This is a genomic window from Arthrobacter sp. GMC3 (genome assembly GCF_002929305.1).
Taxonomy (GTDB): Bacteria; Actinomycetota; Actinomycetes; order Actinomycetales; family Micrococcaceae; genus Specibacter.
In genome coordinates this window covers 56,073-113,743 of sequence record NZ_PJIO01000001.1, presented here as the reverse complement: position 1 = coordinate 113,743, position 57,671 = coordinate 56,073, and the positions used below count along the sequence as shown (strand labels likewise).

51 protein-coding genes and 1 tRNA gene (2 of these 52 cut by a window edge) are annotated in these 57,671 nt (G+C 61.3%); 37 read left to right on the top strand and 15 right to left on the bottom strand.

The annotated features are described in order from the left end of the window. Positions 1–97 carry the 5' portion of a DUF4177 domain-containing protein gene (locus CXQ94_RS22110; protein ID WP_107503899.1) on the bottom strand. The gene continues 59 nt to the left of window position 1, outside the view, so the window shows 97 of its 156 coding nt (coding positions 1–97); the start codon lies at positions 95–97; the stop codon falls past the left edge of the window. Positions 98–133: 36 nt separating this feature from the next. Here CXQ94_RS22110 and CXQ94_RS00520 point away from each other — a divergent pair, with 36 nt between their 5' ends. The 7 genes from CXQ94_RS00520 to CXQ94_RS00490 all read left to right on the top strand — a co-directional run bounded on the left by CXQ94_RS00520 (position 134) and on the right by CXQ94_RS00490 (position 9,969). Beyond that, complete coding sequence (locus CXQ94_RS00520; RefSeq protein ID WP_104086276.1) at positions 134–2,341, top strand: transglycosylase domain-containing protein; 2,208 nt, start codon at positions 134–136, stop codon at positions 2,339–2,341. Between the two features lie 8 nt (positions 2,342–2,349). Next, positions 2,350–3,300, top strand: coding sequence for a metallophosphoesterase (locus CXQ94_RS00515; RefSeq protein ID WP_104086275.1), 951 nt, complete (start codon positions 2,350–2,352; stop codon positions 3,298–3,300). 188 nt (positions 3,301–3,488) lie between these two features. Beyond that, entirely contained in the window at positions 3,489–5,411 is a 1,923-nt protein-coding gene (locus CXQ94_RS00510) for an ABC transporter ATP-binding protein (RefSeq protein ID WP_104086274.1), read from the top strand. Further along, on the top strand, positions 5,408–7,261 hold the full coding sequence (locus CXQ94_RS00505) for an ABC transporter ATP-binding protein (protein ID WP_104086273.1): 1,854 nt from the start codon (positions 5,408–5,410) through the stop codon (positions 7,259–7,261). Before CXQ94_RS00510 ends, CXQ94_RS00505 begins: the two co-directional genes overlap by 4 nt. Positions 7,262–7,364: 103 nt before the next feature. After that, positions 7,365–7,441: transfer RNA gene (locus CXQ94_RS00500), tRNA-Pro, on the top strand. A 146-nt stretch (positions 7,442–7,587) separates the two neighbouring features. Beyond that, a complete protein-coding gene (locus CXQ94_RS00495; protein ID WP_104086272.1) occupies positions 7,588–7,944 on the top strand; it encodes a zinc ribbon domain-containing protein YjdM in 357 nt (118 codons plus the stop codon). A gap of 30 nt (positions 7,945–7,974) precedes the next feature. Further along, positions 7,975–9,969: a DUF6541 family protein gene (locus tag CXQ94_RS00490; protein ID WP_104086271.1), complete on the top strand. Its 1,995-nt coding sequence runs from the start codon at positions 7,975–7,977 to the stop codon at positions 9,967–9,969. A gap of 72 nt (positions 9,970–10,041) precedes the next feature. On the opposite strand, the gene CXQ94_RS00485 is transcribed toward CXQ94_RS00490, so the two are convergent. Beyond that, on the bottom strand, positions 10,042–11,208 hold the full coding sequence (locus tag CXQ94_RS00485; RefSeq protein WP_104086270.1) for an ROK family protein: 1,167 nt from the start codon (positions 11,206–11,208) through the stop codon (positions 10,042–10,044). Between the two features lie 264 nt (positions 11,209–11,472). On the opposite strand from CXQ94_RS00485, the gene CXQ94_RS00480 reads away from it, so the two are divergent. Further along, a complete protein-coding gene (locus CXQ94_RS00480) occupies positions 11,473–12,729 on the top strand; it encodes a helix-turn-helix domain-containing protein (protein WP_181034008.1) in 1,257 nt (418 codons plus the stop codon). A gap of 6 nt (positions 12,730–12,735) precedes the next feature. Here CXQ94_RS00480 and CXQ94_RS00475 read toward each other — a convergent pair whose 3' ends face one another. Together CXQ94_RS00475 and purD are read right to left on the bottom strand one after the other, a co-directional pair. Continuing rightward, on the bottom strand, positions 12,736–13,719 hold the full coding sequence (locus CXQ94_RS00475) for a phosphoribosylaminoimidazolesuccinocarboxamide synthase (protein WP_104086268.1): 984 nt from the start codon (positions 13,717–13,719) through the stop codon (positions 12,736–12,738). Positions 13,720–13,728: 9 nt separating this feature from the next. Then, positions 13,729–15,021, bottom strand: a complete 1,293-nt coding sequence (purD, locus tag CXQ94_RS00470) for a phosphoribosylamine--glycine ligase (RefSeq protein ID WP_104086267.1) — start codon at positions 15,019–15,021, stop codon at positions 13,729–13,731. Positions 15,022–15,266: 245 nt separating this feature from the next. Between purD and CXQ94_RS00465 the strand changes: the two genes are divergently transcribed. From CXQ94_RS00465 to purM, 6 genes are all read left to right on the top strand, one after another. Further along, positions 15,267–17,711, top strand: a complete 2,445-nt coding sequence (locus CXQ94_RS00465) for a S1 family peptidase (protein ID WP_104086266.1) — start codon at positions 15,267–15,269, stop codon at positions 17,709–17,711. Positions 17,712–17,862: 151 nt separating this feature from the next. Further along, entirely contained in the window at positions 17,863–18,867 is a 1,005-nt protein-coding gene (locus CXQ94_RS00460) for an asparaginase (protein ID WP_104086265.1), read from the top strand. A 134-nt stretch (positions 18,868–19,001) separates the two neighbouring features. Beyond that, complete coding sequence (locus tag CXQ94_RS00455) at positions 19,002–19,355, top strand: sterol carrier family protein (RefSeq protein WP_104086264.1); 354 nt, start codon at positions 19,002–19,004, stop codon at positions 19,353–19,355. Between the two features lie 57 nt (positions 19,356–19,412). After that, positions 19,413–19,763, top strand: coding sequence for a hypothetical protein (locus CXQ94_RS00450; protein ID WP_104086263.1), 351 nt, complete (start codon positions 19,413–19,415; stop codon positions 19,761–19,763). Positions 19,764–19,830: 67 nt separating this feature from the next. Then, complete coding sequence (purF, locus tag CXQ94_RS00445; protein ID WP_104086262.1) at positions 19,831–21,396, top strand: amidophosphoribosyltransferase; 1,566 nt, start codon at positions 19,831–19,833, stop codon at positions 21,394–21,396. 23 nt (positions 21,397–21,419) lie between these two features. After that, positions 21,420–22,562 carry a phosphoribosylformylglycinamidine cyclo-ligase gene (gene purM, locus CXQ94_RS00440; protein ID WP_104086261.1) on the top strand — a complete coding sequence of 381 codons (1,143 nt, stop codon included), beginning with the start codon at positions 21,420–21,422 and terminating at the stop codon, positions 22,560–22,562. An 82-nt stretch (positions 22,563–22,644) separates the two neighbouring features. On the opposite strand, the gene CXQ94_RS00435 is transcribed toward purM, so the two are convergent. Both CXQ94_RS00435 and CXQ94_RS00430 read right to left on the bottom strand, forming a co-directional pair. Next, the gene (locus CXQ94_RS00435) at positions 22,645–24,108 is read right to left on the bottom strand and encodes a cell wall metabolism sensor histidine kinase WalK (RefSeq protein WP_104086260.1); all 1,464 of its coding nucleotides are present in this window, start codon (positions 24,106–24,108) and stop codon (positions 22,645–22,647) included. After that, entirely contained in the window at positions 24,105–24,797 is a 693-nt protein-coding gene (locus CXQ94_RS00430; RefSeq protein WP_104086259.1) for a response regulator transcription factor, read from the bottom strand. Before CXQ94_RS00430 ends, CXQ94_RS00435 begins: the two co-directional genes overlap by 4 nt. 164 nt (positions 24,798–24,961) lie before the next feature. Between CXQ94_RS00430 and CXQ94_RS00425 the strand changes: the two genes are divergently transcribed. Continuing rightward, positions 24,962–25,882, top strand: a complete 921-nt coding sequence (locus CXQ94_RS00425) for a D-alanyl-D-alanine carboxypeptidase family protein (RefSeq protein ID WP_104086258.1) — start codon at positions 24,962–24,964, stop codon at positions 25,880–25,882. Next, positions 25,879–26,436 (top strand): LytR C-terminal domain-containing protein, encoded by a 558-nt coding sequence (locus CXQ94_RS00420; RefSeq protein WP_104086257.1) that lies wholly within the window; start codon positions 25,879–25,881, stop codon positions 26,434–26,436. Before CXQ94_RS00425 ends, CXQ94_RS00420 begins: the two co-directional genes overlap by 4 nt. 101 nt (positions 26,437–26,537) lie before the next feature. Here CXQ94_RS00420 and CXQ94_RS00415 read toward each other — a convergent pair whose 3' ends face one another. Then, positions 26,538–26,768 carry a DUF3073 domain-containing protein gene (locus CXQ94_RS00415; RefSeq protein ID WP_104086256.1) on the bottom strand — a complete coding sequence of 77 codons (231 nt, stop codon included), beginning with the start codon at positions 26,766–26,768 and terminating at the stop codon, positions 26,538–26,540. A gap of 328 nt (positions 26,769–27,096) precedes the next feature. Here CXQ94_RS00415 and CXQ94_RS00410 point away from each other — a divergent pair, with 328 nt between their 5' ends. Next, a complete protein-coding gene (locus tag CXQ94_RS00410; RefSeq protein ID WP_104086255.1) occupies positions 27,097–28,734 on the top strand; it encodes a septum formation family protein in 1,638 nt (545 codons plus the stop codon). Positions 28,735–28,812: 78 nt separating this feature from the next. Here CXQ94_RS00410 and clpB read toward each other — a convergent pair whose 3' ends face one another. Then, entirely contained in the window at positions 28,813–31,434 is a 2,622-nt protein-coding gene (gene clpB / locus CXQ94_RS00405) for an ATP-dependent chaperone ClpB (protein WP_104086254.1), read from the bottom strand. Between the two features lie 162 nt (positions 31,435–31,596). Here clpB and CXQ94_RS00400 point away from each other — a divergent pair, with 162 nt between their 5' ends. Next, the gene (locus CXQ94_RS00400) at positions 31,597–32,355 is read left to right on the top strand and encodes a MerR family transcriptional regulator (RefSeq protein ID WP_104086253.1); all 759 of its coding nucleotides are present in this window, start codon (positions 31,597–31,599) and stop codon (positions 32,353–32,355) included. A 13-nt stretch (positions 32,356–32,368) separates the two neighbouring features. On the opposite strand, the gene CXQ94_RS00395 is transcribed toward CXQ94_RS00400, so the two are convergent. After that, on the bottom strand, positions 32,369–33,058 hold the full coding sequence (locus CXQ94_RS00395) for a ubiquinone/menaquinone biosynthesis methyltransferase (RefSeq protein WP_104086252.1): 690 nt from the start codon (positions 33,056–33,058) through the stop codon (positions 32,369–32,371). 113 nt (positions 33,059–33,171) lie between these two features. On the opposite strand from CXQ94_RS00395, the gene CXQ94_RS00390 reads away from it, so the two are divergent. The 5 genes from CXQ94_RS00390 (at position 33,172) to CXQ94_RS00370 (ending at position 36,909) form a co-directional block, all read left to right on the top strand. Beyond that, positions 33,172–34,041, top strand: coding sequence for a DUF4031 domain-containing protein (locus CXQ94_RS00390; RefSeq protein ID WP_104086251.1), 870 nt, complete (start codon positions 33,172–33,174; stop codon positions 34,039–34,041). 27 nt (positions 34,042–34,068) lie between these two features. Next, the gene (locus CXQ94_RS00385) at positions 34,069–34,494 is read left to right on the top strand and encodes an ASCH domain-containing protein (protein ID WP_104086250.1); all 426 of its coding nucleotides are present in this window, start codon (positions 34,069–34,071) and stop codon (positions 34,492–34,494) included. A gap of 75 nt (positions 34,495–34,569) precedes the next feature. Beyond that, a complete protein-coding gene (locus tag CXQ94_RS00380; RefSeq protein WP_104086249.1) occupies positions 34,570–35,229 on the top strand; it encodes a pentapeptide repeat-containing protein in 660 nt (219 codons plus the stop codon). Positions 35,230–35,360: 131 nt separating this feature from the next. After that, positions 35,361–36,344 (top strand): aldo/keto reductase, encoded by a 984-nt coding sequence (locus CXQ94_RS00375; RefSeq protein WP_104086248.1) that lies wholly within the window; start codon positions 35,361–35,363, stop codon positions 36,342–36,344. Between the two features lie 25 nt (positions 36,345–36,369). Beyond that, complete coding sequence (locus tag CXQ94_RS00370) at positions 36,370–36,909, top strand: dihydrofolate reductase family protein (protein ID WP_219816963.1); 540 nt, start codon at positions 36,370–36,372, stop codon at positions 36,907–36,909. A gap of 9 nt (positions 36,910–36,918) precedes the next feature. Here the strand turns inward: CXQ94_RS00370 and CXQ94_RS00365 are convergent, their stop codons facing one another. Then, entirely contained in the window at positions 36,919–37,392 is a 474-nt protein-coding gene (locus CXQ94_RS00365; RefSeq protein WP_104086247.1) for a small multi-drug export protein, read from the bottom strand. Positions 37,393–37,537: 145 nt separating this feature from the next. Here CXQ94_RS00365 and CXQ94_RS00360 point away from each other — a divergent pair, with 145 nt between their 5' ends. The 3 genes from CXQ94_RS00360 to CXQ94_RS00350 are packed head-to-tail and all read left to right on the top strand — an operon-like array spanning position 37,538 to position 41,040. Next, positions 37,538–38,743 carry a sensor histidine kinase gene (locus CXQ94_RS00360; protein ID WP_104086246.1) on the top strand — a complete coding sequence of 402 codons (1,206 nt, stop codon included), beginning with the start codon at positions 37,538–37,540 and terminating at the stop codon, positions 38,741–38,743. Next, positions 38,740–39,366: a DNA-binding response regulator gene (locus CXQ94_RS00355; RefSeq protein ID WP_104086245.1), complete on the top strand. Its 627-nt coding sequence runs from the start codon at positions 38,740–38,742 to the stop codon at positions 39,364–39,366. The genes CXQ94_RS00360 and CXQ94_RS00355 overlap by 4 nt, the downstream gene beginning before the upstream one ends. A 57-nt stretch (positions 39,367–39,423) precedes the next feature. After that, positions 39,424–41,040, top strand: a complete 1,617-nt coding sequence (locus CXQ94_RS00350; protein WP_104086244.1) for an exo-alpha-sialidase — start codon at positions 39,424–39,426, stop codon at positions 41,038–41,040. On the opposite strand, the gene CXQ94_RS00345 is transcribed toward CXQ94_RS00350, so the two are convergent. Then, the gene (locus tag CXQ94_RS00345) at positions 41,037–41,531 is read right to left on the bottom strand and encodes a PspA/IM30 family protein (RefSeq protein ID WP_104086243.1); all 495 of its coding nucleotides are present in this window, start codon (positions 41,529–41,531) and stop codon (positions 41,037–41,039) included. The two genes, CXQ94_RS00350 and CXQ94_RS00345, sit on opposite strands and share 4 nt — an antisense overlap. Before the next feature lie 6 nt (positions 41,532–41,537). Beyond that, entirely contained in the window at positions 41,538–42,116 is a 579-nt protein-coding gene (locus CXQ94_RS00340) for a hypothetical protein (RefSeq protein ID WP_104086242.1), read from the bottom strand. A 139-nt stretch (positions 42,117–42,255) separates the two neighbouring features. Between CXQ94_RS00340 and CXQ94_RS00335 the strand changes: the two genes are divergently transcribed. From CXQ94_RS00335 to CXQ94_RS00315, 5 genes are all read left to right on the top strand, one after another. Continuing rightward, the gene (locus tag CXQ94_RS00335) at positions 42,256–42,657 is read left to right on the top strand and encodes a YccF domain-containing protein (protein WP_104086241.1); all 402 of its coding nucleotides are present in this window, start codon (positions 42,256–42,258) and stop codon (positions 42,655–42,657) included. Positions 42,658–42,776: 119 nt separating this feature from the next. Beyond that, complete coding sequence (locus tag CXQ94_RS00330; protein WP_104086240.1) at positions 42,777–44,249, top strand: amino acid permease; 1,473 nt, start codon at positions 42,777–42,779, stop codon at positions 44,247–44,249. A gap of 73 nt (positions 44,250–44,322) precedes the next feature. Then, positions 44,323–45,330: an aldo/keto reductase gene (locus CXQ94_RS00325; protein ID WP_104086239.1), complete on the top strand. Its 1,008-nt coding sequence runs from the start codon at positions 44,323–44,325 to the stop codon at positions 45,328–45,330. Positions 45,331–45,355: 25 nt separating this feature from the next. Beyond that, entirely contained in the window at positions 45,356–45,589 is a 234-nt protein-coding gene (locus tag CXQ94_RS00320) for a hypothetical protein (protein WP_104086238.1), read from the top strand. Beyond that, positions 45,589–46,197, top strand: coding sequence for a HutD family protein (locus tag CXQ94_RS00315; protein ID WP_104086237.1), 609 nt, complete (start codon positions 45,589–45,591; stop codon positions 46,195–46,197). Before CXQ94_RS00320 ends, CXQ94_RS00315 begins: the two co-directional genes overlap by 1 nt. 530 nt (positions 46,198–46,727) lie before the next feature. Here CXQ94_RS00315 and CXQ94_RS00310 read toward each other — a convergent pair. Both CXQ94_RS00310 and CXQ94_RS00305 read right to left on the bottom strand, forming a co-directional pair. Further along, positions 46,728–47,930 (bottom strand): Gfo/Idh/MocA family protein, encoded by a 1,203-nt coding sequence (locus CXQ94_RS00310; RefSeq protein WP_104086236.1) that lies wholly within the window; start codon positions 47,928–47,930, stop codon positions 46,728–46,730. Then, positions 47,923–49,143 (bottom strand): ROK family protein, encoded by a 1,221-nt coding sequence (locus tag CXQ94_RS00305; RefSeq protein ID WP_146070188.1) that lies wholly within the window; start codon positions 49,141–49,143, stop codon positions 47,923–47,925. The genes CXQ94_RS00310 and CXQ94_RS00305 overlap by 8 nt, the downstream gene beginning before the upstream one ends. Positions 49,144–49,460: 317 nt before the next feature. On the opposite strand from CXQ94_RS00305, the gene CXQ94_RS00300 reads away from it, so the two are divergent. From CXQ94_RS00300 to CXQ94_RS00280, 5 genes are all read left to right on the top strand, one after another. Next, on the top strand, positions 49,461–51,107 hold the full coding sequence (locus CXQ94_RS00300; protein ID WP_104086234.1) for an ABC transporter substrate-binding protein: 1,647 nt from the start codon (positions 49,461–49,463) through the stop codon (positions 51,105–51,107). Between the two features lie 243 nt (positions 51,108–51,350). Continuing rightward, the gene (locus CXQ94_RS00295) at positions 51,351–52,259 is read left to right on the top strand and encodes an ABC transporter permease (RefSeq protein ID WP_258066514.1); all 909 of its coding nucleotides are present in this window, start codon (positions 51,351–51,353) and stop codon (positions 52,257–52,259) included. A 5-nt stretch (positions 52,260–52,264) separates the two neighbouring features. Beyond that, positions 52,265–54,178, top strand: coding sequence for a dipeptide/oligopeptide/nickel ABC transporter permease/ATP-binding protein (locus tag CXQ94_RS23000; RefSeq protein WP_258066513.1), 1,914 nt, complete (start codon positions 52,265–52,267; stop codon positions 54,176–54,178). Further along, a complete protein-coding gene (locus CXQ94_RS00285; RefSeq protein WP_104086232.1) occupies positions 54,175–55,227 on the top strand; it encodes an ABC transporter ATP-binding protein in 1,053 nt (350 codons plus the stop codon). The genes CXQ94_RS23000 and CXQ94_RS00285 overlap by 4 nt, the downstream gene beginning before the upstream one ends. A gap of 35 nt (positions 55,228–55,262) precedes the next feature. Next, a complete protein-coding gene (locus CXQ94_RS00280; protein WP_181034007.1) occupies positions 55,263–56,516 on the top strand; it encodes an alpha-L-fucosidase in 1,254 nt (417 codons plus the stop codon). A gap of 697 nt (positions 56,517–57,213) precedes the next feature. Here the strand turns inward: CXQ94_RS00280 and CXQ94_RS00270 are convergent. Next, entirely contained in the window at positions 57,214–57,417 is a 204-nt protein-coding gene (locus CXQ94_RS00270; protein WP_104086229.1) for a hypothetical protein, read from the bottom strand. A 224-nt stretch (positions 57,418–57,641) separates the two neighbouring features. Here CXQ94_RS00270 and CXQ94_RS00265 point away from each other — a divergent pair, with 224 nt between their 5' ends. After that, positions 57,642–57,671: the 5' portion of a cation:proton antiporter gene (locus tag CXQ94_RS00265; protein ID WP_104086228.1), read on the top strand. Its footprint extends 1,131 nt past the window's final position; only the first 30 of its 1,161 coding nucleotides appear in the window; it begins with the start codon at positions 57,642–57,644; the stop codon falls past the right edge of the window.

Here is a 57,671-nt window from a genome sequence, read left to right as displayed (position 1 = left end):
CCTGAACCAGCTCCCAGCCATCCTCACCCCACTGGTCAAGGATCTGCTTTGTTGCGTGAATTATGAGCGGAATCGTAGCGTACTCCCATTTGGTCATGCTTCAAAGGGTATCCCCTACCGGTAAACTGGGAAAATGGCTGCAAAAAAACACCCCATTTTCGATACCGCCACAACTCTGGGAAAACTGGTTCTCTTCCTGGGTGTGAGCGCGGTTTGTGGTGTCCTGGTGGCGGGCCTGATGGTCCCTGCCGTGGCGCTGACGGGCAACACCGCCACGTCCTCCATCTCCTTTTTTGACGATCTTCCGGATGAAATGTCGGTGGGCACGCCGGCCCAGTCATCAAAGATTCTTGCCTCGGATGGGTCTTTGTTGGCCACGTTCTACAACCAGAACCGCACCGAGGTGGCTCTGGATGCCATCTCCCCGTTCATGCGGGACGCCATCGTTTCGATTGAGGATGCCCGCTTCTATGAGCACGGCGGCATTGACGCCAAGGGCCTGATGCGTGCCATGGCATCGATGGCCCGCGGTGGCGACCGCCAGGGCGCCTCCACCATCACCCAGCAATACGTTAACAACGTCATCATCCAGACCCTTGAAGCCAATGGTGAAGGCGAGAAGGCAAAGGTCGGCGGCGACAAGCAGGTTGGCGACAAGGTCCGCGAAATCAAGCTCGCGATCGCCATAGACAAGAAGTACTCCAAGGATGAGATCCTGCAGGGCTACTTGAACTGGGTGTTTTTCGCCAACGGAAACTACGGGATTGAATCCGCGGCGTCCTTCTACTTTGGCGTCTCCGCCAAGGACTTGACGCTTCCGCAGGCAGCCACGTTGGCCGGCGTCGTGAACCTTCCTTCTTACTATGACCCGCTGGCGAACCCGGAAAACGCACTTTCCCGCCGCAACATGGTGCTGGACCGCATGTTTGATCAAAAGAAGATCGACAAGGAACAGTACGACGCAGCCGTCGCCACGCCGATCGAATTGAATGTGCAGGCCCACAAGAACGGCTGCGCCACTGCCGTTCGTGCCGAGTACTTCTGCCAGTACGCCACCAACCTGATTCTCAACGATCCGGCGTTCGGCAAGACTCCCGCTGACCGGGGAAAGCTGCTGGACCAAGGCGGCCTGACCATCACCACCACACTGAACCCAACCCTGCAGGACGCGGCTCAGGAGCAGTTCAACAACTTCACCCCCATGGACAACAACCCTGACCAGGTGGGCCAGGCGATCGTGAGCGTGCAGCCCAAGACCGGTCAGATCCTGGCCATGGCGCAAAACACGAAGCTGTTCCCTGCCGAGGGGCAGTGGGGCAGTGACTACAACTTCAACGTGGACCGTCTGGATGCCAAGGGACAGTCCCTGGGTGGTGCCGGTGGATTTGATGTGGGTTCAACCATCAAGCCGTTCACCTTTGCCGAATGGCTGAATTCCGGGCACAAGATCAACGAGATCGTTGACGCCTCGGTTAGGAAGTATCCGGCAGGCTTCCCCTGGGTCAACAGCTGCGGCACCACGTCGGGCATCTACGACAACAATTACCCCGGCTCCAAAGACCTGCAAAACGCCGAGAATAACTTCTACCAACGCTTGACGGCACGTGAGGGCCTCTACAACTCCCTCAACACGGCCACCTTCGCCACTGCCGCCAAACTCGACATGTGCAACATCCAGAAGATGATGACGGCGGCAGGTATCCACCTGGGCGAAGACCCCAACCAGCCCTACGATCTCACCAACGTCAGTAGCCTGCTGGGTAGTGGTGAGGTTGCCCCTGTCATCATGGCCTCCGCGTTTGCCACCTTCGCCTCGGGCGGGGTGCATTGTGATCCCATTGCACTGCTCTCCATCACCAACGCCAAGGGCGACAAGTTCCCGGTGCCGAGCGCCAACTGCCAGCAAACCATCAAGCCGGAAGTTGCCGCGGGTGTCGTCTCGGTTCTCCAGGAAGTATTGGTGCGTGGCTCCGGCTTCCAGATCGGCATCGGCCTCCCCTCCGGCGCCAAGACCGGTACCACCAATGATTCCCAGCAGACGTGGACCACCGGCTTCACCAAGGGCCTGGTCACCACCTCATGGTTGGGAAGCCCGGAAAAGAAGGACCGTTCCAACAACGGCCTGTTGATCGCTAACAAGCGCATCGATTATGTCGATGGCGCCACCTACGCCGGCAAGGCGTGGCAGGGGTACATGAAGCAGGTTGCCGGTAACTTTGACACCGGAGCCTTCGACGCACCGCCCGCCAGCATGGTCAACCCCCCTGTGACGGCAGCACCCAAGACCGACGCCAAGGATGCAGCCAAGCCCAGCGAGCCCGCCGCAGAGAAGAAGGACTAGCACCACCCATGGGCACCCAACACACGGCCGCTTCACGCCTTACCACTTTGGGCTGGGCGGCGGGCTTGGCAACAACCACAGCTGTTGGGTGCTTGGCGTATGGGGCGTTGATCGAGCGGAACTGGTTCACCATCCGTGAGGAGAGCGTTCCTGTCCTGCCGCCCGGGTCCAAGCCTTTCAGGGTGTTGCACCTTTCCGACATCCACCTCGCCCCAGGCCAGCAAAAAAAGACGGCGTGGCTGCGCGGCCTGGCGGATCTCAAACCCGATCTGGTGGTCAACACCGGCGACAATTTGAGCCACCCGGATGCCGTTCCCCCTTTGTTGGAGGCGTTGGCCCCCCTCATGGAGTTTCCCGGTGTTTTTGTGCCCGGCTCCAACGACTACTTTGCTCCTCGCTTCAAAAATCCGTTTGGCTACTTCGCCGGCCCCTCCAAGTTGCCCAACGCCAATGCCAAGCAGCCCATCGCCCTGGACACGCAGGCACTGCACACCGGCTTTGGCATGGGTGGCTGGGTGAACCTGACCAACCGGGCCCAGTCGATCCCCATGAACGGCATCCGCTTTGACTTCAGCGGTGTGGACGATCCCCACCTGAATCGTGAACGCTACGCCGGGTGGCCGCGCGGATCCGCCACCCAGGACAGCGCTCCTCACGTGAAGATCGCCGTCGTCCACGCCCCGTATCAAAGGGTGCTGGACCACTTCACCACCGAACAAGCGGACCTCATCTTGGCTGGCCACACGCACGGCGGCCAAGTCTGCATACCCGGCTACGGCGCCTTGGTCAGCAATTGTGACCTTCCAACCTGGCGCGCCAAGGGCCTGCATGACTGGGATGCCAACGGGCATACGACGCCGGTAAACGTCTCAGGCGGGATCGGCACCTCCCGTACGGCGCCTGTCCGCTTCGCGTGCCGCCCAGAAGCTGTGGTGTTGACGCTGACAGCCAAGTCGTAGGCAGTCGCAGCGGCGCGTCAGTTCCGTCATTACAAAAAGTAATTGCTGAGGTTACCTAAGCTAATTTGCCAAAATTCGAGTGCCAGCGGTCACAGCTGGCGTAGGCTGGGATTCTTGGGAAGCGCTATCCGTGCCCCCTTCCGTAATCCGGCAACAACTAGGCCGTTCCGCACGGTCTGAGAAGTGACATGGCGCAAACAATCAACACCACCTTGTTCGACTCACTCCGTAAACTGGCACCCCACATACGGCCGGTGCTCCCGCGCCTCATCCTTGGGCTTGTCAGTGCACTTGCGGCCAGTGTTGTGGCCCTGCTCATCCCTCAGGTGTACCGCGTGCTGATCAACACCGCACTTCACCCCGGCGGAGCCAGCACCGGGGTATGGATCGCGGCCGCCGTGGTCCTGGTCCTTGGGCTGCTAGAAGTCTCCTTTGTGTGGCTGCGCCGGCAGTTCGTGATTGTGCCGGCCACCACCGTGGAAACCAAGATGCGCACAGGGTTCTACCGGCACCTGCAGTCGCTGGCCGTCGAGTTCCACGACCGCTGGGGTTCCGGGCAATTGCTGAGCCGGGCCATGAGCGATCTGAATTTCATGCGGCGTTGGATGGCCTTCGGAGCCATCATGCTGGTAGTCACCACCCTCACGGTCACCATCGGTGTGGGCCTGATGTTCTCCATGAGCTGGCAGCTGGGCCTGATTTTCCTGGCGGCAGCCCTCCCCATTGTCATCTTCGGCTTCCGGTTCCGCCGCAACTACGGCCGCGTGAGCCGCCAAAGTCAGGACCAGGCGGGCGACCTTGCCACAGCCGTCGAGGAGTCCGTGCACGGCATCCGCGTACTCAAGGCCTTTGGCCGTGGCAGGGAAGCCCTTGACGCGTTCTCCGTGCAGGCCGAGGAACTCCAGGCCACCGAAATTCACAAGGCCAAGTCCCTCGCCGTCTTTTCGCTCGTGGTGACCCTACTCCCCGAGCTTGCCCTGGGCTCCGGCCTGGTAGTTGGCATCCTTCTCGTTGCCAATGGCCACCTCGACGTCGGCACCCTGGTGGCGTTCTTCGCAACCGCCGCCGTGGTCGCCGGCCCCGTTGAGGCCATGGGCCCGCTCATGGCCATGACACTTGCCGCCAAGACCGCTATCGACCGCCACTTTGAGGTCATGGACGCCCAAGACACCATCAAGGACCCCGCCAACCCCAAGAAACTGGCGAATGTGCACGGCGAACTCGTCTTCCACGACGTGCATTTCCGCTACCCGGACACTCCAGCAGACAAAGCCGACATGCTCAACGGCGTGGACCTGACCCTGCGGGCCGGGGAGACCATGGCGCTGGTAGGGGTCACAGGCTGCGGCAAGAGCACACTGGTCCAGCTCGTCCCCCGGCTCTTTGACGTCACAGGCGGCTCCATCACCCTCGACGGCGTCGACCTGCGCGAGCTGGCCGTGCACGATTTGCGCACCCACGTTTCGATGGCCTTCGAAGACACCACCTTGTTCTCAAACTCGGTGCGCGAGAACGTCCTGCTGGGTGCTGCTACGCACCCCGGGAAAACCGATGACGAAGTCTTGGCGCAGGCCCTAGATGTGGCCCAGGCGGAGTTCGCCTATTCCCTGCCCGACGGCGTCGAAACCCTGATTGGCGAGGAGGGACTGAGTCTCTCCGGCGGCCAGCGCCAGCGGCTGGCCCTGGCCCGGGCTATTGCCGCCCGGCCCACCGTGCTGGTTCTCGACGACCCACTTTCGGCCTTGGACGTCAACACCGAGGAGCGGGTGGAGGCCCGGCTGCGCGCCGTGCTTGAAAGCACCACCACCTTGATCGTCGCTCATAGGCCATCAACCGTTGCCATGGCGGATCGGGTTGCCGTCCTCCAAGACGGCCGCATCACCGCCGTGGGCACCCACACGCAACTGCTCGCCACCCATGAGCACTACCGGTACGTTCTGGCCAGCCTGAGCGAGGAACCCAAGGATTTGGACTCCGACGACGAGCCAGAGCCACCAGCCACACATGTTTCCGACAGGATGGGTGCCACAGTATTGAACGCCAGCAACCAGCGCGCCGGCGACACCAACTTCGACGACTTTGACGAAGATTCCCAGGAAGTGAGCGCATGAGCCGGCCAACCCCCACCCCCGCCGGGCCGCAGGGAACTGCCAACGAGGACAGCGTGGACCTGAGCCGCGCCGACAGCAAGGCGGTGCGGCAGCGCTCGGTACGCCTGCTGGGTTCGCTGCTCAGCCCCGTGAGGGCACGGTTCATCTGGACGGTTATCCTGGTCCTGCTCTCCCAGGCAGCCCGCGTCTCGGGTCCGTTGCTCATCGCCTTCGGCATCGACAACGCACTCCCTGCCCTGACAGCCTCACCCGCCAACCCCACCCTGCTGATCTTGACCGGTGGAGGCTATGTTGTGGCCGCACTGGCAGCCTCCACCCTGACTGCCGCCTACCTGACGGCCACGGCCAGGCTGAGCCAGGCCATGTTGCTGGATCTACGTCTGCGCGTCTTCCGCCATACCCAACGCCTCAGCCTTGAATTCCACGAAAAATACACCTCGGGGCGCATCATCTCCCGGCAGACCTCCGATCTTGAGGCTCTGCGTGAACTGCTTGATTCGGGAATCTCTTCGTTGGCCTCCGGCATCATCTTCATGCTGTTTACCGCCATCACCATCTTTTCCCTGGACTGGATTACCGGGCTCATTGTGCTGGCGGCCGGCGTGCCCATGTTCTTCCTGGCCCGCTGGTACCAAAAGCGCTCCCAGGCGGCCTACCGGTCCTCCCGGGTGGTGTCGGCCTCGTTGATCGTGCACTTCATCGAGACCATGACCGGCATCCGTGCGGTCAAGGCCTTCCGCCGCGAGGCCGACAACGCCGCAAAGTACGACGAGCTGGCGGAGGACTACCGCACCGTCACAGTCCGTTCCATCAACCTCAACGGCGTCTTTCAACCCGGGCTGGTGCTCATTGGCAACGTCACAGTGGCCGTGGTGTTGCTGGCCGGCGGGTTCCGCGTGATCGACGGCGGCCTGGAAGTTGGCGCCCTGCTGGCACTGTTGCTGGCCACCAAACGCTTCTTCCAGCCGGTGGACCAGATGGCCATGTTCTATAACTCCTTCCAATCGGCCCAGGCGGCACTGGAGAAAGTGTCGGGCCTGCTTGAAGAGGTTCCCACGGTGCGCCCGCCCAAGCATCCCGTTCCGCTGCCCCATCCTGAAGGGCACATTGTGTTCAAGGACGTGGAGTTTGGTTACGGCGACGGCCCCTTGATCCTGCCCCGGCTGGACCTCGACATTCCAGCGGGACAGACTATCGCCGTCGTCGGTCAAACGGGCGCGGGCAAGTCAACGTTGGCCAAACTCATCGCCCGCTTCTATGACGTCAGCGCCGGTTCGCTAACGCTCGACGGCGTCCAGTTGCGTCAGCTGTCCACCGAGGACTTGCGCAGGGCCATCGTCATGGTCACCCAGGAAGCGTTCCTGTTCAGCGGCACCGTGGCCGAGAACATTGCCTTGGGTAACCCTCGCGCCAGCCGTGCGGAGATTGAAGCGGCGGCCAAGGAGGTGGGTGCGGACGAGTTCATCCGAGATCTGCCCGACGGCTACGACACCGACGTCAACAAGCGTGGCGGGCGCGTGTCCGCCGGGCAGCGTCAGCTCATCTCCTTTGCCCGCGCGTTCCTTGCCAACCCGGCGGTGCTGATCCTTGATGAGGCCACCTCCTCCTTGGATATCCCCTCCGAGCGCATGGTGCAGGCCGGCTTGCACAAGCTGTTGGGCGCCGACGGCGACGGGCCCGGGCGCACGGCGCTGATCATTGCGCACAGGCTCTCTACCGTGGCCATCGCGGACAGGGTCCTGGTGGTTCACGACGGCAAAATCGTCGAAGACGGATCGCCCGCCGACTTGATCTCCGAGGGTGGCCGCTTCGCAGCCCTGCACGGGGCGTGGCAGAACTCCTTGGTGTAACAACCTCGGCCGCCCTTGCCCGATTTCGCGTAACAGGCCTCCGTCCGCTATTCTTGAGAGGTTGCTTTTACGGACCTTCACCGGTCGCGGCGAGGCAATGGATCGGGGTGTGGCGCAGCTTGGTAGCGCGCGTCGTTCGGGACGACGAGGCCGCAGGTTCAAATCCTGTCACCCCGACCAATTCATCAAAGGCAGTGCCCACGGGCGCTGCCTTTGATGTTTAACGATCATCGCGCCCGCTCCCCGTTCTCGCTACAGTTCTACCGGGCGCGAGACCGGGGGCCGGGGGCGGAAATGGAAGCTTACCCACCGGCTAGACTAGGCCCATGAATGAGACACTGCCGCCCTGCCCGGTCTGCGCCAGCGAGTACAGCTACGAGATGGGCGAGCTACTAGTCTGCCCAGAGTGCGCGCACGAATGGGCACCGGGGGACGTAACGGCTCAGGACAGCGGTGAGAGCGAAACCGTGGTGAAGGACGCCGTGGGTAACATCCTGGCCAGTGGGGACACGGTCAGCATCGTCAAGACCATGAAGGTCAAAGGCAGCCCGCAGGACCTGAAAATTGGTACCAAGGTCCGCAACATCCGTCTAATTTCTCCCGTCAATGGCCACGACATCGACGCCAAGGTGGACGGCTTTGGGCCCATGAAACTCAAATCCAGCGTCGTCAAAAAAATCTAGACTGCCCGCCACCACGTACAGGACCGTCCCATGACGACATGGCTTCAAGCGTTGCCGGCATTTGCGCTGGCACTGCTGATGCTCGGCGTGCCCGGCGCAGCCGTCATGGTGGCGTTGCGAATCCGCGGGCTGATCGCCCTGTGCCTGGCCCCCTCCATTTCTGTGTCGATCATCGCCGTCAGCGCCATCGTGGCCCCCTTGATTCACCTGCGCTGGGACTGGCCGGTGGTCGTTCTGGGCACCGCCGTGACCACCGCTGGCGCCTACTTTGCCCGGCGTTTCATTCCGGCCCTGCGCTCCACTTCCGTACCCAGCAGCGAATCCGAGGCGGGCAGGGGGACCGTTATGGCCGGCGTCGTGGGGGTCCTTGCCGCCCTGGCCATTACGACGGCGGTCTTGATGCTCTCTGCCGTGAATCCGGAACAATTCACGCAGGGTTACGACTCCGTTTTTCACCTGAACGCCACGGCCTACGCCGTCCAGACGGGGAACGCGTCCTCCTTCCACATCTCGGAATTCATCCTTCCCACCGTGCAGAACGTGTTTTACCCGGGCGCCTGGCATGGGCTGGCAAGTTTGCTGGTGGTGCTCACCGGGATCAGCATTCCGGCGGCAACCAACATCATGTGGCTGGCCGTGGCCGGGGTGGTGTGGCCGCTGGGATGCGTATTCCTGACCCGCATTTTGGTGGGTGAAAACCGCACGGTTCTGGTCGCAGCCGGCGCCCTTGCGGCTGCGTTCCCCGCCTTCCCGTACCTTTTGCTGCAATATGGTTCCGCCTACCCCAACACACTTTCCAACGCCGTGGTTCCCGTCGGGATCGGGCTGGTGCTGCTGATTATCCGCCCCGCCATGCACACGGCACTTGAACCCGCCATGGCCCTGGCACTGGTGGTGCTTTACTTACCCGGCACCGTCACAGCACAGCCCAACGGGATCTTCAGCATCATGCTGGTGCTCACCCCGTTGCTGGGGTTCCTGATCTTCGCCTGGTTGCGCACGGGGTTCAGGCATGGTCGGCGGCACGGCCTACGGCGTATTGGGCTGGTGCTCCTGGCTGTGGCACTCTGCGTGGGATTCCTGGTCCCGCTGCCGCAGATCCGCAGCCTGTTCAACTACACCAGCCCCGAAATCATGACTTTCCCACTGGGCCTGCTCCGCAATTTCACCCATGCCCCAAGCCCGGTGGTATTCCCCGCTATTGCACTGACCTTGCTGGTGCTGGTGGGAGTGTGGCTCGCGTTCAAGGTCCACAAAATGCGGTGGCTGCTGGGCTCACTGATCCTTGTCAGCTTCACCTATCCCATGAGCGCCGGCACCAACTTCAAACTTGCCAACTGGGCCATGGCTCCGTGGTGGGACAACCCCGAACGGATCGCAGCGTTGATGCCGCTGATCGGGGTCCCGCTGGCCGCAATTGGGCTGGGCTGGTGCGTGGAACGGCTCCTGGCCAAGTCTCCCCGCCGCCTGTCCCTGGTTTCGACCGGCGGCAGGAAGATCACAGCGGTGGCCGTTCTCGTCGTCGTCCTCGCCGCCACCAACCCAGGCCTTTGGCAAATGAAAACCGCCCTGGCCGGTGTCTACCATGTGCCCGATGAGCCCAACGGCGTGGCCCAGATCGACGCCCATGAGCTGGCCCTCATCCACCGCCTGGACGAATACACCTCCCCCGATGACGTGATCGCGAACAACCCGTACAACGGATCGGCCCTAGCCATGGCACTGGCTGGACGGCACATGCTGTTCCCCTACAGTTCCCAAGGGGACCTGAGCCCGGACCTGTTCACCGTCCGATTCTGGCTCAACCGGGTGGGTAGTGACGAGGGCGTCTGCGCAGCGGCCACACGGCTGGGAGTCACCTACCTGCTCGACTTTGGCACCGACTACATTCAGGCGTTCAAGGACCCCATGTCCTTGTACCCGGGCGTTACCCTGGCCGGTGGCACCAGCGGCTTCACCCTAGTTGCCCAGGATGGTCACGCTGCTCTGTACGAACTCACTCAATGCGCGGGAGCCCCCCGCTAGTCCCCACGCCCTCCAATTTGGCTCGCCAGAGCGAGCCAAATTGGGGCCCCGGGCGCGTGGGCTACGGCAAGGTCAGGCTCTCCAGTGCCGCAGGGCCATCAGGGCCGCACCGTCGCTGCCGGCGGTGGGAACATAGCTGGCCATGTCAATGCTGGTGGTCCGCGGGCCTATGTCAAGGTGCTGTTCGGCCAGGGCCTGGCGGGCGGGAGCCAGGAGCCGCTCACCAAATTGTGAGAGTTCGCCAGCAACCACCACGCGGTTTGGGTCCAGCAACACGCAGGCGCTGACCACGGCCCGGGCCAGCAAGCCGCCCGCCCAATCCACTACCTCACAGGCAACGGAGTTCCCAGCCTCTACTGCCCCGGCAATGGCCTCGATGGATTCGAAGGCTTGGCCCCTTTGCCCGGCTTCCTGGAGGACATTTGTCTCGTTCAATAGCCGTTCCAGACAGCCTCGGCGTCCGCACCAACACTGGGGTCCGTCAAAGTCCACGCTGATGTGTCCGATTTCCCCGGCGATTCCGTTGCCGCCACGCAACAATGACCCGTTCACCACTACCGCCGAGCTGATGCCTGCCGAGAGGACCATGTACAGCAGGTTCTCACTGGTGTTTCCAGGGGCCAGGGCCTGCGTCATCGCCGCCAGTCGAATGTTGTTATCCCACAGCAGAGGCACGCCAAGTACTTCGCGCAGAGGATCCAGTGTGGCTCCTTGAGGATCAAGCTGGCGCTCCCCGCCGTCGGCGAGCGATCGCGGATCGGCGTGCCGGCTGGCAATGCCCACGCCCACGCCCAGCAAGGTAGCGGGCGTAATCCGGCCCTCTTGCACCATTTCTGCCAGGAGCGCGGCCGCCTGCGTCACCTTCTCGGCCATGCCAAGATTGTCCGCCAGACTCCGTTGCTCACTGTTCAGTGTGGCGCCGTCGTACCCCTTCACTGACACACTGATTCGGCGCCGTCCCAGCTCGACGCCGACGGCGGCGCCCGCGTTGGGATTCAGGGTCAGGACTTTGGTGGGGCGCCCGTTCCGTCCAGTGCCGTAGATTTCTTGATCGTTTTCGCTCAAGACCCCACGCTGGCGCAACTCACCCACTATCGCTGAGAGGGTGGTGCGGGAGAGTTTCGTATCGCTTTCCAGGTCCTTGCGAGTCCGGCTACCGTGCGTCACCAGCGATTCCAGCACGCGAATCTCATGCCTGCGCCGTACCTCCGCCAACGCGCTGTCCTCACGTGTCAGCACGGTACCTCCCTCTTTCGTGACTCAAGTAGCGGTTATCTCCGCCATCAACCGGCCATCCATGAACCGTTTGCCCCAGGCGCACAGAATCACTTATGTAAAGTCTATTGTCCTTAATGCTAACCATCTTGACACACAATCACAGGATTATGCGGAAGGACTAAAAAGTTGAACATTGAGAACAATCCTCAATTCTTACACCAGCTTTTTCCAAGAACGCTTAGAGTGGACTCTACGGTCTTTATGTTCTGTGAGAGGAATCATACGGTGGGCAGCGGTTTTGGCGAACGACTCAGGCAGGAACGTCTTGAGCGAACACTTACACAGGGAGAACTCGGCGGCGCCTTGTACTCGGCCAGCTACATCTCCCTCTTGGAGTCAGGCCACAGAGAACCCACCGTGGAGATCATCAAGGCGCTCTCACAGCAGCTTCAGCTCTCTTCCCACACTCTCCATGCGTGGGCGCAGACGGCATCGCCGCAAGAATGCGAGTACTTGGTAGCGTCCCTCAATGCCTGGCAGTGCTGGGACACCCGGGATTTCCTCGGCGCAGCCCACAATGCCGAGAATGCCGCGATCAAGGCAAGTTCCAGCATGGACGCTGTCATGTGGTGGAACATGACCTACCTGCAGGCCACTGCCCTGCTGCGCAACAGCGATCTCACCGAAGCGGTGGACATTCTCAGCAGATTGCTGGAACATCCTTTGACCGCCGAATGCGATTCACTGAACCTGCGTGCCCGCCAGGTCATGGCTGCGGCACTCCTGGGCATGGGCCGCCTCAACGACGCAATCTTGCATGCGAGCCTCGCCGTCGAGATCGGCGCAGGTGCGTCCGAAGAGCAAGCGGCCGCTTACCTTATTGCGCTACAAACACTCATAGGGGCTCTGGCCGAATCTGGCCAGCTTGAGGAGGCCTGGAACTATTGCCTCACCCTCAATGACGTCCTCACGGAGGCAACCCCCGCCCAGACTGCCGGAGAAATGCACTGGGTCATCGGAAATGTTGCCTTCTTCCGCAATGATGTCACCCAAGGGATCCACCACCACTCCTTGGCCAGTAGGTTGCTGTCGCCGGCCCAGGATCTGGCACGATGGGCCCAGTTCAATAAGGCCACGGCGTGGGTGCGGCTGGCCGCAGGAGTGGTGGAGAAAGATACTCTCCAGGCGATCGAACGCAGCGAGCTGGCTCATTCTGTGGTCGGGGCATCCGCCACTGAAAGCCTGGAGGTGTCTTTATTGCGCGCTAGGTGGCTCTATCTCAACAGGGAACTGCCGAAGGCACTTGATTTGCTGACGATCGTCAACGCCCAAAAGGAGCATCTGGGGTCCCACACCGCTGGCGACACGGCCTTGTTGCTGGGACAAGTCCTCAAAGCCATGGACCGAACAGACGATGCCCTATTGGCCTTCGCCGACGCAAAAACTCTCTTCACAGAGGCGGGAGCCGGCGACCGAATCTCTCAGGCCTTGGACAGCATAGTGGAGCTTTCATCCAGCCGCCAGGCACCCGACGCACCTTAAGTTTGGTTAGAGGAACGTCTTCCCGGTGAGCCGTTCATAGGCTTCCACATATCTGGCACGGGTTCGCTCGATGACATCTGCTGGGAGAGCCGGGGGCGCGGTGTCCGAATTCTTGTCCCAGCCAGATTCCGGCCCGGCCAGCCAGTCACGGACGTATTGCTTGTCAAAGCTTGGCTGTGCCGCTCCCGGAGCCCAAAGCTGCGCATCCCAGAAACGGGAGGAGTCTGGCGTCAGGACCTCATCACCCAAGGTGACGACGCCGGTGGCCGGGTCCGTACCAAACTCGACCTTGGTGTCCGCCAAGATGATGCCGCGTTCGCGGGCGATCTCTTCGGCACGGGTGTAGATTTCCAACGACAGCTCACGCAATGTGGCCGCACTGTCCACGCCCACAGTGTCCACCATGGTTTCGTAGCTGATGTTTTCATCATGCTCGCCCACCTCGGCCTTGGCGGAGGGGGTGAATATGGCTGGTTCCAACCTTGAACCATCAGTCAGACCAGCAGGCAGCGGCAGGCTGCAAACTGTCTGGGACTGGCGGTATTCGATCAGACCCGAACCGGTCAGGTAGCCGCGAACGATGCACTCGATCGGGAACATCTCCAACTTCTTGGCCACCATGGCCCGCCCGGCAACGGCTGCCGGGACGCCGTCTTCGACGGAGGAGGCCACCACATGGTTGGCCACGTTGAGCTGGTCAAACCACCACAGGCTCAGCTGGGTCAGGATGCGTCCCTTGTCGGGAATCTCGCTCGCCAGGATGTGGTCGAAGGCGCTGATCCGGTCGCTCGCCACCACCAGGACGACGTCGTCGCGTCCGGCAAAAGGTGCCTGCGAGTTCTCGGTGCCGCTTTGGCCCACGGCCCCGAGGGCCCCGGAGCGAGCCTGCGAGCTCTGGGAGGGGCTGGGGACGTAGAGGTCGCGGACCTTGCCGGAGTAGACGTGCTCCCAGCCGGGCAGGACGGGGGCTGTGGTTGCTGCGGAAGTCATGTATGTTCCTTATGCCTGGGCGGCTGAGCCGGCCACGGTGATCTCGCCACGGGCGGCCTTGGCGGCGATGTCTGTGCGGTACTGGCCACCCTCCAAGGAGATCTGCTCAATCCCCTCGTAGGCTTTTTCACGGGCGTCTTCCAGATCGACGCCCAGGCCCACCACGGCTAGAACCCGGCCGCCGGCACTGACTGTATTGCCGTCGTCGTCCGTGGCAGTTCCGGCGTGCAGGACATGCACGCCGTCGAGCCGGTTGGCCTTCTTCAGGCCGCGAATCCGGTCCCCTGTGCGCGGTGTTTCGGGGTAGTTTTCGCTGGCGAGGACGACGGCGACGGCGGTCTCGGGTGCCCAGCGCAGCTCGTCGATCTCATCCAGGTGGCCCTTGGCGGCCGCCATCAGAACACCGCCAAGTGGTGTCTTCAGCCGGGCAAGGACGGCTTGGGTTTCCGGGTCACCGAAGCGGGCGTTGAACTCGATGACTCGGGTGCCACGGCTGGTCAGGGCCAGTCCGCAGTAGAGGACGCCGGTGAAGGGCGTGCCGCGGCGGGCCATTTCGTCGATGGTGGGCTGCGCCACCCGGTCGATGACGTCCTGGACCAGGTTCGCGGGGGTCCATTCCAGAGGCGAGTAGGCGCCCATGCCGCCGGTGTTGGGGCCTTCGTCTCCGTCAAAGATGCGCTTGAAATCCTGGGCGGGTGCGAGCGGGACAACCGTGCGGCCATCTGCCAGGACAAAGAGGGAAACTTCGGGGCCGTCGAGAAATTCCTCAATGACCACGGTGCCGCCCACGTCGAAGCAGGACTGGGCGTGGGCCAGGGCTTCGTCGCGGTTGTCGGTGACGACCACACCCTTGCCGGCGGCCAAGCCGTCGTCCTTGACAACGTAGGGGGCGCCAAAAGTGTCCAAGGCATCTGCTGCCTCGTCGGAGTTGGTGGCAACCCTGGCCATGGCGGTGGGTACCTGCGCCTCGGCCATGACAGTCTTGGCGAAGGCCTTGGATGCTTCGAGCTGGGCAGCTTCCTTGCTTGGTCCAAAGACAGGAATGCCAGCCGCCTGCAGGGCGTCAGCCACGCCTGCGGCCAGCGGAGCCTCTGGCCCCACCACCACCAAATCCGATTCAAGTTTGCGCGCCAGTGCCGTCACAGCGGCCGGATCGCTGGCGTTGATGCTGTGCGTGGGCACAATTTGCGCGATTCCTGCGTTGCCGGGCGCCGCATGGACCTCGGTAACGTTGGGGTCGCGTAGTAACGAGCGGACAATGGCGTGTTCGCGGCCGCCGGGGCCAATCACTAAAACCTTCACGGTTCAAGGGTACTTGGCTTCGGGACGTGGGCCGTAAAGTGACGTTTTCGCTGGACGACCATTGCTGTGGCGCCATAACAGGGCCCAAGGACGTAATGTGGCGTCACTGACCGGAAATCCTTGCACGCCCTCACCCGCCTTGGTAGCTTTTGATGGAATTGCCTAAGTCGTCACTCTCAGTAGGCAGAACCCTTGGCGCATGGCATTCATGACCAGCACTTTTCATCTTTTCAGGGGGACCACAGATGCAAGCTTCCACGCGCGCCCACTTCAGGCGCACCGGTGCGGCCTGCGCCGCAGCTGCGGTGCTGATCGGCGGAACCTTTACCGGCGGAGCAGCCTCGGCCGCACCCTTTCCGGAGCCAACGCCTACCTCGACTGCCACACAGCTCGCCTCGAGCCCCGCCACCGAGGCATCGTCATTGCCCGGTGGCCTCGGCGAGGCACTGCAACGCGATTTGGGCATGAGCGTTGAGGAGTTCAACGCCCAGGGCGCACTTGCAGAAAAAGCGGCTGCTATCCAGTCCAAGGTCGTCGCGGCAGACCCCGGCGCCGTTGTTTCCCTTTCCGGCGACACCATCAAGGTCCAGACCACGACCCCCGACGTGGCCAAATCTGCGGCCGGTGACGCCAAACTTGCCATTGCGGCGCCTGCCACGTCATCCCCGTCCAAGGTTGACGCCACCGGTGTTGATGCACTCTTCAACGATTACGTGGCCACATTCGGCGCAAAGAATCTGCTGTCAGTTTCGGTCAATACCAAGGGGGAATACGTTATCCGAACAGGCGAACCGACGCCTGAGACCTTTGCCGGATCCCTAGGGTCATCCGTTGCAGACTTCGCCGCCAAATACGGCAATGTGGTGCTTGAGGAAGCCAACGGCCCCGCCAAGGCTACCTATGCTCCTGGCGACCCTTTCGCTTTGGTCAACGGCCAAGGCTTTGTTGCTCTGAACCCCGCGACAAGCGGAGGCGTCATCTGCAGCACCGGATGGAATGGCTTTAATAAGGCGGGCGCCCCCGCCATCATTTCTGCGGGCCACTGTTCCTTGGATGGGGCCGCGGTACCAGCGCTGCTTACTAATCCTCTGTCGGATGAAGCGGTGACCGGCGATCCAAAAATCCAGGCTCAGCCAATGGCATTGCTTGGCATGATGGGCTTCTCCCAGTTTGGCGGCCCCAACAACACCAGGACCACAGCCAATCCCGACAATATCCATGCCGAAGGCAATATCGGCACGGATGTCTCCGTGATTGACAGCATTGGAGCTAACTTCAGCCAGGCGCCGAAGGTGGCAAAGTGGACGGGGGCTGCGGGCTGGACCGCACCGGAACAAATCTCCACCGATCCCGGTAATGTAGCCGTAACGGGCGTTGCACCTGCCGTGCTGGATGCCCCCGTGTGCAAGTCGGGCCGCACCACTGGCTGGACATGTGCAAAAGTCGATGAGCTTGGGGCCTATGTCATTGCAGGCATCAACTACCCGTCGGCAGAGAATCCCGGCGGAGATCCAGCGGATCTGCGCGCCGTTCGAGGCTTTATGTCCATCACCGACACCGTGATGAGCGATCATGGCGACTCGGGAGGCCCCGTGATTTCCGGCAATGCCGCTGTCGGCATTGTCAGCGGTGGCGGGAAACTGAACGATGGCAAGAACTTTGCCATTACGGCAGACCTGCAAACGGCCCTTGCGGCAACCAACGGCTACACCGTGAAGATTTTTCTGAATAATCCCGCAGTGACCCCCGGCACCGTCTACCGCCGCGGCGCCATCAACGGCACAGTTGCCGACGCACCCGCAGGCACCATCGTCACAGTCACCATTGACGGCGCCCCCAAGGATGTTGCCGTTGGATCCGACGGCACATGGAGCATCCAGGCCCCCAACACGTTTGGCACTTTTCCCATCACGGCGCAGGCCAAGAACGGCTTCAGTACCTCGGGCATCATGAAGGCCTCGATTGAGGTCATCAAGGAGACCGCTCCGGCCTTCACTGCCCCGGCATTGAATGGAACTTCCGCCGCCCCGGTCACGGCCATCACAGGAACCGGCATCGCCGGTGCCACGGTCTCTTTGACGGGCGACGTCTCCGGCACCGCCGTGGTTGGTGGCGATGGCACGTGGTCGGTGGCCGTCACGCCGGGCCTCGGCGTGGGCAACTACACGGTCATCGCCACGCAAACGCGCGCCGACTGGACCGACTCCCCGTCCGCTACAAACAGCTTCAAGGTTGTCCCAGCCGCCCCGGCGGTCACCTCCCCCACCAATGGCCAGCAGTTCGGTGCCAGCCAGGGCCCCACCGTTATCTCAGGAACCAACATCGCGGGCGCGGCAGTGACAGTGACCGTCGACGGTCAGCAGCACAGGGCTACGGTGACCGGTACCACCTGGAGCTTCACGTTTAGCCAGAAGTTCGGCGCAGGAAACCACAGCATCTCGGCCGTACAAAACGTTGATGGCGTGGATTCCCTCATTGCTGCCTCCAACTTCACTGTGCTGGCTGCCCCCGTACCGGCCGGCACTACCGAACCCACCCCGACAACGGTCCCCGTCGTGATCAACAATTTGGCCGCCACCGGCGCGTCCAGTTCAATGTTTGTGGTCGGTGGCGCCGGGGGCCTGCTGCTTCTGGGCGGCGGGGCAACCTTGCTATTTCGCCGCCGCAAGGACGGAAAGGACCGTTCGTAGGCTCTAGCTCGAGGGGCTGAAAACTTCATGTGGCGGCCATCACTACCCGCAGAGCAGGCCGCCGCCGCTGACAAGCCAGCTGGCGAGGCTCCCCTGTTCCTCAAGGAATCCGCTGGCCTCGCCACCCCTTTATAGTCGCTAGGATGACACCATGATCCAAACCTTCCGGGCGCACGACGCCGTTGAACTCGCCGTCCTGGAACGCAGTGGATTTGTGGAGTCCCGTCACCTGGGCTCCGCCGTCGTACTGGCAGGGGACGGCTCGGTGGTGACCAAGCTGGGCGACATCAACGCACCCATTTACCCCCGGTCATGCGTGAAGCCTTTTCAGGCGCTGGCCGCCATGCAGGCCGGCGTTCCACTGCGCGGTGCACAGGTTGCCATCGCCGCCGGCAGCCATACCGGCTCCCTGGAGCACATGGACGTGGTCGCGGGAATGCTCAAGGCCGCCAATCTCACCGAATCCGCACTTGGCTGCCCCGCAGCCTGGCCCACGGACCCGGCAGCGCGCACCTGGCTGGTCCGCACGGAACGCGGGAAGTCCAAACTGGCTATGAACTGCTCCGGCAAACACGCCGCCTTCTTGTGGGCCTGCACCGAAAACGGCTGGGACACGGCAGGCTACTTAGAGCCCAACCACCCTATGCAACGGGCCGTTCGCACGGTTATTGAGGAATACACGGGTGGGCCGGTACTCCACACTGGCATTGACGGTTGCGGTGCGCCGGTGCTCGCGGTGACCCTCAAGGGGCTGGCGCGCGCCTTCACCACACTGGCCAAGGCGCCGTCGGACAAGCATGCCAACGCCCGTGCCGCCACGATTGCCACCTCCATGCTTGATTACCCGTGGGCAGTGGAAGGCCATGGCCGGCCAAACACGGTGGTCATGGAGGACCTGGGCGTCCTGGCCAAGATGGGCGCCGAAGGTGTCCTGGTTATGGCGACCGCCGCTGGCGCCAGTGTGGCCGTGAAAATGCTTGACGGCAATGGCCGCGCCGCGTCCCTCGTGGGCCTGACACTACTGGCGGCAACAGGTGCCCTGGATGTCCCCGAGGTGGCGGGCGTACTGAGCAAGGTGGTGCCTCCAGTTTTGGGCGGCGACCGGCCCGCCGGTAGCTTGCGGTTGGGGCAGGCCGTCAGCGCCCTCCTGGACTAGTCCCCGCCTGCTCCCACATCTCGCAAGCTCGCTGCGGGTCCCTCGCAGGCGTGGGCCCAACCAGAACAGAGTCCGGGAGGCCCGCTTCTAGTACCGCCAGCCCCGTCTTCAACTAGTTTAAGGAAGTAACGCCAATGGTTGCCCGCCGTCGCATTGACATCGCCGAGGGACGGGCCGCCCTGGCCACGTGGCAACGGGGAGAGGCCCCCCGCGCCGTCACGGCCACGGCGGTGCGTTACTCGCTGGAAGAAATCACCGCCCGAGCGCCCGGGAATTCGGTGGAAGTCCGGGTCCCACCCTTTGGCGTCACGCAATGCATCGCCGGGCCCCGGCACACGCGCGGCACCCCGCCCAACGTTGTGGAGTGCGACGCCGAAACCTGGCTCGCACTGGTGACCGGCACCTTGGACTGGGGCGACGCCGTCGGACGGGGACTGGTGGCCGCCTCGGGTCTGCGGGCCGAACTGTCCGCCGAGCTCCCCTTGTAATACTGGCCGCGCACACCCGACGCAAGGGCTTCGCGCGAAGGCGGGTACCCTTAAAGCATGACTTCCCAGCCTGTTGACCCCTCTGCCGACGCCGCACCGACACCGGCTGTTCAGCGGACCATCAAGGTCCGCCGCGCACCCAAGTTCGTGCCGTTCATGATTGCCGGCGCACTGGTGGGCGTGGTCGTGGCAGGAATTTTCACCATGCTCTCACCCGGTGTTGAACAATTTGAGCCCAGTAGCATCTTCGGTTTCTTCACGGTGCTGCTGATGGTCCCCGGCGCAGGCCTGGGCGCCATTGTGGCGTTGGTGATCGATCGCCGAAGCGTGCGACGGGCGCAGACCGCCGTCGTGGAATCCGTTCCTGACAACCAGGACGAGCCGGGAGCTGGCGAAGAAAGCGTTTGAGCCACATGGCATAACGCAGGTCACAGTAGGTTAGAGACCTGCGTCATTACATGAGATAATTTTTCTCGTGGCACGCGGAGACGGAAAACTATCCCATGATCTTTTACCCGGCGAAAAGGGACCTCAGGACGCTTGTGGCGTTCTGGGCATCTGGGCACCCGGTGAAGAGGTTGCAAAACTAACCTATTACGGACTGTATTCACTACAGCACCGTGGTCAGGAATCGGCTGGCATCGCGACAAGCGACGGCAAGCGGATCAGTGTGTACAAGGACATGGGACTCGTTTCCCAGGTTTTTGACGAACCCACGCTGAACACCCTGACGGGGCACATGGCTGTGGGCCATTGCCGATATTCCACCACCGGTTCCTCGAACTGGGCCAACGCCCAGCCAACCTTGGGCGCCACCGGAAGCGGCACTGTCGCCCTGGCGCACAACGGCAACCTGACGAACTCAGCCGAACTCTACGACATGGTGCTGGCGCAAGAAGGTGTCCCCACCTCAGGCGAAATGGCGCAGGGCAACACCTCCGACACCGCCCTTGTCACCACCTTGCTCAAGGGCCGAGAAGGCCGCTCCCTTGAGGCCACGGCCATGGAGCTGTTGCCCAAGGTCCACGGCGCCTTCTGCTTCGTCTTCATGGACGAACACACCCTTTACGCAGCCCGCGACCCCCACGGTGTGCGCCCGCTGGTCCTTGGACGCCTGGAAAACGGTTGGGTGGTCGCCTCCGAAAGCGCCGCATTGGCCACCATGGGCGCCAGTTTCATCCGCGAAATTGAGCCCGGCGAATTCATCGCTATCGATGAAGATGGTGTGCGCACCCAGCGCTTCGCCGAACCCACCCCGGCCGGCTGCGTCTTTGAGTACGTCTACCTGGCACGCCCTGACGCCACCATCGCAGGACGCTCCGTTTACGAATCCCGCGTTGAAATGGGTCGCCAGCTGGCCCGCGAAAACTTGGCCGTTGCGGACTTGGTCATCCCGGTCCCCGAGTCCGGCACCCCGGCGGCCATCGGCTACGCCGAGGAGTCAGGCATCCCCTTCGCGCACGGCTTCGTCAAGAACGCCTACGTGGGGCGCACATTCATCCAGCCCAGCGAGACTCTGCGCAAGCTTGGCATTCGACTCAAGCTCAACGCGCTCGAGTCCGTAATCCGCGGCAAGCGCATTGTGGTGGTCGATGATTCGATCGTCCGCGGCAACACCCAGCGCGCCGTCGTACGGATGCTCCGCGAGGCCGGCGCCGCCGAGATCCACGTCAAGATTTCCTCCCCGCCCGTGCGGTGGCCATGCTTCTACGGCATCGACTTCGCCTCGCGTGCGGAGCTGATCGCCAACGGTGCGGCCATTGACGAGATCAGCAAGTCGATCGGCGCGGACTCCCTGGCCTACATCTCCGAAGATGGCATGATCGATGCCACCTTGCAGCCGCGCGAGCGCCTGTGCACCGCATGCTTCACGGGAACCTACCCGATCGAGCTTCCCTCCAGCGACCGCCTGGGCAAGAACCTGCTCGAGCGGACCAAGCCGGCCAACTCCACCACCTCCACCGGTTGCGATCCGGGACCTGATGCGGAACTGGAAACCATCCTGACCGATCAAGACCGCACCTCCGCAGACGGCTCCTAAGAAAATCGCAGGAAAGAGACGCCATGACCAACGCCTCCCAGGACCCCACGTCCATCACCTACGCCAGCGCCGGGGTTGACACCGAAGCAGGGGATCGCGCCGTCGAGCTCATGAAGGAAGCCGTCAAGGCGACCCATGGACCCTCCGTCATCGGCGGCTTTGGCGGATTCGCCGGCCTCTACGACGTTTCCAAACTGCTGACGTACAAGAAGCCGTACCTGGCAACTTCCACGGACGGCGTGGGCACCAAGGTGGCCATCGCCCAGGCCATGGACATCCACGACACCATCGGGTTCGACCTGGTGGGCATGGTTGTCGATGACATTGTGGTGGTGGGCGCCGAGCCGCTGTTCATGACCGACTACATTGCCACCGGCAAGGTTGTCCCCGAGCGCGTGGCGGACATCGTTCGCGGTATTGCCGCAGCCTGCAAGGTTGCCGGCACCGCCCTGGTGGGTGGCGAAACTGCCGAGCACCCGGGCCTGTTGGCACCTGATGAGTACGACGTCGCAGGTGCTTGCACCGGTGTGGTCGAGGCCGACTTGTTGCTGGGTCCCGAACGCGTCCGTGCCGGCGATGTCATCATCGGCATGGCGTCCTCGGGTCTGCACTCCAACGGTTACTCGCTGGTGCGCCGTGTCATCAACCACGCCGGTTGGGCCCTGGACCGCCAGGTTTCGGAGCTTGGCCGCACCTTGGGTGAGGAACTCCTGGAGCCCACCCGCGTGTACGCCGCCGACTGCCTGGACCTGACCCGCTACCTGCCGGTCACGCAGGAGAAGGCCGTTCATGGTTTCAGCCACGTCACAGGTGGCGGTTTGGCCGCGAACCTGGCCCGCGTGCTACCGCAGGGCCTCATCGCCACGGTGGACCGCTCCACCTGGAGCCTGCCGGCCATCTTCAACCTGGTCTCCCAGCTGGGCAATGTGCCGTTGGCCGACTTGGAGCGCACGCTGAACCTCGGCGTGGGCATGGTGGCCGTGGTTTCGGCCGATGCCGCCGACGCAGCCGTGGAGCGCCTGAACTCCCGCGGCGTGCCGTCGTGGGTCATGGGTACTGTTGCGGCCGAGTCCTCCGATTCGATCAAGACCGGTTCTGATTACACCCAGGGCGCCAAGGGTGTCGACGGCGGCGCCGTTCGCCTGGTGGGCAACTACGCTTCCTAGCAACAACTTCGGACGGCGCTTGCGCAAAAAGCCACCCTTATACGGGTGGCTTTTTGCGCAAGCGCCGTCTTTTTTCGCACTCTTAGCGAAATGGCGGCAACCTCACCGTAAAAGTTGTCGGGTTAACCGCGCTGGTGAGCTTCACCGTGCCGCCGAGCAGCTTGCAATTTTCCTGGACGAGCGACAGCCCCAGACCGCTACCACCACGGCTTCGCGAGGTGTCCGTCTTGTAGAAACGGTCAAAAAGGTGCTCCGCGCTTGCCGCTGGAATGCCCGAGCCGTGGTCGCTGACCTCAACCACCAGCTCAGCATCGCAGAGGAATGCGTGGACGTTGATCGGCGCCGCTCCGTGGTTCACGGCATTGGTTAGCAGATTGGCAACAATCACTTCGAAACGGCGGGGATCCGTGGAAAAGTGCAGCTCATTGGCCGCGCCTACTTCCACGAGGGCCGAAAATCCTCGGCTTTCCACAAGCGCGGCAATGCGCTGGGCCACATCGAAAGTCTCGGCTTGAATGGTTTCCTTCTGGGCATCGAAGCGCGAAATCTCCAGAAGATCCTCCGTCATCGCCGAGAGTCTGCGGGCGGCGCGTGCTGTGACCATGGCCGCTTCCTGAACGTGTTCGGGATCGCCAGCGCTGTGCTCCAGCACATCCGCCATGGCCACCATGGCCGTGACGGGCGTTCTGATTTCGTGCGAAACATCCGCCACAAAACGCCGGGAAGCAGCTTCTTTCTGCGTCAGTTCGGCCAAGGTTTCATGCAGCCTGCTGTGGGCGGCATTAAAAGCCTCAACCAACCCTGTCAGTTCCTGTACCCCGCGTACGTCCAGTTCCAAAGCTCCCTGGCCAGCGTCAAGCTTGTCCACGGCGGAGCGCAATTGACGTACTGGCCGGGATATCCAACGACCCAAAAGTGCGCCAGATAAGGCGGCCAGTATGGCCATAATCCCCACCAACCAAAGCGTGGAGGCGGCCAGGGCGTTGACTTGTTGCTGTTGCTTTTCCATGGGGTAGCTGGCGTAGAGGAAGGCTTCAACTGTCCTGTCTTTTGAACCACTCGCTGCGTCTGTTGGGTTGACGGCGCCGCCGGTGTACCCCTCGGATCTGACGTTGAGGCTCACCGGCGCGCCGATCAAAAAGCGGTAGCTCAAGCCGTAGCGTTCGCGCCACCATCCCACAGTGCCGTTTGATTGCACGCGCGCCTGGAACGACGCCGGAATTCCGTCAAGGGCCGCCTGTTCAGCGGTTCCTGGCACCGAGGTGAATACCAACGCGGAAATTCCGCGCATTCGCTCACTCGCCCTAGCCGCAATCTCGCTGTCGGTCAGTTTCTGGCACTCATCGGGAGCACAATTGATGGGTGCCGTGGCCTCCTCTCGCATCGCCGCGAACTGGTCAAAGAGACGGTCTTGCTCTGCGGAGAAGATGTTGTTTCTGGCGCTGGTGTACATCACTCCCCCGGTCACCACCACGGCAATGACGGCTATCAAAGCACAGCTCACGGCGAGTCTGGCCCCGAGGCCGGCAAAGAAATTGCGCATCATTGAAGGTCGAATCTGTACCCGAACCCGCGGACCGTGGCAATAATCTTGGGCTGTGAAGGGTCCCGCTCCACCTTGCTGCGCAGCCGTTGGATGGAGGCGTCCACCATCCGGGATTCGTTGAGGTAGTCCGTTCCCCACACGTCGCGCAATAGCTGTTCCCGGCTTCGCACCTGCCCCGGGTGCTTGGAAAGCTCAAGCAGCAGCCTGGTCTCCGTCGCCGTCAATGGCACAGCCTCACCATTGATGCTCGTGACCAAGGACTTGCGGTCCAATCGCAGCGCTCCACTGGTGACGACGTCGGACTCGCCGGCAGGTGCAACGGGCAGGGAGCTCCGACGCAGCAAGGCACGGATCCTGGCATCCAACAGATAAGGCTCAACAGGTTTGACTACGTAGTCATCCGCGCCTGACTCCAGGCCAAGTACGACGTCGGCGTCATCACCCCGTGCTGTCATCATGATGATGGGGATCTGCGAGACTGCACGAATTCGCCGGCATACTTCCCGACCGTCGAGGTCCGGCAGCATCAAGTCAAGGACCACCAGATCGGGGCCGGGAACTTCTGTGGCGAGGGCCACCCCCTCACCGCCAAGGAAACAGCCAGCAACGCTATGCCCCCGCTGGGAAAGCGCCAACCGGAACGCCGCATTGATGTCTGGATCATCTTCCACCAGAAGAATGTTTGCCACAGTTTCCCCCGGCGTTGTTAGGCACGATTTTCCATTGTTTTATGGCTCCATCCTATGGCGGGTCTGGGCGGGTCGGGCGCGATCATGCGCCGTTTGGGAATTCTGTGACACGTTGGTGACAAAGTCAGAACACGTCACAGATATTGGCTTCCTAGCGTGGGATTATGCAACCATTCCGTACGCGAGCCCTAGCCCTAGTTGCCGTCCTGGTATTTGCCCTGACGGGTTGTGCCAGTGACGCCTCACCACGAGATGAGACTCTTCCGTCCTTGGCAGTTCAGGTCCGCTGGCCCGCCATGGACGCCAGCCTGGCCACCTTGGCAAACGCCGCCCCGGAGGTAAGTAATCCGCATGCAAAGCCCCGGCCCACCGCCAGCACGGCCAAGGTGATCACTGCGCTGGTGGTACTTAAGGAGCATCCCTTGGCGGTGGGTGCCCAGGGCCCGTCCGTTGTCATGGATGGCGCTGATGTGGAGCTCTACGAAGACTATGCCAAGCGCGGGGGAACCTACCTGCCCGTCTACAGAGGCATGAACATGAGCCAGTACACCATGCTCCAGGCGATGCTCCTCCCCTCGGCAAACAACATTGCCGATACCCTGGCGGTTTGGGCCTTCGGTTCTATGGATGCCTACCGGCAGTCAGCCACCAGCTTTGTGAAATCGCTGGGCATGCAATCCACCACCATCGGTTCCGATGCCAGCGGCTACGACTCCTCCACTACCAGCACGGCGGGCGATCTGGCACTTCTGGCCCGTGCAGCGATGCAGAATCCAACGATTGCGGCGATCGTGGGTCAGGAAACTGCACTCATTCCAGGCTATGGGCCTGTCAGTAATACCAACTCTCTCCTGGGCCAGACCGGCATAGTGGGCTTGAAAACCGGGACCACTCCCGAGGCCGGCGGTGTGTTCATGTTTGCCGCCCACGTGAGCCTTGGCGGAGGACCAACCATGGTGGTGGGAGCCGTCATGGGTGCCGGAAAGTCGTCGGCCGATGCCATGACTGAGGCCCAGCAACTGCTCTCTTCTGTCCGCGCAGTGCCCGCAGCTACCGGCGTTGCGAAAGCGCTGAGCACGCCGTGACGGTCGCCAAGCAGCATGCCGGCGAACCATTGAAGTTACTGGCATTTTTTACCGTGGCGGCAGCAGTGGCGGCAACGGCAGCGGCAGCTCTCGGCTTGGGACTTGGCAGCGCCGCCGGACGATTCTTGCCTGCGACGCCCCCGCCCTGCCCCACTCAACTAGTGGACAAGGCGGCGCTTGGCGGCTGGAGTGTGGACGTCTACAACGCCTCCGGAACGGCAGGGGTTGCCGCCGACGCTGCCCAGCTCCTCAAGGATCGCGGCGTTGGAGTCGGCACGGTGGGCAATCAGCAAGCCCACGCCCTCAAAGTCCCCAGCGGCAAGCAACCGCCGGGCGTGATTATTGCTGCACCAAAATCCGGCTACACCCAGGCAGCCGCGCTTCAGGCGTTGCTCCCCGAGTCAATCTTCATGCCCGACGGCGACGCTTCTAGCCTGCGCATTTACCTCACCAAAGCATTGGCCCCCACAGACGCGGCCACGATCGATTCAGCTTCTGCAGCTGCGACTCAAATCCGCCTGCGGTGTGTCGGGCAGCCTGCGAAACAAGACTAGAGAGATCTGGGGGTCGCGGGGACAACAAAATCCCCGCCCGTCGCCTCAGCTTATTTGCTGTGCGTCGTGCAGGGTTTGTTGCGTTTGGTGTCTAAGCGGTCCTAGCCAATACGGCGGGTGTCCACGTCGTCGTCTTCCTCAAACTGATCCGCATATTTGTCTTCATATGCTGAATAATCGGGCTCTGCAGGAACCTCAATGTGACGGCTCGGGGCTCGCCGAGTAGTTCCACCGAGCTCTTTTTGCAGAGCTGAATAATCAGTGTTCGGGGAGTAGTACTTAATGTCCCGAGCCTGCTTGGTTGCCTTCGCCTTTTGACGGCCGCGCCCCATGGCGTGACCCCCTTTTACACTTGGACCGGAGGTGGTCGCTCGGGCTGAGAGCGAGGCTCCGGAATATTCGGTCAATTTGTCGTACTCCTAGATTACATTAGTTCTGCACCAACCGCGCCCGCCCATGGGTTGTTCTCCCCACCGCCGTGTCTGGAATATTCTCAAACACCCCCGTAATGTTCGGTAGAGTCACATATATGGGGAGTTAATTCCCGCGGGGGAAGCAATATTTGCGCTGTGGGCCAAAGTTTCTGGCGCAAAGAAATTTTCCCTGTTCACGCAATAAGATTGCGCCGCACCTCTGTGCGGCAGGGAAGGAACGTTCGTCATGAACGACCAGGAAAACGGAAACGATCAGCAGGCCGAGGCGAAACCTCCGGTACCTGGCGCGGACGACGCGGCAACGACTGAGTCCGCAGAGCTCCCCGAATCGGACTACGAATTTGCCGAACCTCAGCTGGATTCCGCTGAGATCAGCCCCGATGTCGCCGAAAGCGTGAATCTGGAGGAGGTCGCCGCCGAGGCCGCCGAGGTTGAACGCCAAGCCGAACATTCGGCTGAGCTGCCGGCGTCGGAAGTCATCGCCTCCATCCCGAAAACGGGCATCGCCTTTGACGCCCCCGCCACGCATGGCGACTGGGACGTGGATGAGTCCACCGTCCTGCGCACCGATTTCACCAAGCCCCCCGTGGCCAACAACCCTTGGACTCCCCCGGCCACGACGGCGCCTGGCGCAGTTGAGCCGGCCGCCGCTGACACGGCTGAGCCTGCGTCGAATGCACCCGTTCCGCCACGCCCGACCGCACCTCCCGAGCAGGCCCCAGCTGCAGAAGCCACCCCTGCGGGCAGCGGACCCGAGGCAGCGTCATCCCACATTGGTCGCAGTGTGGACGACGGTTCCGGCTGGCGTCGTCCCGAAACACAGTGGCAGCCCAGGGCCAACGCGTGGCAGTCCCCCGGCCAGGTGGCCCAGGGCGTAGTAGACGCAGCCGCACTGGCCGCGTCTCAGAATTCTGCTCAGGGCGAGCCGGCACCCGGCCAGCCCGGGGCCACTCCTGTGGCCCCGGCCGACGCCCAGCCGAAGCCCGGAAACCCAGCACCCTACGGCACACCCGGAACACCGGTTCCCCCGCCGCCTTACGGTGCTCCTGTCCAGGCAGGGCCCCAGCCGCCGTATGGTGCACCCACGCAGCATGGCGCCGCCCAGGGCGGGCCGGCTCAGGCCAATGCGGGACAGGGCGCTGTGCAGCCCGGCGTTCCGCCTGTCCCACCGGTTCCCGGCTACCCGGGCCAGCCGGGTGCGCCGTGGCAGGGCGGCCCGCAAGGACCAGGGTTCCCTGGAGGCCCGCAGGGTCCCGGAATGCCCGGTGGTCCGCAGGGTCCGCAGGGCCCCGGCCAGGGATCACCGGGAAACAAGAACAAGTTGTTCATCATTTTGGGCGTGGCAGTGGTGGGCGTGGCCCTCATTATCTTGCTGATCTGGATTCTGGTCGGATTGCTCGGAGGCGGCGGAAAGTCGGATGCGGGCGATACCGCCAAGCCCACGGCGACATCGGCTGCCAGCGACAACGCGAGCACCCCCGCCTCGGATGCGGCCGGCGCAAGCGGGCTCATCGTGGAGCAGGCCAAGCCCCTGGAGTGGCTGGAGGCTGACTGCCTGCGCGGATTCACCACAGTAACCAAGCCCGCCGACGTCGTCCTGTGCAGTACCCCGCACGCGGCACAGGTGGTTGGCACGTTCGAGTACAGCATGACAGACACCTTCCCCGGAGCGGATACCGTCAAGGCCAAGGCCGCCGATGTGTGTGGTGCCGTTTCCCTGACGGATGCGGCAAAGTCCTACAAGGGCCTGAAGTCCTTCAACGTCTTCCCGACCTCAGGGTCCTGGGACAACGGCGATCGCACCATTCAGTGCATCATCGTTGACCCGTCAGGTGACAATTTGAAGGAATCGTTCATCTCCTAGCCCGCAAACGGCAAAGCAACGCAAAGGGCTGTCCCGGTGGATTATTCCACCGGGACAGCCCTTTGTACTGTGCAGGTACTACTTACGCGTGACGCTCAGTCCGGCATCCCCCGCTGAAACATCATCCAGCGTCAGGGTGTCGAAGTCCGATGCCGTGTCCACCAGTACGGTGTCCCCATCGGTGATTTCACCGGAGAGGATCGCCTTAGCCAGCTGGTCACCGATTTGGCGTTGCACCAGACGGCGCAGCGGACGGGCACCGTAGGCCGGGTCGTATCCGGTGAAGGCCAGCCACGACTTGGCCGCATCGGTGACCTCCAGGGTCAGTCGACGGTCATGCAGGCGGCCGGCAAGGGCCTGTACCTGCAAGTCGACAATCCGTGACAACTCTTCGACACTGAGGGCGTCAAACATGACGATCTCATCGAGCCGGTTCAGGAACTCCGGCTTAAAGGAAGACTCCACCACAGACATGACCAACTTGCGCTTTTCGGCCTCTGACAGGTTCTGGTCCACCAGGAACTGTGAGCCCAGGTTGGAGGTCAACACCACAATGACGTTGCGGAAATCGACCGTGCGTCCTTGCCCGTCGGTGAGGCGGCCGTCGTCGAACACCTGCAAAAGGATGTCAAAGACCTCCGGGTGGGCCTTCTCGACCTCATCCAGCAGCACCACAGAGTAGGGCCGACGGCGCACGGCCTCCGTCAGCTGCCCACCCTCGTCGTAGCCGACGTAGCCCGGAGGCGCACCGACCAGGCGCGAGACCGAGTGCTTCTCGGAGTACTCGCTCATGTCGATGCGGATCATGGCGCGTTCGTCGTCGAAGAGGAAGTCGGCAAGTGCCTTCGCAAGCTCCGTCTTACCCACACCGGTGGGCCCCAAGAACAAGAACGAACCCGTGGGCCGGTCGGGATCGTTGATCCCGGCCCGGGCGCGGCGGACCGCGTCCGACACCGCCGTCACGGCCTTGGACTGGCCGATCAGCCGGGACCCCAGCACATGTTCCATCTGCAACAGCTTCTGGCTTTCACCCTGGAGCATGCGCCCGGCCGGGATGCCCGTCCACGCCGAGATGACCTCGGCAATGTCGTCGGCAGTGACTTCTTCGGCCACCATCAGATCGGGCTTGTCGATGGACTCCTCCTCGGCGGCGGCAGCCTCCAACTGGCGCTGCAACGCCGGGATTTCCCCGTACAGGATCCGGGAAGCCTGCTCCAGATCGCCGTCGCGCTGTGCCTTGTCCGCAATGGAACGCAGCTCGTCCAGCTTGGCCTTCAAATCACCCACGCGGTTCAGCCCGGCCTTCTCGGCCTCCCAACGCGCATTGAGTCCGGCCAGTTCTTCCTTTTTGTCGGCCATGTCAGCACGCAGCGCTTCTAGACGCTCCACCGAGGCTGCGTCCGTCTCGCCGCTAAGTGCCAGTTCCTCCATGGTCAGCCGGTCCACGGCGCGGCGGAGCTGGTCGATCTCCTCCGGTGCCGAGTCGATCTCCATGCGCAGCCGTGAGGCCGCCTCATCCATCAGGTCGATGGCCTTATCCGGCAGCTGCCGGCCGCTGATGTAGCGGCTGGACAGTGTTGCGGCGGCAACCAGCGCGGAGTCGGCAATGGCCACCTTATGGTGAGCCTCGTAGCGCTCCTTCAACCCGCGCAGGATACCAATGGTGTCCTCAACACTGGGCTCACCAACGTAGACCTGCTGGAAACGGCGCTCCAGCGCCGGGTCCTTTTCGATGTTCTCCCGGTATTCGTCCAGGGTGGTGGCGCCGATGAGGCGCAACTCGCCGCGAGCCAGCATGGGCTTGAGCATGTTGCCCGCGTCCATGGATCCCTCGGATGCGCCGGCACCCACCACTGTGTGGATCTCGTCAATGAACGTGACAATCTGCCCGTCCGAGGCCTTGATCTCCTCCAGCACGGCCTTGAGGCGCTCCTCAAATTCGCCACGGTACTTGGCCCCGGCCACCATGGCGGCAAGGTCCAGGCTGATCAGGGTCTTCCCACGCAAGGACTCGGGCACGTCGCCCGCCACCATGCGCTGGGCCAGGCCCTCGACGACGGCGGTCTTGCCGACACCGGGCTCCCCGATCAGAACCGGGTTGTTCTTGGTGCGCCGGCTCAGGACCTGGACCACGCGGCGAATCTCGGAGTCGCGCCCAATCACGGGGTCAAGCTTGCCGGTGCGGGCGATGGCCGTCATGTCCACGCCGTACTTTTCCAGCGCCTCGAAGGTGTTCTCTGGATCGGGCGAGGTAACCTTCCCCTCCCCCCGAACAGAGGGCAGCGCAGCATCGAGCGCAGCCTTGGTGGCTCCTGCGTGCCGCAAGGCAGTTCCTGTTTCGCCGGCGTCGACCGCCAGGCCAAGGAGCAGGTGCTCGGTGGAAACGTAGCTGTCACCCATCTTCTCGGCCTCCTGCTGCGCGGCCTGAACGGCCAGCAGGGTGTTGCGGCTGAGCTGGGCTTGGGCAACCGATGTGCCCGACGACGACGGGAGGTTGCGGATCGCTGCACTGGCGGCGACGCTGACCTCATCCGGGTCAACACCGGCGCCCTTCAGCAGCGCCACGGCAACACCTTGACGCTGATCCATAAGGGCTTTGAGCAGATGGGCGGGTTCCACCGTTGGATTACCGGCCGTTGAGGCGTTCATGGCCGCGGCGGAAAGAGCCTCCTGGCTCTTTGTGGTGAATTTGGCGTCCAAGAGAGGTCCTTTCGTTAGCTGTCGAAAATTGGGGGCGACTCAGCTCCTACAAAGTTGAGTCTATTACGCTCAACTTAGTTATGGGGGATCTTATTCCAGAATCTTTCCCGCCTGGAAAATTAACTTGACCTTGACGCAGCGTCAAGCTTTAGCGTTGTGGCTATGGACCTTTCAATTCAGCAAGTCGCGTCCCTGACGGGCACCACAAGCCGGACTTTGCGCCACTATGGCGACATTGGCTTGCTGGTGCCGAGCCGCATTGCCAGCAATGGTTACAGGCATTACGACCAAGCATCGTTGGTGCGCCTGCAGCGCATCCTACTGTTGCGCGAGCTGGGGCTGGGACTGCCCGCTATCGCTGCCGTACTCAAGCATGAAACTTCCCCCACCGAGGCGTTGGCGGCACACGTGCTGTGGCTGCGTGCGGAGCAGCAGCGGCTTGGCAGGTTGATTGAGTCCGTCGAGAAAACCATTGCAGCACAAGAGAAAGGCGAGGAAATCATGGCCGAGAACATGTTTGACGGCTTTGACCACACACAATACAAGGACGAGGTGGAACAGCGCTGGGGAAAGGACGCCTATGCCCGCGGCGACACCTGGTGGCGGGGCATGTTGCCGCTTGAAAAGCAAGAGTTGAAGGAGCTGGTCGCCGCCCTGAACAGCGACTGGATTGCCGCGTCCACCAGCACGGTGGCACCGGATTCGACTCAGGCGCAGGAGCTTGCGCAACGCCATGTGGCGTGGCTGGCCTCAGTTCCCGGCACCCCGGCTTCGAAGCCCGGCGGTGACATGAAGGGATACGTCCTGGGATTGGCGCAAATGTACGTTTCCGACGAAAGGTTCGCGGCCAACTACGGCGGACTGGCGGGAGCAACATTTGTCAGGGATGTCTTGACAACTTACGCCGAGCGGGATCTGTAGTCACCGGCACCACCTAGCCGGGTTTGCTGGCCGTCCAAATCATGTTGGTGCCCATGAATTTGGGCTTCACCTGGACGTCCACAAACCCGGCCTGATGGAATCGGAGCCGCAGTGCTTCAGGGCTCAGGAATCCAAGGGTTGAGCTCACCAGGTACTTGTAGGCGTCACGGTCCCGGCCGATGAGCGTCCCCAGTGTCGGTACAACCACGCGCATTCCGACGCGGATGAACGGCCCAAGGAGGCCTGCGGGCGGTGACGTTTCCAGCGCTGCGAGGACTCCTCCGGGCTTGAGGACCCGGAACTGTTCGGCCAAAACACGGTCCAGGTCACTCACATTCCTGAGCAGGTATCCGTGCGTCACGGCGTCGAACTCGCCGTCCGCGAAGGGGAGCTCATGCGCGTCGGCGTACTGCCAATCGATGCTTGAATTGCCGGCGATATGGCGGGCCATCTCCAGCATGGATTCGGAGAAATCGGCTCCGATGATGGCGGCAGAGGGATTCAGCTCGCGAACGGCCCTGGCGATGACACCAGTTCCTGTGGCCAGATCCAGGTAGCTGCTCCCTGACCGTGAGCTGGCAAACTGTGCAACGTCCCGGCACCAGTTTTTGTGCGAATCCAGCGTCATCAGCCTGTTCATCAGGTCATAGCGCCGGGCGATGTTGTTGAATGTTGCCTGAACGCTTGAATCTTCGTTTCGCATTGCCACTAGCCCTTACTTTGTTTGCTGGACAGCAGTGAGTCTATGCGCGGTTGCCGGAGCGGGCACATTCACCAGCTGGCGGGTACCGAGCCGGGCGGGCCTAAACTGGGGCCATGATCTTCATCGATCCTCCCCTGTGGCCGGCGCACGGCACGGTGTTCTCGCACCTGATTTCGGACACGTCAGTGTCCGAGCTTCACGCCTTCGCTGCAGCGGCTGGGGTGACGAAGCGGGCATTCGACTTGGACCACTATGACGTCCCGGAGCGCATTTATGCGGATCTTGTGGCGGCAGGGGCCGTCCCCATCTCAGGCAAGGACCTGGTGCGGGTGCTGGTTGCCTCCGGACTGCGCATTAAGGCCAAGCACAGGCCAAAGTCAACCGGTTCGGCGCTGCAATACCGCTGGGACACGCTCCTGCCCGGGCAGGGAGATTTGGGCGCGGAACTGCTCCAACGCTGGTCCGAACCCCACCGAAATTACCATTCGAGCACTCATTTGCTGGCCATGCTGGAGGCGCTGGATCTACTCACGGACGGCGCTGCGCCGCACACCGTCCTGCTGGCCGCATGGTTCCATGACGCCGTGTACAAGGGTGTGGCAGGAACCGATGAACAGGAGTCCGCGGACTTGGCGCACGCACACCTTTCCGGATTGTTGCCTGCCGGTGAGGTGGCGGAGGTTGTGCGACTGATCCTGCTGACGGCCAGCCACTCCCCTACGCTTGCGGACCACGACGGCGCCCTCCTGTGCGACGCAGACCTCGCCGTCCTGGGCGGGTCACCGACAGATTATGCGCGCTACCTTGCTGGGGTGCGGCTGGACTACGCCCACGTCACGGCGCCCGATTTCGCCAAGGGAAGAGCCGGCGTCGTGCGTCAATTGCTGTCCCTCGATCCGCTGTTTCGCACGGAAAGAGGACGCGATTTGTGGGCGGCACCGGCACGCGCCAACCTCACAGCTGAGCTGCTGGCACCGAGCTGAACGTCGCCCGGGCAGTACGCTGAAGCTATGAACGATTACAGCTCCCTGCCTGTCTGCGAGTTCGCGTTCCCCGGACCTTTACGGGATCAACTTGTCGCGGCGATTTTGGCCGGTGCAAAGACTTCCACCACGGGCACGCTCATCGAGTATGAAGTTGAGGGCGAGGACCTGCCAACCGTTGGCTTGCAGGAAGCGGTCGTCGATTCCGCTGGCAAGCGGGTCGCCGTAATTGAGATGACGGAGGTGCGTCTGGCACGCCTGGCGGATGTGGACCTTGCCCACGCGATTGATGAAGGCGAAGGGTTTACCACTGTGGCCCAGTGGCGGGCCGGTCACGAGGAGTTCTGGCACTCCACGGACATGCGTTTGGCATTGGCGGATCCCGAATTTACCGTCCACGACGACACCATGCTGGTGCTCCAACGGTTCAAGCTGATTGCCTCGCTCACCTAGTGCCGCTTCCGGCTGGCCCGTAGAGTGGCCGGATGGAGACCGTGGGGATTGTCCGCGGCTGGGTAGGCTTGGTCCATGGCCTCAAAATCTGCCCCACGCGCACCCCGTCTCACTCCTCTTCGCCTGCACGACCTCGCCGAGAATGAGGATGCGTTCTTCGGCCCGGGTGACACCTATGACGGCCAGAGCTTTGAGCGCCCGGCCTTTGACGGCACCGATCTGACCTCAACGGACTTCCTTGACTGCGCCCTGCAGGGCCCCACATTCAACGACGCCCAGCTGCGCGGCACCCGCTTCCGCGGCACGTCCATCACCGACAGCTTCGCCCCGGTCCTGAAAGCCACCCGGACCAGCTGGCGCGATGTGGAGATCACCACACCGCGGTGGGGATCTGCCGAACTCTATGACAGCACCTGGCAGTCGGTGCGAATCGACGGCGGCAAACTGGACTTCCTGAACTTGCGCGCCGCGAAAATCACCGACCTCCAGATCAGCGACTGCATCATCGGCGAACTGGACTTGGGCGGCGCCACAGTCACCCGGCTGGCGCTCAAAAACTGCCGGATCGGAACCTTGGACATCCAGCAGGCCACCCTGAAGGACGTCGATTTGCGCGGCACCGACTTCCGGACACTTAACGGCGTCGGATCCATGGCCGGCGTCGTCATCGACGACTACCAGTTAACCCTCCTTGCCCCCATCCTCGCCGCACACTTGGGTATCACGGTGGCCTGAGGCGCCAAGACTGCCAGCGAACTGCCAGCCGCACACCCCTTGCCCTGCGCGCCCAATTGCAGGAGCATTCTTGTGAAACCACCCTCCCGGAGCGCTCCGGCGAGCCATCCACACCAAAGGCTGAAGACAAGATGAAGACGATGAAATTGGGACGCCAGGGCCTGGAAGTTTCCGTTGAAGGACTCGGAGCCATGGGCATGAGCGCGTTTTATGGGGACAGGGACGACGCCGAATCCTCCGCGACCCTGAACCGCGCCCTTGACCTTGGGGTCACCTTGATCGATACGGCCGAGATCTATGGGCCGTTCCTGAACGAGCAGCTCATTGCCACGTCCATCGGGCACCGTCGCGACGAGTATGCGCTGGCCACCAAATTTGGCAGCGAGGTCACCGACGACGGCGAACGCGGTCCAGTGAACGGCAGCCCCGCCTATGCGCGCAAGGCATTGGAGCGTTCCCTGCGCAACCTCCGCACCGATTCGGTGGACCTGTATTACCTGCACCGCGTAGACCCCAACACCCCCATAGAAGAGACGGTGGGTGCCATGGCCGAGTTCGTCAAGGAGGGAAAGGTACGCTATTTGGGCCTGTCCGAGGCGGCGCCCGAGACCATCCGCCGGGCCCACGCCGTCCACCCGATCACTGCACTTCAGACCGAATACTCCATCTTTGAGCGCGAGCCCGAAGGCAACGGCGTCCTGGACACCGTCCGCGAACTCGGCATCGGCTATGTGGCCTACTCGCCGCTGGGGCGGGGCTTTCTGACCGGCAAAATCAGCACCCCCGACGATCTCCCCGAAGGCGATTGGCGGCGCGCCCTGCCCCGCTTCTCCCCGGAGAATCTCGCCACAAACCTTGCCCTGGTGGACCGGGTCAAGGCCTTGGCCTCGGAAAAGGGCGTCACGGCGGGGCAACTCGCCTTGGCCTGGGTGCTGGCCCAGGGTGTCTGCGCCATCCCCGGCACCAAGCGCCGGACCTACCTTGAGGAAAATGTGGCGGCCGCGGACATCGTGCTCTCCGCTGCGGAGCTGGCCGCGCTGAATACGGCCGCACCGGCCGGGAGCACCGCCGGCACCAGGTACGACGAGGCCGGGCTGAAGTCGGTCTACAAGTAGGTCCTGGAGCCAAAAGAGGGAGCCAATGATGAGAAAAGTTGTGGCCTACGAACTCCTGTCTCTGGATGGTGTGGCCGAGCGTCCCGATGAGTTCATGACCGAATGGGACGAAGCGATGGATGCCACCTTGGCCTCTGTGATCTCGGACCAAGACACAGTCATTCTTGGCCGCCGAAGCTACAACGAGTGGGCCGATTACTGGCCTGACAGCGACATTCAGCCATTTTCAGCTTTCATCAACGGTGTCGCGAAGTACGTCGCGACGTCCACGCCACTGGACCGCGGGTGGGCGAACGCCACCGCGATCGAGGGCGAGCTCGTCGAATTTGTTAAGGGGCTCAAGGAACTCCCTGGGGCAAGCATCGGCATCCACGCCAGCATCTCGGTCGCCCAGACGCTACTCGCTGCGGGAGTCGTCGACGAGCTGAGGCTCATCGTCGCACCAACCATCGCTGGCAGTGGGCGCCGGCTATTTGCCGACTTGCCGTTGCTCCATTTGGAACTGACCAGCAGCTCCACTTCTCCAACGGGCCACCTCATTCTCGGTTACAAAGTTTTGGCGTAGGCGAATCGCCTAGCGAACCAAGGAGACGCCGAGGGCGGCCAGAACGCCGAAGCCAACACCCCAGACGATGATTGAGATTATCTGCCACAGGATGACTGAGTTCTTGGACGCCCCAAACGAGACCATGGCTGCCGAGGTAATCTGGCTCGGCAAAATTGTTTGACCCAGCAGGCTGACTCCGGCCACGCCATACTTGTCGAACTTGGCCCGCAGTTTCTCCCGGCGGGGCGAGAGCTCTTTGGGAGCCTTGGATGCGACCACTTTGGAGCGCATGCGGTGCGCCATCAACACGAAGGCAAGCATCGAGAGTACGTTTCCGATCACCGCCACCACAATGGCCAGTGCCGGGTTCAAGCCGGTGAGCACTCCCACCACGGCGCCGAAATGGGATTCGACGAGAGGGATTGCCGCGATGAGCAGCACACCGGCCCACTGCAGCAGCGGCGGAAGGGAGGAGGTGAAAGCTTGCAGTTGCTCAATCATGGGGTTCTTCTTTCATGGTTCCGGATGTCGATAAATCCATCTTGTCGCGCCGGAAATGGACCTTGTAGTGCCTTGCTGTCACCGCAATGAGTGCATTTTTGCCTGCTTGGCCATGACAAAATGTCACTACTTTAGACTTGTCCATATGCTCAATTCAGCCGACGCCGGGCCCGGCCGCAGCGTGCAAGCCACGTGGAATTACACTCTCGGATCCATCGTCTTCATCTTTCTGGTGCTCGACACCTCACTCGTCTTGACGGCGCTGGCGGCGTTCGATGACAGGGGCGACACTGTGAATGGCGTTCTGCTTGCGCTCATTGTTGTCTCCTCGGCAATGCACGTTCGGTACAGCTGGTTCCTACGCGCCGGCCTCGGCGGCGGCCTTCCCCGCACGTCGTGGACGCTCGCCCTCCTGGCCCCGGCAGCGGCGGCCTGGGTGGTGGGGATCTTTTCCCCCGGCACCGGGCCTTTGGCCGCGATTCCGCTGTGGTTGGCGCTTTGCCTGCTCGCCTGTCTCCTTCCCAAGGGAAAGCACTGGGCCCTGCTGGCTGGCGGTGCGGTCCTGGTGATGGCGCAACTTGGACTTACCGCCCTCTTGTCCGGGCAGTCGCCGGACCTCAGACCCTTCTCCGGGACCCGGTTCCTGCTGGTGTACGCGGCATTCATGCCATTTGTCCTCCTCACAAGCCTTTGGTGGTGGAAAGTTGTTGTCGAGCTGGACCGGCACCGGCGCATGGCCGGTGAACTCGCCGTCGCCAAGGAAAGGCTGCGGTTCTCCGCCGACCTGCACGACATCCAGGGACATCACCTGCAAGTGATCGCGCTCAAGTCAGAACTTGCCGAACGGATGCTCACCATCGACGTCGAAGCCGCCCGCGAACACATCCACGAAACCAGGGTCATCGCAAAACAGGCTCTTGAGGAGACCCGTTCACTCGTATCGGGGTACCGGGAGATCGCCTTGGAGAATGAGCTGGAAAACGCTCGAGAAGTTCTCTCCGCCGCCGGTGCGCAGTGCGAACTGAAAGTGGACCGGCTCCCGCACAACCCCGCAGCCCACCGGGCACTCGCCATGGCCGTGCGCGAGGCCACCACCAACATCCTGCGCCATAGCGCGGCGACCACGGTTTCCATCACCTTGAGCGCGGCCGCCGACGGGTGCACCCTGACAATTAGCAACAATGCCCTCGCCAGTGCGGTCCGGCCCAACAAGGTCCCCGGCTCCGGCCTCGTTGGTCTGCGCGAGCGCCTCGAGTTACTGGGCGGGCGACTAGACACGAGCACCGACGTCGAACAGGATCGCTTCAAGCTCCAGGCTTGGGTCCCCCAACAACTTGGAGTAAACGCATGAACCATTCAGCAACCCCGCCGCCCATCCGGCTGCTCATAGCCGACGACGAGCACCTGATTCGCGGCGCCCTTGAGGCATTGCTGGGGCTTGAACCCGACATTGAAATAGTGGCAAGCGCCGACAACGGCGTGACGGCAGCCCAGCTCGCCGTCGAAACCAAGCCAGATATCTGTCTCCTCGATCTGGAGATGCCGCAGGCCGACGGGCTCCAGGCTGCTGCCCAAATCCTGGCGACCGTCAGCACCCGCGTCATCATCGTCACCCGCCACGCCCGCCCAGGGGTGTTGCGGCGAGCCCTGGCCACGCGGGTTTCCGGCTTTGTGCCGAAATCGACCCCGGCCGAGGATCTGGCCCACGTGATCCGCGACGTGGCCGCAGGAAAGCGCTACATTGACCCCGAAATTGCGGCGACGGCACTGGCTGCCGAGCGCTGCCCACTCACAGACCGCGAGCTGGACGCCCTGAGGATCAGCCGCTCAACCACCAGCGTGGCGCAAATTGCCGCCCAGCTCCACCTTGCCCCGGGCACCGTGCGCAACTACCTGTCCTCGGCCATGATGAAGCTCAACGTTCCATCCCGGCACGACGCCGCCGAAAAAGCATGGCAGGAAGGCTGGATCTAAGCCCGCCGGGAAACCTCTACCCGGATGCGGGCGCCATATCGCCGTTAGACTAATCAGGTGAAGCTACGTCCTACCTCTGCCGAAATTGTCCTTGCCCGTCGCGGAGTGGCTGGTCACCGCCAGTACCGCATCCCCGCGCTTGCGGTATCCACGCAGGGGACGCTTCTGGCCGCCTATGACGGCCGCCCAAACCTGGACGACCTACCCAACCCGATCGACCTGCTGATTCGGCGCAGCTTTGACAATGGGGCCACCTGGGAGCCGCAGCAGACGGTTCGCACCGGCTCCGGGCTGGATGGCTATGGCGATCCGAGCCTGCTCATCGATACCGAAACCGGGCGCATCTTCTGTTTCCACGCCGCGGGTACTCACGCCGGTTTTTTTGAGGCAGTTGAGGGACTGGACCGCGAGGATGACATCCAGCACGCAGACGTCAGCTATTCCGACGACGACGGCGCCAACTGGCAACACCGCCGCCTCACCGGCATGCTCAAGCGGGAGGGCATGACGGGCCTGTTCGCCGCAGCAGGGGCCGGTATCCGTATTCATGCTGGTCCGTTCAAGGGCCGGCTGGTGCAGCAGTTCGTGGTGCTGTTCCACGGCGAGATCATGGCTGCGAGCGCCTACAGTGATGACCACGGCGATACCTGGACCCTGGGCGAATTCATCGCCGGCGGCAACGAAAACAAGGTGGCGTGCCGCAGTGATGGCACCTTGCTGCTGCATTCCCGAGCCACCCCGCACCGCCTAAGCGCGGTATCTACCGACGGCGGCCACAGCTACACCCCGGCGCAGCCCCACCTTGAGTTGCCTGATCCCAGTGACAACGGCTCGCTGGCCCGTTTTGACGGCCTCCCTAACGTCACTACGCTGGCCACCCCGGACACAGACACGTGGCTGCTCGCCAGCCACAACCATGATTCCTCGCTGCGCAGGAACACTGTCCTGAAACTCTCCCAAGACGACGGCGCCACCTGGCCCTACGCCGTCGTGCTGTGTGCCGGTGGCTCGCAGTACTCCACGGCGGCCCGGCTTCCCGACGGCCGGATCGGTGTGCTCTACGAGCGTCAGGGCTACCAAGAGATCGTGTTTGCCGCGGTTGATCCGCAGGACCTGCTGGACTCCCCCGCAACCTCCCTCACCCACGACGGCGGCACCGCCTACGCTGGCGGGCTCGCCCTTGATGTGGTGTTGCGTTCCATCACCCCCGGGCGCCCCGCCGCGTGGCAAAGCGTTGGTGAGAGCTTCACCCTTACCCAGACCGACGGCGACTGGGACCCCTCGGCCTGGAAGGAAGTGGGGCAGGGCTATTCGCAGGACGCACCCCAGGTGCTTTCCAACCGGGAGTCACAGGATCTGAACTACGGCCCGGTCATCCGCGGCTACAAGGCGGGCGATCTGCTGGCGTTCAGCGGACGCGCCACCAACAATGCGGATTCCGCACGGGAGGTCACGGTGGGGCTCAGTGAAGGCGGGACCATAGTCAGCTCGGCACCGCTGGAGCCGGGACGTTTCCTGGGATTCACGGCCAACTACACTGTGACCGCGGCGGACATTGCCGCCGGCAGTGCGATCGTGAGGTTCACTCTTCGGGCAGTCGGCGGGGACACCCGCCTGGAGGCCACCAAGGCGTTCGCCTTTGGCATGGTCACCGGGAACGTCACCGAATCCTAGCCGGGGCCGTCCAAGTCATCCAGGGACTTGGCAATGCTGTGCCGGGCCTCAGCGGCGGTTTGGGCGGCCTTGAGCGTCTCAGCGGTGACGTTGAACCCGGAGACCCGTGCCTGCATCTGGGTCAGTGAGGTGATCAGCATCGTTTCCTGTTCGGCAAGTGCATCACGCTGCGTCACAAGATCGCCGAGTTGCTCGGCCATGATCAGGTGCCGGGCCAGTGCTGTTTGCGCGGCGCCGGAGTCGCCTGCGTTCTGGCTTGCCGCCGCTTGGTTTTGGAGTGAGTCCATGGCCCGCTGGAGATCTGCCGCCTGAATGTCCAGGCGCTGCCGGCTTACCGACACGTCGGCCACCCCGCGGCGCATGCTCTGTACAGCGGCGAGTTGCTTGAGCTGGGCATCAGCCACGGTGAGTTGGCCCGAGGCTGTGGGCCCGGCGTCGCGCTTGGGTCCTTTCCTGGCGAAGAGCGTACGGAAGCGGGAGAACACACCCATGGGCGCCTAGGAACCGTCGCCGAGATCGGTATATGTGGCGGACCAGTTCTTGAGCATGGTGGCCTCGATCTCCAGGGTGCGGGTGAGGTCCTTGAGATCGACGTCGACAACGGGCGAGGCGGCGCTGGCAAGGGCGTTGCGGATGCCTGTGGCGGTATGGGTGATTTGCTCCACCTGGACGCTGAGGGTCTTTGAATAAACACTTTGCACCGCAGGATCCGGGTCCTGCTGTGCCACCAGCAGCTGGCTCTCCACCACGGTGGAGGCCTGTTGCAGGGTTCGGAAAATGGAATCCAGATTGCCCGTGTACTGGCGCGTGGAACTGGCAACTTCAAGGCTGCGGCGGGTGGCTTCCATGGACTCTTGCAAGCGGATCCGCTGCTTCATGATCTCCCCGAGCGGCCCCGAAGTGGACTCCGCGCGCACCTTCAACGCACTGCGCTTGGCCGATTCATACTTGGGTTTGGAAAGCTTCACCAGGCCCAGGACACCGCGGGAAACCAGCACCCCGATGGTGATGGCGACGCCCACAACAATGGCGATGATGACCAACATGAGTATCAAAAAGACTGTGCCAAAGTCCATGGATTCTTCGTTTCCGTCCCTTGCAATGCGCCGACGTATGGTGCAAATCAGCGTAGCACCGCAGCCTGAGACAAAGATCAGGGGTAAACACAGGGTCTTCCCTGATGTCCGCCAAGGCTGCTTGAGACACAATGGGAACATGAAGACTATCCTCAATATCATCTGGCTGGTGTTTGGCGGATTCTGGCTGGCAATGGGCTACTTCCTGGCCGGAATCGTGTGCTGCATCTTGATCATCACCATCCCGTGGGGCATCGCTTCCTTCCGCATTGCCGGATACGCCCTGTGGCCGTTCGGCCGAATGGTGGTGGACAAGCCCGGCGGCACCGGGGTTGCCAGCACCCTGGGCAACGTCATCTGGATCCTGGTGGCCGGTATCTGGATTGTCATCGGCCACGTCACCACCGCCGTCGCCATGGCCGTGACCATCATCGGCATCCCGCTGGCCATCGCCAACATCAAGATGATTCCCATCTCGCTCATGCCATTGGGCAAGGAGATCGTGCCCACCAGCCGGCCGTTCGTCCCCACCTACCACTGACCTAGCCACCGATCCAGGCGGGTGCCCGCTAAGGATGTGGTTAGCGCCGGATCCGTTCCTCCTCGGAGGGCGTACACTGGCGGGCATCAGAAGAAACATCGTCGTTTCGGGAGGCTGCCATGAGCCAAATACCCAACCCCTACTCCGTTTTGCGGCGCAAGCCCATTGAGGGCGATGACGAGGAAGGGGGCAGCGGACTCTTCAAGAGCCTTGGCCTGTGGCAGTTGACCGCCATCGGCGTGGGCGGCATCATCGGAGTCGGCATCTTCACCTTGGCCGGTGTGGTGGCGCACGGTGACGCCAACAACCCTGCTGTGGGACCCGCCGTCGTCGTGTCCTTCCTCATCGCAGGTCTGGCCAGCGGCGCGGCGGCACTCTCCTACGCCGAATTTGCCGGCATGATTCCACGGGCAGGCTCCGCCTACACCTACGGCTATGTGGCACTGGGCGAGCTGGTGGGCTGGTTCATCGGCTGGGATCTGCTGCTGGAATACATTGCGATTGTCTCGGTGGTGGCGATCGGAATTTCCGGATACTTTAGCGCCTTCATGCAGGGCATCGGCGTGGTGGTGCCGGACTGGATGTCCAGCGCTTTGACCCCCGATACGCCGCACGGACTGATCAACATCCCCGCCGTGGCGGTCTGCCTGCTGGTTACCTGGATCCTGAGCCGGGGATCTAAAAGTTTTGGCCGATTTGAACTGGTGGCGGTCAGCATCAAGGTGCTCTTGGTGCTGGGCATTATTGGGATTGGCGTCTTCCACATCAACACCCAGAACTTTGTCCCGTTCATGCCCAATGGTTTCGGTCCGGTGCTGGCAGGGTCGGCCACCGTGTTCTTTGCCGTGTTCGGCTACGACGCCATGAGTACGGCGGCGGAGGAGGCCAAGGACGGCAAGAAACACATGCCCAAGGCCATCATCCTTTCCCTGATTATTGCCATGGCGCTCTATGTGATGGCCACCTTGGTGCTGACGGGCATGCAAAACTACGCCAAACTCAACCCGGACAGCGCCTTTGCGTCGGCCTTCGATTCGGTCGGAATGCCCACCATCGCCACCATCATCTCCGCCTTTGCCGTGATCTCCATCCTGACGGTCATGCTCACCTTCCTGCTGGGTGTCACCCGGGTCTGGTTCTCCATGAGCCGCGACGGACTGCTACCCAAATGGTTCGCGAAAACCGACGCCAAACGCGGTGTCCCCCAGCGCGTGACCTGGATTGCCGGTGTCTCCTCCGCCATCCTCGCCGGAGTGCTGCCCATCAGGCTGGTCGCGGACCTGACCAACATCGGCATCCTCGCCGCATTCGTTGTGGTGTGCGCGGCCGTGATCGTCCTGCGCCGCACCCGCCCCGAGGTGCCGCGGACGTTTAAACTGCCGTTCATGCCCGTGGTTCCGGCGTTCGGCGTCCTGGCGTCGTTCTTCCTCATGACACAGCTACATTGGGAAACGTGGCTGCGGTTCGTCATCTGGCTGGTGATTGGCTTGTTCATTTACTTCCTGTACGGGCGCAAACACTCCCTCATGAATCCGGACAGTCCGCGCCATGCCCTGAACAAGTCCGACGCCGGGCCGGAGACTTCCGGCTGATCCTTCCGCCACCAGCCGCCACGGCATAGCCTTGGGGACAAGAGCACCCCCTTCCAAGCCGCGAGGATCCAGCATGAAGAAAATATTGCTCGGCGACAATTTTGAAGTCAGCCCGCTAGGCTTTGGCGGCATGGCGCTGACACCCGTGTACGGCGCGGTGGACCCCGCAGAGGCGCTAGCCACGCTCCATCACGCAGTGGATGCCGGTGTCACATTCATCGACACCGCCAATATTTACGGCGGCGGTTCCAACGAGGAGCTCATAGCGAAGTTGCTTGAAACTCGAAGGGATGAGGTCCAGCTCGCGAGCAAGTTCGCCCTGGTGGGCAATCCGGCCACCGGCTACACCGAGATACGCGGCGATGCGGCCTATGTGCGCACCGCGATTGACGAATCACTCCAACGGCTCGGCACGGAGGTCATCGACCTGTACTACATGCACCGCCGGGACCTTCGCGTGCCTATCGAGGAAACAGTGGGCGCCATGGCGGAACTGGTGCAGGCAGGCAAGGTCCGCCACCTGGGTCTTTCCGAGGTCACTTCCGCCGAGCTCCGGACCGCCCACATGATCCACCCCATCACCGCGGTGCAAAGTGAATGGTCCATCTGGAGCCGCGACGTTGAGGCCCATGTGGTCCCGGCTGCTGCCGAACTCGGCGTGGGGCTGGTCCCTTACTCCCCCTTGGGACGCGGATTTCTGACGGGAACAGTCCATGCCGCCGACCTTGGAGCGAACGATTTCAGGCACAACATTCCCCGCTTTGCCGAGGGCGCCATCGACGCGAACCAGTCGGTGGTCGACGCCGTCGCCCGCGTTGCACACGACCTCACCGCGACAACGGGCGAGGCCACAACGCCCGCCCAGGTGGCGTTGGCCTGGCTCTACGCCCAAGGTACCAAGTTCGCCCTGCCGGTGGTCCCCATCCCGGGAACCCGCAGGGCGGCGCGCATCGATGAAAACCTTGGTGCACTGTCGCTTTCCCTGACCACCGCCCACCTTCGCGTGTTGGATGAGGCTGCTGCCGGCGTCGTCGGCCTGCGCACTAAGGACCCTAGCTGGGTCTCGCAGGGCCGCGAGTAAGCGCCGGGCCGCGTAAGCTGGGGCCATGCGTAAAAAAGCCGATTGGCTGGACATCCTGGTTCAGTTTGCCAGTTTTGCCGCCATGATTATGGTGTTTTCCCTGACCCGTTTTGGTCTGCCCATCAAGATTGTGCTCGCCTTTGGTGTGTCACTGGCAATTTCCGGCGCCTGGGCTTACTACAAGCGCAAGATCCGTCGCCATCCTTCCGAGCCCAAACGCCTGCACGTGTACAGCGTGAAGAATGTGGACGAAAAATAGTGGACATCATTCGGTACGCATCCTTGAAAGCTACCCCGTGGGCCAATGGCGGCGGGATGACCCGGCAGCTGGCGGCAGGTTTCGCCGATTCGGTGACGTTGGGCTCCGGTGCCAAGATTAGCAACGCCGAGGCATGGGACTGGCGGATCAGCATTGCGGAGGTGGCCAAGGCTGGCCCGTTTTCGCCCATGCCCGGCATGGATCGAATCCTGACAATCATCGACGGCGAACTGATAGCGCTGACCGTTGACGGTGCCGAGCATGCGCTGGAAAAGTACCGCACGTTCCGTTTTTCCGGCGACTCACAAACGTCTGCCAGCCTGCCCACCGGCGCGCTCATGGACCTGAACGTGGTGACCCGCCGCGGCGCGTTCAAGGGTTACGCCACCATTTTGGAACTCTCCAAGAAGCGTCCACACCCGGTGTTTGCCGGACAGTTTGCCGTGTTGCTTCAGGGAGCCGCCACAGTGTCCGCCGCACCTGCAGCTGACACATCGACCGGTGAACCCTTGGCCAAGCTGGACACGGTGGTGGGATCCGAGGACGCCCCTGAGATTTCCGGCCGCGGTTTCCTGGCCGTAGTGAGCATCGACCCCGCCGACGACTAGGTCCAATTACGGGTAATTGGGCGATTCAGAGTTGCCAACAGACCCTTTTGGGATGTTCCTGCATCACTGGTTGAGATTTTCCATCGCCCGAGTGTGGCCTGCACCCTGCGATCACTTCGTTTGCGAACGATCAGCACTAAGGCTCTCCGGCGTCGTGAATCGCAAATTGCCATAGTCGACCAAGGAGTCCAGACGCGGGGTAGGCGTAGGACAAGGCGACCATGAGACTGCCCCTGCCGTTTTTGAGAGCCAATGAACGCTGGGGCAGTCCCGATGGTACCGGGGGCCGGCCCCGTACTGACCTGTCTGGAGGACATCCAATGAAAGGAAAGCCTCAGCAGCGAAGGCGCCCTTCCCGGCAGGGCGACTGATGGGCCAGCCGCCGCTTACCTGAAGACCGGAAAACGGCGGCCTAGGGATGGCGTTAGCCGGACAACCAGACATTTGCTAAGGGACTGCTGACGGCGGCAAAGTGGGGCCCAACTAGGTAGCGTCCGTATTTTTACACCGCGTTATTGTTGTCGCCGCGATTAGAAGTTATGTGACTCCATTGTCTGTCTAGTCGCTTGGTACGCGTCCACGTTCCGTGGACGCGAATTGTCCCGAATTGACAGGGTAGCTTCGACGGCGACTGCGACTGCATCGCGAGCATAGACGGACGATACGTCTGTGCTCGCATCGAATTCTACGAAGTCTAGGAACTCCTTAACCGTCGCTACGTCGGCTTCCTCGTGGGCCGCACCAGTCCCTTCAACAGGGTATTCACGATCGCCCTGCGCGCTGTAGTTTGACCGCGTGTTCCACAAACGGATCACAGCACCGGCAGCGTCGCCAAAGTTCTCGATCCTCCCCTCGGTTCCGATGACTGTGTAGTTTCGCCAATAATCGGGCGTGTAGTGACATTGCTGGTAGGAAGCGAATACCCCATTGTCCAGGTCCATGAGCACCATGGACAGATCCTCGACGTCAATGACGGGGTTGAGATCAGTCTGGGCAGTGGGGGGCCAAAGTTTCAAGGTCGGATGCGGGATAAAATCAGAGTCGCTGGCAGATCGCCGAGTGCCGGTCTGGTCATAGAGGGTACTTCCGCCCATCGCAACCACTCGCTCAGTTCGGCCGCCTGCCAGCCAGTGGATGACATCAAGATCGTGTGCACCCTTCTGAAGCAGAAGCCCGAATGATCGAGCACGCTCGGCATGCCAATCCCTAAAGTAATAGTCACCACCGTTGCCAACGAAGTGCCTGCACCAGATGGCTTTAACTTCCCCTATTTCCCCGCGTTGGATGATCTCTCGCATGGTACGAACGACGGGCATATGTCGCATGTTGTGGCCAACATAGAGTTTGGTGCCAGATTCAATCGCCGCATCAAGTACAGAGTCGGCATCTTCTATATCGATCGCCATAGGCTTCTCTAGATACACTGCAATACCCGCGCGCAGGAGATCGTTTGCAATGACTGCATGAGTATCGTCGGGCGAAGACACGAAAGCAACATCGATCCCACCTGCTGCAATGGCGTCCTTATGGTCCGTGAAACAGGCAACGTCGTCACCAAAGGTCAGTTTCGCGCGTTTGTGAGCGCTTGGATCGGGGTCTGCGATGGCTACGACGAGACCGCGGGCAGCCCTGGCAACTTCCAGCGCAAGGCCTGAGCGATTCCCCACGCCAACAACCAATACACGGAATTGCTGGGTCGCTTCCCTTGATTGGATCGATGATTCTCTAAGCATATTCTTTGGACTCCAGTCGATTCTTGCTAGGTAGGTTCAGGCATGTTGCGTCAATTTGGGGGGCTGAAAGCCCGTCGATGCCGAAGGCTGAGCTAGAGGTAGATTCGAACCCCCGGACCAGTGCGCCAAGGGCTACTGCGGTGCGGTCGAGTGAAGAGAGGGCGAGCTCGGGCACCGTAGGAATGCTCATATGCAAAGCGACGCGCTCTCTGAGCGGCACTAAAAGCTGATTGCCAGCACGTGATACACCGCCACCGAGTACAACAATGTCCGGGTCAATGGCCAATGAGAGTATGGATATCCCTTCGGCCAGGCCGTCGATGAAGGCCTCTATTTCAGCGGCAGCTTCCGTATTGCCTTGATCTGCCAACTGAAAGACTTCCTCGGTGGAGCGCTGGTCTCGCCAGATAATTTCGCCCTGTTCATCAACGTTGAGATGAAATGTACTTGTCGATGTCTCGCCAGCTGCATTGTGGCGGCCACGACGAAGTTGGCCATCCATGATTAATCCGGCCGACACACGATGGCCAACGAAAACGCAAATGACATCCACAGCCCCACGTGCGTTGCCGCTCCTGTGTTCGGCCACGGCCGCAAGATTCATGTCGTTTTCCAACACAGCTGGACACCCGAGAACCTCTGATACTGCTCCAACGATATCTATCCCCACCCAGTCCGGACGGCGCTGGGAATAGAGAATCTGATTGTCCCCTACCAAACCGGTGACTCCAATCCCGGCCGTGACAATGTTTCGGTGAGCGGGTTCAATTGCAGCCACGAGTTGCTGGACTTGTGAAATCACCTCGGTCAGGGGGCCACCCACCTCTACAGAGGACCTCACTTCAACAGACTCAACTATTGTTCCAGCAAGGTCGCAGACGACCATCCTGGCAGCATGAACGCCTAGATCAATTCCTGCCATGTAGCCCGCTGTCGCGTCAAACTTGTAACGCTTTGCCGGCCTACCGCTCTGATGGGAGTCGAGCTCAGTCTCTACAACCAGTCCAATTGTTGCCAAATGTCCAAATACTGACTCCACCGTTGGCCGCGACAGTGTGGTACGTGCAGATGCCTGACTTAACGTCGACGGGCCATGCTCACGCAGGTCCTGCACGCAAAGGGCTACGTTCCTCTCCCTAATGGACAGTTGATCAAGCGGCGCTAGCGGCTTGTCATGCACCCAGCCACCGGCTGTGAGGTCTATCTCAGCCACAATTGCTGCCCTCCAGTAAACATCTGATGTCCTGACCACTGCTCTTCAGTTGGATACTTATGAAAATGGGTTCCATATATCCATATATTGCCGTATATTGGTTTCAACGTCAACCGCTAAACCGGTCACCGACTGAAAATTTGCCACCACGCACTACCACTGAAATCCAAATAAATACTTGGCCAGTTGCCGTCGCAGATGACGCATCGCTCCGGTATTCGAGGCGGTAGTTCCCTTGCCAGCAGTTCCGGGCAAACCCTGACCCCCCCAGCCCCTATTGGGTTCCTCGGCGTCAGCTTAATAGAAAGAAAGATCGGATGAAAAGACGAATTCTTGGATTGATCTCGATACTTGGTTGCGCAGCGCTTCTTGCAAGCTGCTCCGTGGGTGAACGAGTTCAGTCAAATGGGGAACGGCCGCTCTCTGTGGTTGGTTTCGCCGAAACATTCCAGAACAACTACAACCCTTTCATACCGGCCGGGTCTGCATCCGGTGGTCGCAACATCATGCTCGAAGCGCCACTTCGGGTGGATCTGCTCCACGGTGGGGATATTCAGCCCTGGCTAGCCAAGAGCTACAAGTTTTCCGATGATGGAAAAAGCGTCACCCTCAACCTTCGCGACGATGTGAAGTGGTCAGATGGCACGAAGCTGACATCCGCGGATTTCGTGTACAGCCTCATGGTCCCGATAAAGAATCCGCAATTGAACCTCACGGGGGTCAACTACACCTCGGTCGAGGCTGAAGGCGATTACAGCGTCAAAGTTGATTGGGACGTGCTGGCCTACTCGCGACTCTCCCAGCTCGCAACGGATGCCCCCATCGTCCCCGAGCATGTCTGGAAAGATGTCGATCCTGTTACCTTCAGGAACTCCGATCCCGTGGTTACCGGACCATACACAGTTTCAAATGTCACTCCCCAACTGGTCAGCCTAAAGGCTCGAACGGACTACTGGGGAGGCCAAGTCCCGGTCAAGGAACTGGATTTCGTCCCTAACAATGCAGCCAACGCTCAGGCACGTATAACTAAGGACGAAATCGACTGGTCGTTCCTTGCCACCGATGTCAAGGGCTATGTCAGCTCAAACCCTGATACTCACCATGCGGTACTCCAACCCGACGGCAGCATGGTCGCTGTTCTGTTCAACATGGATCAAGCACCTTACAACGAACTGCCCGTTCGTCAAGCCATCCAAAATGCGATCAACGCGGATGACTTGCGCAAAGTTGCGTTCGCGAACCAGCCCAAACCGTTTGACCTCGCCAACCCAGTGGGGCTGAACAGCCAGGTGGCGTCTGACTACATCGCAGACAAATTCAAAGGGCTGACACAGAAACAAGATTCTTCCAAGGCAAAGAAACTGCTGGCTGACGCCGGAGTCACCATTGCCGATGGGAAACTCGTTAAAGACGGAAAGTCTTTCCCGCTGACACTCACCTATGAACGCGGCAACGCCTACTGGAACCTTGACGGTGTAGCCAACCTGATCCGCCAGCAGTTGAAGGACAATCTTGGCATCGATGTAGCGCTGGATGGACTCACCGCTGCGGCCCGCCAAGATTCCATGACCAAGGGCAACTTTGGGATGGCGTTGTCATATCCCGGTGCAGGTCGGGGACCCTACGCAACTTACAGTGCACTTGTTGGGGCATCAACCAAGCCCATCGGTGAGGCAGCGGCGACCAACTTCGGTCGGTTCAACAACGCAGACTTCGATCTTCTGCAGCAAAAGCTGGGAAGCACAATCGACAAAACGGCCCAGAAGCCGATTCTGGCCGAAATGGAGCAGATTGTCTTCGACCAAGTTCCGGAAATACCTCTCTACAACTACGGCGGCGTACTTCTGGTGAATAGTACTCATTGGGACGGATGGCCGCTGGATTCGACGGCGAATTACGTTCCTAGCCCTGGAATCGGCCCGGATATGACCCTGACAATTCTCGGATTGACTCCGAAGAAGTAAAAGGAAAGGTGGCGGGTGCCCAGGCGCTAGCACCCGCCACCAACTACGAAGGAGTTGACCGAAGCGAACATGAGTAAGCATACAAACGGGAGTGGGACTACATTGGTCAAGAGTCGGCCGGATGCTGCTGTCGTCAAGCTGGTCGCATCCCACCAAGGGCTGCGGCGGCTAGGGCGCCGTCTGGGGTTCTACTTGATGGTCGCCGCCGTCGCGATTACCCTAAACTTCATAATTCCCCGGCTAATGCCCGGTGACCCAGGCACGCAGCTGCTGCTTAAAATCCAACAGACAACCGGCATCGCACCAAGTGAGGAGACTGTCAAGAACGTCCGTGCCCTTTTTGGAGGTGACGACCAAAACTTGGCGGCACAGTACCTCACCTATCTTGGACAAATATTCCAGGGAAATTTGGGTGTTTCAACCTCGCAATATCCGACCCCCGTGAGCGAATTGGTATTCGCTGCCCTACCTTGGACCGTCCTCCTGGTAGGAATAAGCACGGTTCTTGCTTTTGCCATTGGTGTCACCATTGGAATTTCACTGGGCTGGAAAGCGGGAGGACGAGCAGATAGCTTCTTCACACCGGCAGCAGCAATTCTCGGCAGTATCCCCTACTTTTGGGTGGCTGTTCTCGCCGTCTGGTTTTTCGCGATCATCCTCGGCTGGTTCCCCATCGCCGGCGGATACGACCCTTCAATCGTCCCAGGGTTCAGCCTTCTATACGTCTTGGGCATCCTGAAGTTCGGATTCCTACCGGCCGCGACCATCATATTCTCGACGTTCGGGGGATGGGTCATCGGACAACGCAACATGATGGTCACAACGCTTGGCGAGGACTACATCCTGCTGGCAAAGGCAAAAGGGCTCTCACCTCGTCGGATCATGTTCCGCTATGCCGCGAGAAATGCGATCCTGCCCAGCTTTACCGGACTGGCCCTCTCGATCGCCGGCATCGTGGCCGGTGCCTTGCTAACCGAGGTCGTATTCGGCTACCCGGGAATGGGCAGCTTGCTCTTCCGCGCCGTCACCGAACGCGACTACCCCGTGATGCAAGCCGTCTTTCTCCTAACCACATTTGCAGTTCTCATTGCGAACTTCATTGCCGATTCAACCTACGCGCTACTAGACCCGCGCACTCGTGAGGACGGATAACACCCATGCGCAACGCACTATCTGACCGGCGCGCCCAGGCCGGACTCCTTATTGCACTCTTCTTCACGGCCATTGCAATCTTCGGTCCGCTAATCAACGAACACGTGTTGCATCAGAATCCTCTGGCCATAGATTTAGAGGCATTCGGCCAACCGCCTAGCAGTGCCCACCTGCTGGGCACCACATCCAGTGGCCAAGATGTCCTTGCCCAACTCATTGCTGGTGCAAGCCAGTCCATGATCGCAGGGCTTGTAGCCGCCCTATTGGGCACGGCGATCGCCATCATCATTGGAGTCACCGCCGGTACGCTGGGCGGCCGCATCGATTCGGCACTCACAGCTGTCACCAACATCTTCCTCACACTCCCTGGATTCGCACTCATCCTCATCGTCGCCGGATACACCTCAAACGCCGGCCCAGTTTTGATCGGAACGATCATTGCCGTTTTCGGCTGGGCCGGTGGCTCACGGGCGTTGCGAGCACAATCACTGAGCTTGCGAAATCGGGACTTCGTCCAGGCTTCGCGAATGATCGGTGAAAGCCGTATCCGCGTAGTAATCGTGGAAGTTCTGCCCCATCTGACTGGCTGGGTCACAGTCATGCTGCTCATGGGCTTCGTCGGTGGAATCCTTTCGGAAGCGGGCCTGGCGTTTCTTGGCCTCTCCGGGGTGGACACCGTCAGCTGGGGAACCATGATCAGTCAAGCCCAAGCACAAAACGCCTTGTTGGGCGGAATGTGGTGGTGGTTCGCTCCCCCCGGGCTGTGCATCGTTGCACTGGGCGGTTCAGTCGCCTTAATTAACTTTGCTCTCGATCAGTCCTACAATCCGCGTCTATCAGGGCTGTCTCGTGGCCAGCTCAACGCATTCCAGAAGATCAAAAAACGCGTACAGCGGACTCCGAAATCTCCACAATCTAGCGAAAATGTGCTGGAAATATCGGGCCTGACCGTTGAGTACGTAACCGATCGGGGCAACGTGGTTGCCTGCAAGCAAGTTTCCCTCAATGTGCGCCGAGGTGAAATCGTTGGGCTCGCCGGTGAATCAGGGTCAGGAAAATCTACACTCCTGACATCTCTCGTTCGGTTGGACCGCCCTCCAGCAGTTACAACGTCCGGGTCGGTGCTCTTCACTGACCGGCAAGGCAAAACCACCGATCTTGTCTCCCAAAGTGAGGCTGAACTTCGCCCGCTCCGATGGACCTCAATTTCCCTTGTCTTGCAGAGCGCCATGACAGCGCTGAATCCGGTGATGCGTCTCGGGGATCAGTTCATCGACGTTCTTCAAACGCACGACACAACACTTTCGAAAGCTGCTGCACAGAAGAAAACGCATGAGCTACTCAAGAACGTAGGCATTGCGCCCAACCGTTCAAACAGTTACCCACACGAAATGTCCGGAGGGATGCGGCAGCGTGCAACCATTGCGCTGGCACTGGCTTGCGACCCCGAGCTGGTCGTCATGGATGAGCCAACCACCGCCGTCGACGTCGTCATGCAACGGCAGATCCTTGCCAACGTTCTCGACCTGCAGCGAAAATTCGGGTTCGCCATCGTGTTTGTCACCCATGATCTTTCACTCCTGGTCGAAATCGCAGACCGGATCGCCATCATGTACGCCGGAAAGATCATCGAGGTTGCGGCGGCGGAAGAAATCTGGAACGCGCCACAACATCCGTACACCGTCGGGCTGCGGGATTCATTCCCACCACTGAGCCAGACAACAGTGTCCCTGCGCGGAATTCCAGGCGCACCACCGGACCTGCGAAATCCCCCATCAGGCTGTTCATTCCACCCCCGATGCCCACTAAAATTCGATGGTTGCGACCGTGATGAACCCGAGCTGCTCCAGATCGGTGAAACCAGCGTCGCTTGCCACCAATATGAGGGTGCCAATCCGAAAGAGATGGTGATCCAATGACTACAAATGCAACCCTGCCACCGCGTCGCTCAGGCGAACAGCCCGTGCTTGAGGCAGTGAATCTGAAGATCAACTTTCCAGTAGGTGGCGGGCTTGGCAAAAATCAAGTCGTGCATGCCCTTGACGCCGCGTCGGTCGCACTTACTCCAGGCAAGATCACAGCAGTGGTTGGTGAGAGCGGTTCGGGTAAGACCACCCTTGCCCGGCTCTTTGCCCGCATGTACCAACCCACCAGCGGAACGATCCTGCTCGACGAAGTTCCTGTCGATTCCAAGAAACTCGGACGTGACTACAACCGCGCCGTGCAAATGGTATTCCAAGACCCTTTTGGTTCATTGAACTCCATGAAAACCGTCCGTCATCACCTCCAACGGCCGCTACTCATTCATGGCCATGCCAAACGCGGGCAAGCCGTTGAACAGCGAATCCACGAACTACTGGAAAAGGTGAAGCTCACACCAACAATTGATTTTATCGACAAGATGCCCCATCAACTCTCCGGTGGCCAGCGGCAAAGGGTGTCAATTGCGCGCGCCCTTGCCGTGGAACCCCGTGTGCTCCTTGCCGACGAACCGATCTCAATGCTCGACGTTTCAATGCGTCTGGACATACTTAACCTCTTGATCGAATTACGTGACGTCGACCAACTCGCCATACTGTACATCACACATGACATTGCCAGCGCAAGGTACCTGGCCGACGACATCCACGTTATGTATGCCGGACAAATCGTTGAATCCGGATCGGCCCAAGAGGTGATCAACGGTCCACGACACCCCTATACCCGAGAACTCATCGGGGCTGTTCCCGACCCTGACAAACTCCGCGAGAACAACCTCCGCAGCTCGCACGCGGAACGCCCTGCACCCGGCGAACCACCAAACCTCATCACTCCGCCCAGCGGCTGCCGCTTCACCCCCCGCTGCCCATTCGCGACAGCAGCATGCAGCGAAGCATTCCCCAGCGCTACCGAAATCGGCGATCGGCACCAGGTTGCCTGTTACTGGGTAGCGAACCAAAAATCCTCGTCCTGCCCCGACCCCGTTTGAATCTGACGCCTCGCAGCGTCGCCAGAAAGGAACCCATGAAGACGCTTACTATCTTAGGAAAACCACTGCCGAAGGGATCACTCGAAATCCCTTCTGTCCCCGAAGGCTCCTCAGTCCAGTGGCTAGTCGCACCCAAAGGTCGCTCAAAATTCGTTCCGGTAACGGCCACTGTCGGCAACAACCTCGTAGTTACAGCATTGATGGAGGGCGCCCAGATCATGGCAGTCGCCAGTACATCTGATGGTACCGAAACAGCGCGCTCAGAAGTACTCACCGTGCTTCCTCCAGGGAACAATCCGAACACCGAATGGATGGCCGATGCCGGCCTCGGAATCTCACACCACTTCCTCTCTGACTACATCAACCGGGTAGCCACCGACCCCGAGGAAGAATGGCAACCCGACGAGACGTGGGATGATCTCGTGGCAACATTCGACGTCGAGCATTACGCTGAAGACATTGCCCACGCCGGAGTCAAATTCGTCCTGCTCACCTTGGGCCAAAATTCAGGCTACTTTCTTAGCCCGAACCCGCAATACGACAAGATCGCCGGCTTAGCTCCCGGTGACCGAAGCCCGCGTAGCCGAGATCTGCCCAACGAGATCGCCGATGCCCTCCACGCGAAGGGAATTAAGTTCATGGCCTACATCCCTGCAAATGTGCCAACAAGGGCGCATCTGGGCGACGGTGACTATGAAATAACGAAGCGCCTCGGTGGAGTACCGGAAGTTGATATGCCCAATCCCATATCCATGGCAAATTGGCACTCAATTATCCGTGACTGGTCGCTCCACTTCGGTGACCGCCTCGACGGATGGTGGATAGACGGCGTCTTCCCCGACATGTGGCCAGCGTATGAGACGCCTGGAAGCAGCGTCGGCTGGGCCTCACTAGCCTCGGCCCTCAAGGCGGGAAACCCCGATCGGGTCATTACCCTGAACTCCGGAATTGGGGCCAACACGTTGACCGGCACTACCGAATACGATGACTATTCGCCCGGGGAAATGAACACCATCGGACCCTTGCCAGCGGCCGGCCGATGGGCCGACGACGAGAAAACAGTCCAATGGTTCGCCTTCACGTATCTAGGGGAAAACGACGGCGGATGGGGAGGGTGGGGCAACAATGGCACCAACCATGAGACCTCCAGCCTCGTAGCATGGGCAACGAATGCCATCTCCAACGGAGGTGCCGTTGCGCTAGATGTTCGGGTAAACCGATTCGGCCAGATCGCGCCCGAACAGCTCACTCAGCTTCAGGCAATCAACGATTCGAGGTCCACGGTCTGAAAGCAGTGAGTGGCCCCAGCAATTATGCTGGGGCCACTCACTGCTTGCTCCCTGGCATTAGGGATCGTGTCAGTCGAGCATGGCGACCAGCGCTGACAGGTGCAGCCGATCCGACAATGTCGGTGTCGCTGCCCATAACGAAGGCCATTCTTCGGTCACAGCGCATCCAGGGCGTGAACGCTGGTGCCACAAACGTTAAGCGCGACATTCCTTACTACGCGAAACTGTACTTGCAGGGGCGCATGAACCTCGACGACCTCGTGACAAAAGAGATCTCACTCGACGAGATAGCGGAAGGCTACGAAGCGCTCAGGGATCCATCGATGACGCGCGTGGTAATCACTAGCTTCTAGATTGAGTTGGGCGTCAAACGCTGCGCCGAACACACTGCTCGTCGCAGCGTTTGACACTGGCACCGGATGGACGCCGAGATCCACAGTGCGAACCCCCCGGGCCGAAGTCAACTGGTCCACGAAAGGTAGACAATTTAGTTAGAGCATCACTCCACGTGTGCATGAGCGCGGCAGTCCATCGGGTTCATGCATACAAGCGTTAGCGAGGAAGTTGCCTTTCATAGGTATTGCCAATAATCAATCGAGATTTCTGGGCAAGTACGCCAAGCGCCTCGGTGGCTACTAATCCAGTGGTCGCAGCTCCCATCGGTTATATCGTGGAGTGAATGCGTTACCAGGCCTCATTACTCTTCAGAAACCCTTTCCCACTCCACCCGAACCTTAACGCCGCCTGCTTCCGTGTGTTCAATGTGGGTCTTGATCTCCGCCGGGGTGGCGCCCATCTCGGCGATCTTGTGTTGATACTCCTGAACTAAGGTCGCCAAGCTTTCCTCTGTCCATTCACCGGGACGGAGCCGGGTTGAAATTTCCACGTCGTCTGAACTCATGGCCGCAGCTCCCACTCCATAGTTACTTCCTTAGACCGTGACGGCCTTGCCCCCACGCTAGGACGTTACCGGCACGGGTGCAAGAGAAATCTTGCAAGCCAACAGGTCAGCGTCTAGTCAGCTACCGCAACGCCCGGCGCCCAGTTCATGGGGGAACGCCGTCACGGCATGCACAATGGGCACATGGAAGAACACCGTACACACTGGGCCGGCCGGATTCGGGCATGACTTTCCCCGTCCTGGCCCTGATTTGC

Excerpts from the sequence above, each read along its gene's own strand:
- CXQ94_RS00325 (WP_104086239.1), top strand. The coding sequence starts at position 44,323 with ATGAAGAAAATATTGCTCGGCGACAATTTTGAAGTCAGCCCGCTAGGC.
- CXQ94_RS00380 (WP_104086249.1), top strand. The coding sequence starts at position 34,570 with ATGGCCTCAAAATCTGCCCCACGCGCACCCCGTCTCACTCCTCTTCGC.
- CXQ94_RS00435 (WP_104086260.1), bottom strand. The coding sequence starts at position 24,108 with ATGATGCGCAATTTCTTTGCCGGCCTCGGGGCCAGACTCGCCGTGAGC.
- CXQ94_RS00515 (WP_104086275.1), top strand. The coding sequence starts at position 2,350 with ATGGGCACCCAACACACGGCCGCTTCACGCCTTACCACTTTGGGCTGG.
- CXQ94_RS00360 (WP_104086246.1), top strand. The coding sequence starts at position 37,538 with ATGCTCAATTCAGCCGACGCCGGGCCCGGCCGCAGCGTGCAAGCCACG.
- CXQ94_RS00355 (WP_104086245.1), top strand. The coding sequence starts at position 38,740 with ATGAACCATTCAGCAACCCCGCCGCCCATCCGGCTGCTCATAGCCGAC.
- CXQ94_RS23000 (WP_258066513.1), top strand. The coding sequence starts at position 52,265 with ATGCGCAACGCACTATCTGACCGGCGCGCCCAGGCCGGACTCCTTATT.
- CXQ94_RS00370 (WP_219816963.1), top strand. The coding sequence starts at position 36,370 with ATGATGAGAAAAGTTGTGGCCTACGAACTCCTGTCTCTGGATGGTGTG.
- CXQ94_RS00395 (WP_104086252.1), bottom strand. The coding sequence starts at position 33,058 with ATGCGAAACGAAGATTCAAGCGTTCAGGCAACATTCAACAACATCGCC.
- CXQ94_RS00495 (WP_104086272.1), top strand. The coding sequence starts at position 7,588 with ATGAATGAGACACTGCCGCCCTGCCCGGTCTGCGCCAGCGAGTACAGC.
- CXQ94_RS00385 (WP_104086250.1), top strand. The coding sequence starts at position 34,069 with ATGAACGATTACAGCTCCCTGCCTGTCTGCGAGTTCGCGTTCCCCGGA.
- CXQ94_RS00365 (WP_104086247.1), bottom strand. The coding sequence starts at position 37,392 with ATGATTGAGCAACTGCAAGCTTTCACCTCCTCCCTTCCGCCGCTGCTG.
- CXQ94_RS00340 (WP_104086242.1), bottom strand. The coding sequence starts at position 42,116 with ATGGACTTTGGCACAGTCTTTTTGATACTCATGTTGGTCATCATCGCC.
- CXQ94_RS00455 (WP_104086264.1), top strand. The coding sequence starts at position 19,002 with ATGGTTGCCCGCCGTCGCATTGACATCGCCGAGGGACGGGCCGCCCTG.
- CXQ94_RS00320 (WP_104086238.1), top strand. The coding sequence starts at position 45,356 with ATGCGTAAAAAAGCCGATTGGCTGGACATCCTGGTTCAGTTTGCCAGT.
- CXQ94_RS00510 (WP_104086274.1), top strand. The coding sequence starts at position 3,489 with ATGGCGCAAACAATCAACACCACCTTGTTCGACTCACTCCGTAAACTG.
- CXQ94_RS00300 (WP_104086234.1), top strand. The coding sequence starts at position 49,461 with ATGAAAAGACGAATTCTTGGATTGATCTCGATACTTGGTTGCGCAGCG.
- CXQ94_RS00310 (WP_104086236.1), bottom strand. The coding sequence starts at position 47,930 with ATGCTTAGAGAATCATCGATCCAATCAAGGGAAGCGACCCAGCAATTC.
- CXQ94_RS00400 (WP_104086253.1), top strand. The coding sequence starts at position 31,597 with ATGGACCTTTCAATTCAGCAAGTCGCGTCCCTGACGGGCACCACAAGC.
- CXQ94_RS00390 (WP_104086251.1), top strand. The coding sequence starts at position 33,172 with ATGATCTTCATCGATCCTCCCCTGTGGCCGGCGCACGGCACGGTGTTC.
- CXQ94_RS00410 (WP_104086255.1), top strand. The coding sequence starts at position 27,097 with ATGAACGACCAGGAAAACGGAAACGATCAGCAGGCCGAGGCGAAACCT.
- CXQ94_RS00490 (WP_104086271.1), top strand. The coding sequence starts at position 7,975 with ATGACGACATGGCTTCAAGCGTTGCCGGCATTTGCGCTGGCACTGCTG.
- CXQ94_RS00345 (WP_104086243.1), bottom strand. The coding sequence starts at position 41,531 with ATGGGTGTGTTCTCCCGCTTCCGTACGCTCTTCGCCAGGAAAGGACCC.
- CXQ94_RS00280 (WP_181034007.1), top strand. The coding sequence starts at position 55,263 with ATGAAGACGCTTACTATCTTAGGAAAACCACTGCCGAAGGGATCACTC.
- CXQ94_RS00335 (WP_104086241.1), top strand. The coding sequence starts at position 42,256 with ATGAAGACTATCCTCAATATCATCTGGCTGGTGTTTGGCGGATTCTGG.
- CXQ94_RS00465 (WP_104086266.1), top strand. The coding sequence starts at position 15,267 with ATGCAAGCTTCCACGCGCGCCCACTTCAGGCGCACCGGTGCGGCCTGC.
- CXQ94_RS00330 (WP_104086240.1), top strand. The coding sequence starts at position 42,777 with ATGAGCCAAATACCCAACCCCTACTCCGTTTTGCGGCGCAAGCCCATT.
- CXQ94_RS00425 (WP_104086258.1), top strand. The coding sequence starts at position 24,962 with ATGCAACCATTCCGTACGCGAGCCCTAGCCCTAGTTGCCGTCCTGGTA.
- CXQ94_RS00450 (WP_104086263.1), top strand. The coding sequence starts at position 19,413 with ATGACTTCCCAGCCTGTTGACCCCTCTGCCGACGCCGCACCGACACCG.
- CXQ94_RS00505 (WP_104086273.1), top strand. The coding sequence starts at position 5,408 with ATGAGCCGGCCAACCCCCACCCCCGCCGGGCCGCAGGGAACTGCCAAC.
- CXQ94_RS00375 (WP_104086248.1), top strand. The coding sequence starts at position 35,361 with ATGAAGACGATGAAATTGGGACGCCAGGGCCTGGAAGTTTCCGTTGAA.
- CXQ94_RS00520 (WP_104086276.1), top strand. The coding sequence starts at position 134 with ATGGCTGCAAAAAAACACCCCATTTTCGATACCGCCACAACTCTGGGA.
- CXQ94_RS00460 (WP_104086265.1), top strand. The coding sequence starts at position 17,863 with ATGATCCAAACCTTCCGGGCGCACGACGCCGTTGAACTCGCCGTCCTG.
- CXQ94_RS00285 (WP_104086232.1), top strand. The coding sequence starts at position 54,175 with ATGACTACAAATGCAACCCTGCCACCGCGTCGCTCAGGCGAACAGCCC.
- CXQ94_RS00295 (WP_258066514.1), top strand. The coding sequence starts at position 51,351 with ATGCCCGGTGACCCAGGCACGCAGCTGCTGCTTAAAATCCAACAGACA.
- CXQ94_RS00270 (WP_104086229.1), bottom strand. The coding sequence starts at position 57,417 with ATGAGTTCAGACGACGTGGAAATTTCAACCCGGCTCCGTCCCGGTGAA.
- CXQ94_RS00415 (WP_104086256.1), bottom strand. The coding sequence starts at position 26,768 with ATGGGGCGCGGCCGTCAAAAGGCGAAGGCAACCAAGCAGGCTCGGGAC.
- purM (WP_104086261.1), top strand. The coding sequence starts at position 21,420 with ATGACCAACGCCTCCCAGGACCCCACGTCCATCACCTACGCCAGCGCC.
- CXQ94_RS00475 (WP_104086268.1), bottom strand. The coding sequence starts at position 13,719 with ATGACTTCCGCAGCAACCACAGCCCCCGTCCTGCCCGGCTGGGAGCAC.